The organism is Rhizobium sp. Leaf262 (assembly GCF_001422245.1).
GTDB lineage: Bacteria > Pseudomonadota > Alphaproteobacteria > Rhizobiales > Rhizobiaceae > Agrobacterium.
On the sequence record NZ_LMMM01000001.1, the window covers coordinates 400,819 to 458,489 of the forward strand.

Genomic DNA, 57,671 nt, shown 5'->3' on the forward strand with positions numbered 1-57,671 from the left:
GCAGGGGGCGTTTGCGCGTCTTCGGATTGGCGGAATATCTCCTCCATCCGCTATTCTTCCAGATGGGTCGCCAGCGATTGCATCCCTCCACGACATGGTGGGAATCCGACCAGATGGTGACGATGTGATCAAGCGCATTAGCGTTGGCCCACTCTGCGGCCTTCAGCACGGCGAAAAGCTCCAGCGTGTTGTTGGTTCCACCATCGAAATGACCTGACGCCGTTGCAATCGTTTCATTGCCCGCAACGGCGACGAAAGCCCAGCCGCCGCGCTGCGAGGCGGGAGCGAAAGAGCCATCTGTGTAGATGTCCAAGCGGACGGTCAATGAGAGGGAACCGTGCATGCTGTTATCCGTATTTCCCGCCTTGATCTGGTTTCATCGAGCTTCGCTTATCTGTGCCCAGATGACATAGACCGCCAGATCCATAAAGACTACCAACACCTCATGTCTTGTGATGCCTTCACGAAATTTGCCACTACAATCCGTTGAGACAGGCTAGTAGGGGCCTGTATAGTCCTGTCCTCGTCCGCGTCTACCTTCGTCAACGGCCATGTTCTCTATGTCGATGGTGGGATCACGGCATCATTATGAAAAGTGCGATCGCGATCTCGAAGACTTGAACACGGCTTGTCGCATCCCCATTCCTTTAGAAGATACGATTTCTCTTTTCGGTTTGGAGTCTACTGTGGCTGCTAAAACTTGGAATGCGGGCGGGGCGAAAACGCACACATCAAGCGATTTCATCGATCATGCAGAGCGTCTTCGGCGGTTGCGTCGTTTGTCCGGTATCGCGCGGTTGATGGACACGGCTGTCGGTATTCCCGGAACGCGCTTTCGCTTCGGGGCGGACTCGATCATGGGCCTTGTTCCCCTTGTCGGAGACGGGGCCGGAGCACTGGTCGGTCTCTACATCGTCAATGAAGGCCGCCGTCTCGGTGTCCCGCGTGAGAAGCTGGCGCGTATGGTCGGCAATATCGGCGTGGATGCGGTCTTCGGCAGCGTCCCGCTGGTGGGTGATCTTTTCGATGTGTATTTCAAGTCTCATCGTCGTAACGTCAACATGATCATCGATCATTTCGGCATTCAGGATGACGAGTTGCACCGGAAACGCTGATGTATGAGCTAGGTTTGCGGCCCGGCCGATGATCTGGCCGCTGCCGGTAGGGTGAGAACCGCACGCAGGCCGCTCGGTGATCTCCCCTTGAGAGATAGCCTCCCTCCGTAAAGCTCCGCCATCTCGTTGACGATGGTGAGTCCGAAACCCGAACCCGCAATGCGTTCGTCTTCCCGCACGCCGGGCAGCATAACTGCCTCCATGCGCGACGCGGGGATGCCAGGTCCATCGTCATCGATGCAGATGCGCAGGTGGGGGCCATCCCTGTCTGCCGTCACCGTGATCTTGGTCGCTGCCCATTTGAAAGCATTGTCGATCAGGTTGCCCAGCATTTCCTCCAGATCGTTGTCGTCGCAGGCAACGGTCAACTCTTCGGCAATCGATGTTTCGAAGCCTATGTTCCGGTCTGCATGGATCGAACTGGTCGCGAGGTGAAGATCGGAAACGGTTGCTGCGACATTAGCTCCCTTGATAGCGCCCTTCGTCACCATGGCCTGGCGGGTCGACCCAAGGTGGTGTTTTATCCTCTGATCGATACGCCGTCCGACATCACGCAAAGAACCGTCCGGATCGTTGCTGTCATTTAAGGCCAGCAGCAGACTTGCCACAGGTGTTTTCAGCCCATGCGCCAAATTGGCGAATTGCATGCGCGTGGTGGTTAGTCGCTCTTCGTTTGCGGTCAGAAGCGCGTTTGTTTTCCCAGAAAGCGGCGCAAGTTCCGCTGTTTTCTGGGGTGGCAACCGATCCAGTTCGCCGCGATTGATCGCATCGATATCCGCCGCCATCGCGACGAGAGGACGCAGGCCGAAACGGATTTGCCACAGGGTGCCGCCCAGCAGAACAAGACCAAGCGCAAGCATGCAGGGGATCAACCACAGCAGGGCTCTCAGCGCCGGATCGATCAATGCACTCGCAGGCGCGCTTGCCGTAATGGTTGCCATTGTGCCATCGACGTCATGCATGATCTGGCGGGTGTAGAGCGAGCGCCCGTTTTCATCATGGCTTTCGCCGGGCGACGGCATTCCGCTCATCATGCGTCTCAGCGACTGGCGCGGCAGCGAGGCCTCGAGGGTGTCTGTCATCAGAGAGCGTGATGTCAGCCGTTGCGCACCGCCATCGATCTGCCAGTACCAGCCAGAACCGGCGCGGTCAAAAGGGGCGGCATCCATGGAGGCAGAGAGGGACAACCTTCCGTCTGCCTGTTTCTGAAGAGCGCTGGCGAGCGCGTTGATCTGCGTGTCCAGCCTCTGGTCGATCTGCTCCCGTACGACTGTCTTGAGCGCCAGTGCCAAAATGACCGATGCCACCACCAGCGCTGCCGTGACGAAAATGCCCGAGAATAGCAAAAGTCTTCCCGCCAGCGAGCGTGGCGATTTCAAAACGGGCTTCCTCAAGTCGCAACCCCCGCCGTCAGCATGTATCCTCGGCCTCTGACAGTCTCGATGCGTTCGGCGCCGATCTTCTTGCGCAATCGCGCAATGATGACCTCGATCGAATTGGAATCCACTTCGGCATCGCCGTCGTAGACCTTTTCATTCAGTTCGCGCCGGTCGACGATGGTCTCCTTTCGCAGGATGAGACAGGACAGGACGCGCCATTCCAGCGCCGTAAGCTTAAGCGGAAGCCCGTCCATTTCGAAAGTTCCCAACTGTGCATCGAACAGCAGCGGGCCGCAGTTCACCCGCGCCGATGCGTAGCCGGCGGCGCGGCGTACCAGCGCACGCAGTCGCAACACCAGCTCTTCCAGCTTGAACGGTTTGGGCAGAAAATCATCAGCACCGGCTTTGAAGCTTGCTACCTTGTCAGGCCAGCCATCGCGCGCGGTCAGAACCAGGACCGGCAGGTTCCGCTCGCCGTCGCGCCACCCTTTCAAAACCGAAACACCATCGATCTTTGGTAGACCAAGGTCGAGGATGGCGACGTCGAAGAGTTCTGTAAGGCCAGCATGGAGCGCATCCTCCCCATTGCGGGCGATGTCGACCACGAAATTCTCGAGCCGAAGCGCCGCTGCGATCCTGCCTCCAAGGTCTGCGTCATCTTCCACGAGCAGCACGCGCATGAGTGAACTTTCCAGTGAGAGAAAGGCTGAAAATCTAGATATGGCAGCTTAACTCAAACTGAACGGGAAGGTTCAGCGCGGTGTTCGGGTCGCTGGTCTAGATTGGTGGTGTCATTGAAAAGGAGCACTGAAATGCAGACCGAAAACCACGATATTGAACATCCTCATCCCGCAACGGGTCCCGATCATCCGCCGCATAAGAAACGCAGTCGGTTGGCAATTCCCGCTATCGCCGCTGTCGTTGCATTGGCACTTGGTGCCGCTGGGGGGGCAGGTGCCATGAAGCTGATGCGCCCGACGCCTGAGATGGCGCCGATGACGCCGGTTGCCATCTCGACCATGCCGCCATCCAGCCTTGTGACGATCAAGGGTACTGTCGCCGAAATCTATGGCAACAAGTTCCTATTGCAGGATGGCAGCGGCAAGGCACTGATCGAAACCGGCCCAGAGGGAGAGGGCGGCATGCTGGTCCGGCCCAGCGAGCCCGTCACCGTTCAAGGACGCTTTGATGATGGCTTTGTGCATGCCAGCTATCTGGTGCGCGAAGATGGAAAGACGGAGGCACTCGGACCGCAAAAGGGCCCTCCACCGCACAAGCGTCTCGAAGACATGGCGCGCAAGCTTGCGCCATGATGCGGCCCAGACATGAAAGTTGAACCGCAAAAACACCCCGGTGATCACAGATCGCCGGGGTGTTTTGCAGTATCAGGCGGCGGAGGAATAACGGGCGACCGACTGTGCAGGCAGCAACCTCATGACTTCATCGGCAAACGCGTTTGCGTTGATCAGCGCCTTGTCAAGATTGCTGACCTGCGAAGGGTTCATCATGTGGAGATAACCGCCGAAATCGAACATGTCGCGGAATGCCGCGCGTTCGATGATGGGCGTATCAAGCACATGTACGTTCCGTTTTGCCAGCAGCACCTTGGCGGCCAATAGGGCACGCGTGGTGACCATGGAATTGACGCGCGAGAGCACGACGGAATGCGGAATCTTGATGGATGCGCGGTCGTCCAGATAGCGAAGCAGTTCAAGAACCTGTGCGCCGCCCTGTGCATCCATCGTGCTGCCCTGCACGGGGATCAGGACGTGATTGGACAGGCCGACGGCTGTTGCCAGAAGCGGCGACTGGGCGCCGGGCAAATCCACGATGACGTGGTCGAATTTACGTCTGTTATCCAGAACATGCTGCTGAAGGCTTGTGGCCGAAACATAGGTTATGACGGAAAGATCGACCCGGTGGTCGGCGGCCTCCCGCCACTTGGAAAGCCAGCGCTGGGGGTCGGTATCGATCACACAAATTCGCAAGCCACGGCGCGCTAGTTCCGAAGCCAGCAGCAAAACTGCCGTCGTCTTGCCTGCGCCACCCTTGGTGTTTGCGAATGTAATGACCGCCATGATTGATCCGATAAAGCTGAGACGGTCATCGCCTGTTCGACGCGCCGAAATCATGGCGCGTATCGATCATTGAACATTATGGTTAATGCTTTCCTAATGGAAAAAGCAATTTAACGCTCAACGTCGACGATCTTCGGCCAGAATTTCACGGGCGATCTGGTCGAGCGGGACGATCTTGTCGACGCCGCCGTGGGCGATGGCTTCTTTGGGCATGCCGAACACGACGGAGCTTGCCTCATCCTGGGCAACGGTCAATGCCCCTGCCTGATGCATTTCCAGCATGCCGCGTGCACCGTCGTCGCCCATGCCCGTCATGATCACGCCCATGGCATTGGCACCGGCGGCACGTGCCGCCGAGCGGAACAGCACATCCACGGAGGGACGATGACGCGATACGAGAGGGCCGGTGCGCACGGAAACATGATATCGCGCACCCTGTCGCTCCAGCAACATGTGCTTGTCGCCGGGAGCGATCAGCACATGTCCACGCAGCACCGGATCGCCGTCTGCCGCTTCCTTGATCTCCACGTCGCAGAGCGTGTTCAGGCGTCGCGCAAAGGCTGCGGTGAATTTTTCTGGCATATGCTGGACGATGACCATGCCCGGCGAGTTGGCGGGCAGCTTTTCCAGCATTTCGCGCAGGGCTTCCGTACCACCCGTCGATGCGCCGACGCAGACCACCATTTCCGTGGTTCTGGCCATGGCTTTTCCGGAGGGGGGCGGTAGGACGGCATCTGCGGTCAACTTCGCCTGTGGTGCCATGGCTGCCGGTTGGCGGGCAGATACGCGCATTCCTTTGACACGAGCATGAGCGGCGCTTTTCACCACTTCGCATATCCGCAGGGCAGATTCTGCCAGATGATCGGCAGCGCCGATGCGCGGTTTCAAAATGATGTCGACCGCGCCTGCTTCCAGTGCCTGAATCAACGTCTCCGATCCTGCTTCCGTCAGGGAGGAGCACATGACGACAGGTATCGGATGCTGAGACATGATCTTGCGCAGAAAAGTGATGCCGTCCATACGCGGCATTTCCACATCCAGCGTTATCACGTCGGGCAGGTCTTCCTGTATCTTCTTTGCCGCCATGAAGGGATCGGACGCTGCGCCGATAACCTCGATGGCGGGATCAGCCTGAAGAACGGCGGTGAGCGTCTGCCTGACGCTGGCGGAATCATCGACGATAAGGACGCGGATTTTTTTGACCATGCCTGCGACTATTGTTTCATGAAGACGGTGTTGGCAACCTGCTTTATCGGAAGATCGATCCCTGTTACGGTTTCGGAATGACCGATGAGCAGGTAACCACCGGGTGCCAGACACTTGCACAATTGCGTAAGAACGTGCGTCTGGGTCTTCTTGTCGAAGTAGATCAGCACATTTCGGCAGAACAGCAGGTGGACCGGATCACCGATGTCGTAGCTCGGGTTCATCAGGTTCATACGGGCAAAGCCGATCTTGGAGCGTAGGCCCGCTACGATCCGCACTTCGTTGCGATGCTTTTCCTTGGCTTGCATGACGTATCTGCGTCTTAACTCCGAAGGCACAGGATCAACCAGATCACGCGAGTAGATGCCGCTATGGGCTTTCTTGAGCACATCAGTGGACAGGTCTGTCGCAAGAATGGTGAAATCGGAAATGACGCCTTTTTCCACGGCATCCGCCATCACCATCGCCATGGTATAGGGCTCGGCGCCCGTTGAACATGCCGAACTCCAGGCGCGAATACGGCCAACACCGCGCTTGGCCAGAGCCGGAAGAGCGACCTTTTCCATATAGTCGAAATGGTTCGGCTCGCGAAAGAAGTCGGTTTTGTTGGTGGTTACGACATCGATCAGAAATATCGATTCGCTTTCCATGCCGCCTTCGCGGAACAGGAAATTGCAATAGGAGCTGAATGTCGGGTGGCCTGTTGCCCGAAGACGTTTGCGCAGCCTGCCTTCCAGCATGGATCGCTTCGTTTCCGGCATCTTGATACCGCAATAGTCGTAGATGAAACTGGAAAGTTCTCGGAAATCACGGGTGCTCAGGTTGTCGTCAAAATTTACGCTGACAGCTGTACTCAACTCTAAAATTCCTTTCACGCAGCGCGCATTGGTCCGCCATTGACCCTGGCAAGATCGCTCGCTTCGTTTGAAAACAACTGCGCAAGATCGATGATGACCACAAAATCACCTTCACGGCGAACGACGCCGGCGATGTAGCTGGAGTTCCAGCGAATGCCGATATCGGGTGCGGTTTCGATCTGATCGAGCTGAAATGGCGTGACCTCGAAGACCTTGTCGGCGACGAGGCCGAGCGCCAGCACCTTGTCGGCAAAGGGAATGTCGAGAACGAGGATTCGAGTGTGCGGCGTCTTGACCGTTCGTGTCATGCCCAGACGTAGACGCAGATCGATGACGGGAACACCCTGACCGCGAACGTCGCGCAATCCCAGCAGATAATCCGGCCCGTGAGGAATCTTGAACGCCTCCTCGTGGTCGAGAATCTCACGCACGACATCCACGGGAACAGCGAACACTTCCTCGCCAAGACTAAACGTCACGTACTGGGTATGAGATGATGGGCTCGCCATTTTACGTTTTCTCCAAAGTCATGGTCTTTTCGGTCGAGTGCGTCTGCGTCTGATCGATTTTCGGGGATGGGACGGCGGAGGGATCATCGCCCGCCGCTCATTGTGCGGTTATGCGGACTGGCGGAAATCCTGGTCGTCCGCATCCGGGCCGCCCATGGACATATCCAGTGCAAAGCCCTTAGCACGTGCCTGCTGGCCTCCGATCGAATTGTCGCTCGGTCTGCGAACCACGACCTTCGATGACGGGGCTGCGCCCTGACCGGAACGGCTGGATGCCTGGATTTGCGACGCTGCACGCTGAGCTGACTGTGCTGCGCGCTCGACCTTGAAGAAGGCAATGCTGGCCTGAAGCTCCTCGGCCTGTGCTGCCAGCTCTTCCGAGGTTGCCGACATTTCTTCCGATGCGCTGGTGTTTTGCTGCGTCACACGGTCGAGCTGCTGGATCGCCTCATTGATCTGGTTGGCGCCGATATCCTGCTCGCGACAGGCCGCAGAGATTTCGGCAACGAGTTCAGCCGTCTTGCGGATGTCGGGAACCAGACGGTTCAGCATGTCCCCGGCCTCAGCGGCAGCCGAGACCGTCTGGCTTGACATGGCGCTGATTTCGGCTGCGGCGGACTGGCTGCGTTCGGCCAATTTGCGGACTTCAGAGGCAACGACCGCAAAGCCCTTGCCATGCTCACCCGCGCGGGCTGCTTCCACCGCTGCATTCAGGGCGAGAAGATCGGTCTGGCGCGCGATTTCCTGAACGATGGAAATCTTCTCGGCAATGGTGCGCATGGCGACGACGGCGCGACCGACAGCGGCACCGCTGGCTTCGGCATCGGTGGAGGACTGGCGGGCGATCTTCTCCGTCTGTGCCGCATTTTCAGCGTTCTGGCGAATGTTGGCCGCCATCTGCTCCATGGAGGCGGATGCCTCTTCGGTGGAGGAAGCCTGTTCTGTTGCGCCTTGCGAAACCTGCTCGGAGCTGGCAGACAGTTCCTGGCTGCCGGTCGAAACGTTATCGGCGGCAGACAGCGAGTCGGCGACAACACCGCGCAGACGCTCGATCATCACGTTGACGTGTTCAAGAAGCTTGCCGATTTCATCACGCGACGTAATTTCGCTCAGCGTCGTCAGATCGCCATCGGCAACTTTCCGTACCGCTGATGTTGCTTTGTTCAGACCCTTAACGATGCCCAGTGCTATCATCAGCGCCGCAGCAAGAGCGACCACGATTGCGACTGCGGAAACGCTGGTGATCATAGTCCATGTCGTGTCGTAAAGCGCATCGGTATCCGTATCGGCCTGCCGCATCTGGCCTCTGTTTGCTTCTACGCGCTGGTCGATGATTTCGCCGATCTTGTCGGTCGCCTCACGGCTTTCAGTTTTTGTCTTGACCAAAGCGGACTGAAGGTCGCCGGCTCTGACGAGCTTCCGGATCTCTTCGTCGACTTGAAACAGTTTTTCACCCAGTTCCGCAACGGTACGCCATTGCATGCGACCTTGATCTGTCGTCGCATTCTTCTGAAGCCAATCGACCTTTTCGTGAAACTGGCTGCGATATAAATCACTGTTCTGGATGGATTGTTCAGCTGCTGCGGTGTTATCGGCAGTCGACATGTTCATCTGCGAGCGGGTGAAGCGCAGCTGAATGCGGCCAAGCTCCTGCGCCGCCTCAAGGCGTGCGGCGGGGCCGGATATCACGTTGCTGATAGCCGTGTTCAAGCTGTTAAGGCTGTTGATCGAATAAACGGATATACCAGCCATCATCAAAATAATGAGGCCAAAGGCAATTGCCAACTTAAGTTTGATGGTGAGGTGCATAATACTATTCCTTGTAAAACTTGAACCGCAAGCCAGGTCATCTCCGGGTTGCCAGAACGGTCGGATGGAATGCTTCAGTCTCGAAAAGGGTAGTTCCCCGCTTCGTCATCAAAACGAACGAAACGGGGATGTTTCGATTCACGCGCTTTCGCGGAAGTCGGCGTCGTCTGCATCCGGTCCACCCATGGACATGTCCAGGGCAAAGCCCTTTGCGCGGGCCTGTTGTGAGTGAACCGACTGATCAGGACGACGTGTTGGCGCGGCGGGTTTTGCGACGGGGCGAGGTGCTGGTGCAGCGGCGCGTGGCGCAGTGTAAGCCTTCTGTGCATGTCCAGAATTGCCACGTTCGACCTTGAAGAATGCAATGCTGGCCTGCAGTTCTTCCGCCTGTGCAGCCAGTTCTTCCGATGTTGCCGACATTTCTTCGGATGCACCGGAGTTTTGCTGCGTCACAAGATCCAGCTGCTGGATCGCTTCGTTGATCTGGCTTGCACCGATGTCCTGTTCACGGCAGGCGGCGGAAATTTCCGAAACCAGTTCCGCAGTCTTGCGGATGTCGGGAACCAGACGGTTCAGCATATCGCCAGCTTCCGTCGCAACCTGTACCGTTTCGCCGGACAAGGATGAGATTTCGGCGGCTGCAGCCTGACTGCGTTCGGCCAGCTTGCGGACTTCGGATGCTACGACCGCAAAACCCTTACCGTGTTCGCCAGCACGGGCGGCTTCAACGGCAGCGTTCAGAGCGAGAAGGTCTGTCTGACGAGCGATTTCCTGAACGATGGAAATCTTTTCTGCGATGGTGCGCATGGCGGAAACGGCACGACCAACGGCCTCACCACTGGCTTCGGCATCTTTCGACGACTGACGGGCAATCTTTTCCGTCTGTGCGGCGTTGTCGGCGTTCTGCTTGATGTTGGCGGCCATCTGCTCCATCGAAGCCGATGCTTCTTCGGCAGAGGATGCCTGTTCGGTCGCGCCCTGCGACAGTTGTTCGGAGCTGGCGGACAGTTCCTGGCTACCGGAAGAGACGTTATCGGCAGCAGCCAGCGCATCGCTGACGACGCCGCGCAGACGCTCCACCATGCGTTCCAGAGACAGGCCCAACGTGTCCTTGTCAGACAATGGCTTAGGCGTGATGGTAAGGTTGCCGTCGGCAATCTCATTGGCAACGCTCGCCGTGTTGCGCAGGTTGCCGGTCATGGTGTTGATGCGGGTAACCAGATCCTTGATTTCGTCGTTCGTCTTGATCTGGACGTCCTGGTCGAGGTCGCCGACCGATACAGCTTCAGCAACCGTCATGATCTTGCGAAGACCGCTGCTGATGCCGAGTGCGATCCACAGTGCGGTGCCGATAGCGATGATGACGGCGGCAACCGATGCTGCGATGAGCATCATGCGCGTGTTTTCATATTCGGCAGCGGCAGCCTGCTTTGCGTTTTCAAGGCGGGTGCGGTTGAACTTGACCGTTTCGTCGAGCTTTTGGGTCAGTTCGTTTGCCGCAGTGCGGCCTTCTCCTGCCGAGTAGGCAGCAGCGGCAGAGGTGTTGCCTTCAGCGATCAACTGGCGGACGCGGTCGTCGCTCTCCTCGAAATTCTTGGTGATCGTCATAATGCTCGTCCAGAGCGACTGCATCTCCGGTGGCGCGGTCTTTGCCATGTCGTTGATGAGGTTGTTCAGCTGTTCGCGGCTCTGGTTGCCGGCATTCTTGTACGTCTGTACTTCCGCTGGGGAGGTGGCAAGAATGATGTTTTTCTGCGACCGTACGGTTACCAGAGCCAAGGCGTTGATCTGGTGGACCTTATCCAGCCGTACGACTGTGCCGTCCACCACATCGTCCATGGCGTCCTTGGCAACGCCAAGGCTGTGAATGCCGTATCCGGCGGTGCCTGCCAGCATCAAGATCAAAAATCCGAATGCGACAGCTAGTTTCATCTTAATGGTAAATCGCATTCTAGAATTCCTTCGAGAGTTCGATGACGTTGTTGCGGGACGTGCCTTTTGCGGATGCGTCAGGCTGTGAGGTAAAGATGGCATTGAGGTTGGGAAGAATGACGAACTCGCTGCCTCTCTTGACGAGGCAGTTGATGTAGTCAGGGCGCCACCGCATGCCCACGCTTGGTGGTTGTTCGCTGGCTGCCTTGGAGAACGTAGTGACTTCGTAGACCTTGTCGGTTCGCAGACCGACCAGCGTCCGTTCGCCCTCAATCGGCAATTCGATGACGATGATGCGGCTGTCGATGGTTTTTTCAGCAGCACCCATGCCGAAGGCCAGACGAATATCGGCGAGCGGAATGACCTTGCCACGGAAATTGATGACGCTGGCCACGAACGGCTTGCTACCGGGAACGGCAGTTTCAGGCAGAAGATCGAGAATTTCCTGGACCTGCACGGCTTCGATGGCAAAGGTTTCACCTTCGATGCTGAAGGTCAGAACTTCGAGGTCGTCGCTGCTGCCCCACACGTCTTCGGGCTGTTTCAAAAGTGGCTGGTTCATCCGGCAATACGCATTTGCGCCTCCTGCTGCTGGCCTGCGGCCACGAGGTGTCCGACATCGAGAATGAGGGCGACGCTGCCATCACCCAGAATGGTTGCGCCAGAGAAGGTCGCGACATCGTGGTGGAGTTTCGACATCGCCTTGATGACGGTCTGGTGGTCACCGATGATCTGGTCGACGACGAGGCCGACTCGCTCCGACCCCGTCGAGATGACGACGACTTTCTGGAACTGATCGGGCTTTGTGCCGGTGTGGAAGAGTTCGCGCAGGCGAATGAAGGGAACGAGGCTTTCCCGCAGCGAAATGAACGAGCGGCCACGCGACTTGACGTCATTTTCGGGAGAAAGCTCGAGGCATTCTTCTACTGCAGACAGCGGAATGACGTAGCAGCCGGAGCCGACCCGTACGAGGAGGCCGTCGATGATCGCAAGCGTAAGCGGAATGGCGAGGGTGATTTCCGACCCCGCGCCCGGCGTGCTTGTGACATTGATCGTGCCGCGCAGGGCTTCGATCGTCTTCTTCACCACGTCCATGCCGACACCGCGACCGGAAAGATTGGTGACCTGAGCTGCGGTCGAGAAGCCCGGCTCGAAGATCATCTGCAGGAGTTCCTGGTCGGTCAGCGTGGCACCGGGTGCAACCAGACCGGAAGATTCAGCCTTTGCCCGTACTCGCTGGCGATCGATCCCGCGACCGTCGTCACGAATGGTGATGGTCACGTCGCCACCGGTCTGGCGTGCGACCAGCGTGACCTGCCCGGCAGGCTTCTTCCCTGCTGCGATACGTTCATCAGGCGTTTCAAGCCCATGATCGCAGGAGTTGCGCACGAGATGGACGAGCGGATCGGCGAGGCGTTCGATGACAGCCTTGTCGACTTCGGTGCTTTCGCCTTCCGTCACAAGCTCGATCTGCTTTCCGGTCTCGCGGGCGAGATCGTGGACGAGGCGGCGGAAGCGTCCGAACAGCTGCGTGATGGGCACCATGCGCAGCACCATCATCGTATCGCGGAGCTCGCCCGACAGGCGCTCGACATCTTCCGAGACGGAGCGAAGCTGGATATCCACGCTGGTATTTGCAAGCTGCGACAGTCGCGACTGGGCGATGACGAGCTCACCGACGCGGTCCATCAATTCGTCAAGGCGCTCGGCGGGAACGCGAACGTTTTCGGCGCTCTTGTTCTGTTTGCCATCGGCGTTGGCCTGCGCGGCTGTGGGATTGGCCTTTGCCGCTTCTTCCACGGGTGCCGGTGGCGGCGTGATTTCAGCGGATGGCGCAGGCTCGCTCGAGATTTTTTTGACCTCGATCTCCATATCGTCCATGACGAAGATGAAGACATCATCGATGGCCGAGCGCGGGTGATCCATCGTCAGTGTGACCGACCAGGACAGATAGAGGTTGGTCGGGTCAATCGCATCGAGTGCGGGAATGGCTGCCGTGTTGACGGCAATCGTGCATTCTCCCAGTTCTGCCAGTTCATCCAGAAGGCCGAGCGGGTTCGTGCCGTTAGCCATGGCGTTGGCAGGAAGGCTGAAATCGATCTGCCAGGTAGCGGCAGACGGTTCGTCCGCCTTCGTGGCTGTGACTGGCGAGGCTGAATGTTGAACGGTGCTTGCGCCACTGCCAACCGCTGCTTCCAGCTTGGCGAGAAGGCGATCCCCCGTTTCGGGAAAGGCGGTTGCGGGATTGTCGACGAGGCGGCGCATGTGGTCCTGCGCCTCAAGAACAGCTGCGATCAACTCGCTGCTGGCCGGTACCTCACCCTTGCGAACCCGGTCGAAAGCGGTTTCGCAATGGTGCGTGAAGGCTGCCAGCGCCTCGAATCCGAACATGGCTCCGGACCCCTTGAGAGTATGCAGGCCGCGAAAGACGGCGTCGATCTGTCCCTGATTGGACAGGTCATGCAACAGATCGAGCAGACCGCTTTCGATTTGCTCGAAAAGCTCTGCCGCCTCTGTTCTGAAAACCTGAATGGGGTCCAGTATATTCATCTACCGAGAACCTTTTTAACGATTTTGACGAGATTTTCCGGGTCGAACGGCTTCGTGACCCAGCCGGTCGCGCCTGCAGCCTTCGCGCGGGCTTTCATGTCTGCGTCCGACTCCGTGGTCAAAAAGATGATCGGAATGCCGGTATGCGCAGGCGACTGGCGCAGTGCTTCGATCATTTCAAGACCATTCATGTTCGGCATGTTCAGGTCGGTAACGATGAGATCGAACGAACCACCTTTGGCCTTGTTCAGGCCATCTGCACCATCAACTGCTTCCGTCACCTGATAACCTGCGTTCGTCAGGGCAATTTTCGTCGTCATTCTGATGCTGGCAGAATCGTCGACGGTGAGAATGTTGGCGCTCATTGTATTTCCTTTCCATGCAGCCAGAAGAGGCGAGAGGCCTCGTCCATAGTCGTGAGAAAGCCGCCGCGGCGCAGGGTATCGACGACACCGGGCGAGGCTGGCTTCGTAAGAGTGATGTATTTGCCCTCTGCGCGCGCATAGAGCCGCGACGCTTCGATGAGCTGTATGAAACTCAGATCGGTCTGGGCATCGGCTGGGATGTCGATGGTGACAGCCTTGTTCATCTGCAGGGCTTCGAGAAGGCTCTCCTGCACGGCAGCAATTCCGCGAATGGAAAGGGAAGGGGGCAAATTGAGTATCTCTGGTGTCATCAGTGTTCCTAAATTTCCACGTTGCCTTCGAATGCAAGTCAGCCACAGTCGTCGCGCGTCCTCATCGACATTGCGGCATCCGCCGTCATGCCGACGTGTCAGCGTCGATTGACACTTCATGGATTTGGGTCCGTCTTACGCGTATCGCGGTCGGCAACGGCGTATCGCCTGTCACGGTACAACCGGACACAGCTCATCCGCCCTTGTCGGCAGAGCCCCATGCTTCGATTGACGATGAAAAGACAGCCGCGACCGCGCCGTCCTCGCCAAGCGGGAAAGCGTTTCAAATCCGTACATTCTTGAAAATCGGGCAGGCTTCATGCAACCCGTTACGACGGCGGAACCACTTCGACTGCGTGTCGTTATCTCTTGTTCCGGCCTGTCATATTAGCTTATTGATATGCGTGGAGTGGTTAAGGCGTAGTTAATAGCGGTTGCGATTAGTCGCAGTCCTTAAGACTTATGGTCGCATTGCCTTAATTGAAGTGCGCTGAAGGAGAATATAGCGCATTTTACTACCTATAATAGATACGACAATATTCGCAGGCAGCGACGAGGAGCCTCGTGTGAATACCTTGGCTGTGCTTGCTTAAATGGATGTTCAGTCTGGTCAGTTAGTTGCCGTCGGTTCAAAATTTGCTTTCTGCAAATTGTCTTGACGCCAGAGAATGAAATTCTACGCAGTTTCTTTGCATATGTCAGTTTTTTCCCAAACTCGCATCACGCGGCAGCCAATGCGTTCCATAAGTACCTGTAAAATATGAATTTTAGTGAGCTTAATTTTTTATGACCCGCGCTGTTGCAGAACCGGAATGATTCGAATAGGTTTTTACGGCAACGTTTCAGTGAGGGAGGAGACTCATGCGCATTCGTTTTATTTCGGCCGCTCTGGCGGCTGGTGTCATGTTACCGGCGGGGTTTGCCGGGGCCACTGACCTCGAGGTGACGCACTGGTGGACATCGGGTGGCGAAGCCGCCGCGGTGGGAGAGCTGGCCAAGGCGTTCGATGCAACCGGAAATAAATGGATTGATGGCGCGATTGCCGGGTCCGGCGGTACAGCAAGGCCGATCATGATCAGCCGTATCACCGGTGGTGATCCGATGGGTGCAACCCAGTTCAATCATGGCCGTCAGGCAGAGGAACTCGTTCAGTCTGGACTGATGCGTGATCTGACGGATGTTGCGGAAAAGGGCAACTGGAAAGAGGTCATCAAGCCGTCCAGTCTGTTGGATAGCTGCACCATCGATGGCAAGATTTATTGTGCGCCTGTCAACATTCACTCCTGGCAGTGGTTGTGGCTTTCCAATGCTGCCTTCAAAAAGGCTGGCGTTGAGGTTCCGAAAAACTGGACTGAATTCATTGCCGCAGCCCCAGCGCTTCAAAAGGCTGGCATTCAGCCTCTCGCCCTGGGTGGGCAGGCCTGGCAGGCCAATGGTCTGTTCGACACGCTGATGATTTCGCTGGGTGGCAAAGACCTTTACGAAAAAGTCTACAAGAATAAGGACGCTGACGTCGCAGCAGGCGCGGATATGCAGAAAATCTTCGCTGCGGCCGACGAAGCCCGCAAGCTGACCAAGGGTTCAAACGTTCAGGACTGGAACCAGGCAACCAATATGGTCATCACCGGTAAAGCCGGTGGTCAGATCATGGGCGATTGGGCGCAGGGTGAATTCCAGCTTGCAAACCAGAAAGCTGGCACAGACTACACTTGCCTTCCGGGTCTCGGCCTCAATGAGTATTTGACAGCCAACGGCGACGCCTTCTATTTCCCGCTGCTTAAAGATGAAGCCAAGTCCAAGGCGCAGGAAGTGCTTGCCGAAGTTATCGTCGATCCCAAGACACAGGTTGCATTCAACCTGAAGAAGGGCTCCCTGCCGATCAGGGGTGACGTTGACCTCGGTGTAGCGAATGACTGCATGAAGAAGGGCTTGGCCATTCTTGCGAAAGGCAGCGTTCTTCCCAGTACCGATCAGCTAATTTCCGCCGATACGCAAAAGCAGAAAGAAGACTTGATGTCGGAATTTTTCGCTAACGCATCTCTGACGGCTGAAGCCGCCCAGAAGCGTTTCGCTGACATCATCTCGTCTGCGGACTGATCCTCAAGGTCTGAACCGGGCTTTTCGGTTCAGACACCTCCTTGCCGGACCTTGCAACGCCGTTTTGGCGTGTCTGGAAAATGTGCCGCGGAATGGCTTCCGGCTACCCGCTGCACAATCAACCATTATGATTGATAGGGAGTGGTCATGGCAGTCAAAAGCCATTCTGGTCGTCCAAACCAGCTGTTCCGCAATCTGAATTCTAAGATTGCATCGATACCCATGATCCTGACCGCGATGGTCATCTTCCTGGGCGGAACGATCTGGACGGTCGTTTATTCTTTTACAAATTCGAAATTGCTGCCTCGCGCGACTTTTATTGGTTTTGAGCAGTATGAGCGCCTGTGGGCTGCACCACGCTGGATCATTTCGATCCAGAACCTTGCCATTTATGGTATTCTTTCGCTGATTTTCAGTCTCGTCATCGGCTTCGTGCTGGCGGCGCTGATGGACCAGAAGATACGATTTGAAAATACCTTCCGCACGATCTTTCTTTATCCATTCGCACTCTCATTCATCGTCACGGGTCTGGTGTGGCAATGGCTGCTCAATCCGGAGTTCGGCGTTCAAGCCGTTGTGCGGTCTCTCGGATGGGAGAGCTTCACGTTCGACCCGCTCTATAACTCGGATTTCGTGATCTATGGCATCCTGATCGCAGCGCTCTGGCAGGGCACCGGCCTCGTCATGTGCCTGATGCTGGCGGGTCTGCGCGGCATCGATGAGGATATCTGGAAGGCTTCGCGGGTAGACGGCATTCCCATGTGGAAAACCTACATCCTCATTGTCATTCCCATGATGCGTCCGGTTTTCATCACCACGCTCGTCATCATCGCCAGCGGCATCGTCAAGGTTTACGATCTGGTGGTGGCGCAAACCAGTGGTGGACCCGGCATCGCGTCGGAAGTGCCGGCCAAATATGTCTATGACTACATGTTCCAGGCGCAGAATCTGGGGCAGGGCTTTGCCGCTTCCACCATGATGCTGCTCACCGTTGCTATCATCATCATTCCATGGGCTTACCTCGAATTTGGAGGGCGCAAACGTGGCTAACATCTCGACGCTCAATACCGTTGCCGCTGGCGTGGATGCCGTTTCGAAGGACGTGAGCGGACCTCGCGGACGCAAGCCGCGCAAGCGCCTGTCCCGACGCAACATCATCCTGTACGGAACGCTCACCGTCGCCGCTCTCTATTATCTCCTGCCGCTTTACGTGATGGTCGTCACATCGCTGAAAGGCATGCCGGAAATCCGTATGGGCAATATCTTCGCCCCACCGCTGGAAATCACCTTCGAGCCTTGGGTCAAGGCCTGGGCCAATGCCTGCACGGGCTTGAACTGCGATGGCCTGTCGCGCGGCTTCTGGAACTCCGTGCGGATCATGCTCCCGTCCACCATCGTATCGATCGTGATTGCTTCGATCAGCGGTTACGCTCTGGCGAACTGGAAGTTCAAAGGTTCGGAGCTGTTCTTCTCCATTCTCATCATCGGTGCGTTCATTCCCTATCAGGTCATGATCTATCCGATCGTGATCGTTCTGCGCGAACTGGGCATTTACGGCACGCTGACCGGCCTCATCATCGTCCATACGATTTTCGGCATGCCCATTCTGACGCTGTTGTTCCGCAACTACTTCGCGGGCCTGCCGGAAGAGTTGTTCAAGGCGGCCCGTATCGATGGTGCGAATTTCTGGCAAATCTATTTCCGCATCATGGCGCCCATGTCGCTGCCGATTTTCGTGGTGGCCATGATCCTGCAGGTTACCGGCATCTGGAACGACTTCCTGTTCGGCGTCGTCTTCACCAGACCGGAATATTACCCGATGACGGTTCAGCTCAACAACATCGTCAACTCGGTTCAAGGCGTGAAGGAATACAACGTCAACATGGCGGCAACCCTTCTCACCGGTGCCGTTCCGCTGCTCGTCTATTTCGTTTCAGGCAGACTTTTTGTCCGCGGCATCGCCGCAGGCGCAGTCAAGGGTTAAGCTTCATGAATAAAAGCGTTTCCATTCGCGACCTGTCTTTGTCATTCGGTGCGGTCAACGTGCTGACAGACCTCAATCTCGACATTTACGAAGGTGAGTTTCTCGTTCTTCTCGGCTCGTCCGGCTGCGGAAAATCCACATTGCTCAATTGCATTGCTGGACTTCTGGAGCCGACGGAAGGGCAAATCTTCATCAAGGACCGCAACGTCACATGGGAAGAGCCAAAAGATCGCGGCATCGGCATGGTGTTCCAGTCTTACGCGCTCTACCCGCAGATGACGGTTGAAAAGAACCTGTCCTTCGGCCTGCAAGTGGCCAAAGTTCCCAAGGAAGAAATCGACAAGCGCGTCAAGCGCGCCGCTGGCATTCTTCAGATCGAGCCGCTGCTGAAAAGAAAGCCCGCCGAGCTTTCGGGCGGACAGCGTCAGCGTGTCGCCATCGGCCGCGCACTGGTGCGCGACGTGGATGTGTTTCTGTTCGATGAACCTCTGTCCAACCTCGATGCAAAACTGCGCTCCGAACTGCGCGTGGAAATCAAACGGCTCCACCAGTCGCTGAAAAACACGATGATCTATGTCACGCATGACCAGATCGAAGCGCTGACGCTGGCAGACCGCATCGCCATCATGAAAAGCGGTGTCATCCAGCAGCTGGATGATCCGATTTCCATCTACAATAGGCCAAGAAACCTGTTCGTTGCCGGCTTTATCGGTTCCCCGTCCATGAACTTCCTGCGGGGCGAACTGGCTGAGAAAAACGGCAAGGTCGAATTCGTGGCCAATGGCGTCAGCTTCACCCTCGATGGATATGATGCCTCCACGCCACTCACCGCAGGAACTCCTGCCGTTCTCGGCGTGCGTCCGGAGCATGTGCGGGTCGATAACGATATCACCGGTGGCGACATCCACGACGCCGTGGTCGACATCGAAGAGCCGATGGGTGCCGATAACCTCATCTGGCTCAAGCTTGCCGGTCACACATTGTCGGTGCGTGTCGGCGGGCATCGCCGTTTTGCGCCCGGCACGAAGGTCAAGCTCGCCTTCGATATGTCCATGGCCTCGCTGTTCGATGCGACGACGGAAGAGCGCATCTAAGACAATCCTTCATTCCACCAGACACCGTCCCAATGTCAGGAGAGACAGATGACGAAACTCGGCTTTCAACTTTACAGCGCGCGTAACTTCCCGCCGCTTGCGGATATTCTCAAGAAACTCTCAGCGGCAGGCTACGCCCATGTCGAAGGCTTCGGCGGCATTTACGGCACCATGGACGACGCTGCACTCAAGGCTCTGCGTGCCGATCTCGACGCCAATAATCTGACCATGCCAACCGGCCATTTCGGTCTGGATATGCTGGAGAAAGAGCCGCAGAAAGCGCTGAACATCGCGAAAATCCTCGGCGTGGAAACGATCTATTGCCCGCACCTCATGCCTGATCAGCGCCCCACCGATGCCGCCGGTTGGCTGGCTTTCGGCAAGCGTCTTCAGGAGGCTGCCAAGCCCTACCGCGACGCAGGTCTGGCCTTTGGCTGGCACAACCACGATTTCGAATTCGTGAAGCTGGAAGACGGCTCCACACCACAGGAGCAAATCTTTGCAGGCGGGCCTGAGCTGGAGTGGGAAGCAGACATCGCGTGGATCATTCGCGGCAAAGCCGATCCGCTTGAATGGATTGAGCGTTATGCCAGCCGCATCACGGCTGTGCATGTGAAGGACATCGCGCCAGCCGGTGAAAGTACGGATGAAGACGGCTGGGCGGATGTTGGTCACGGCACGGTGGACTGGAAAGGTCTTGTCGATGTGCTGAAGAAAACCGCCGTTAAATATTATGTCGTTGAACATGATAATCCAAAGGATGTCGACCGTCTGATCACCCGATCGATCGCATCCTTCAACAGCTACTAATCCAAAATCCGGAGTAACATTCATGGCCAAGGAACTTGGCGTCGGCATCATTGGATGCGGCAATATCTCAACGACCTATTTTTCGCTCTCCCCGCTTTTCAGGGGCCTGAAGGTTCTGGCCTGCGCAGACCTTAACCGCAGTGCGGCAGAGCTGAGAGCCGAAGAATACGGTGTCAAAGCGCAGTCCATCGAAGAACTGCTTCAGAACGACGAAATCGACGTGGTGGTGAACCTCACCATCCCGTCCGCCCACTTTGGTGTCTCGAAGGCCATTCTCGAAGCGGGCAAACATGTTTACTCGGAAAAGCCGCTTGTGCTCACGCTGGAAGAAGGCGAAGAGCTGCGGCGCATCGCGACGGGAAAGAAGCTTGCCGTCGGTTGCGCACCGGATACTTTCCTCGGTGGCGCGCATCAGCTTGCCCGCAAATATATCGACGAGGGTAAGGTCGGGCGCATCACCTCCGGCACATGCCATGTGATGAGCCCAGGTATGGAGATGTGGCATCCCAACCCTGGCTTCTTCTTCCTCGAAGGCGGCGGCCCGATCCTCGATCTCGGCCCGTACTATATCGCCAACCTCATCAACCTCATCGGACCGGTCAAACGTGTCGGCGCCTTGACGTCGATGGCAAACCCAACCCGTACCGTGACCAGCCAGCCGCTGAACGGCACGGTCATTCCGGTCGAGACGCCGACCAACATTCACGCGCTTCTGGAATTTGCCAATGGCGCGACGATCACGCTTTCGGCAAGCTGGGATGTCTGGTCTCACCGCCATGCCAACATGGAACTCTACGGTACCGAGGGATCGCTCTTCGTGCCGGATCCGAATTTCTTCGGCGGTGTGGTCGAGGCGAGTGGTCGCGACAAGGATATTCAGCCGCTGGAAAACTGGGATCATCCTTTCGGCATCGCCAACCAGGAAAGCCCGCAGGGCGCGCGCGCCAATTATCGCACGGCCGGTCTTGCCGATATGGCTCAGGCGCTGATCGAAGGACGTGACGCGCGCTGCTCTCTGGATCGCTCGTTGCACGGCATCGATGTCATGACATCGATCCTGAAATCGGGTGAAGAGGGCCGCTTCATCGAGCTGACGACGACATGCAGCCAGCCGGCGGCCCTGGGTGTCGAGGAAGCCAGAGCGCTGCTGCGCTAAATCATGCGGGCGGGTGCGCTACAGCGTATCCGCCTTCGCCATCCCATCAGCCGCCAAGAACGTCAGTGCGAATTGCTGCCTTTAGCGGCAGGTGGTCGGACGCAATCCTCGACAAAGCGCTATCATGCGCCGTCACATTTTCGATCAGACCTTCGCGGTTGGATATGATCCGGTCCAGGGCAAGCACTGGCAGACCCGAGGGAAAGCTCGGAACTGCCGGCGGCAAGGTGCCAAAGGCATCGCGAAACGTATTGAGCGACGAGCCATTGCCCAGCCGCCACTCGTTGAGATCGCCCAAAAGGATGGTGGGCTGTTCGTCGCGCGTGTTCAGAAGCTCCACAAGAGCCTTGGCCTGCTGCGCGCGGGAGCGGCGCAATAGCCCGAAGTGGGCGGCAATGATCCGCAATGTCCCGCCCTGTTTCAGCTCCAGTTCAACGACCAACGCGCCGCGCGGCTCAAGACCAGGCAGCTTGAGCGGGTGCACGTCGCGCACGGACCCTTCCTTGAACAGAACCACATTGCCGTGCCAGCCATGCGCCTTGGCTCCGGCGCTGATCGGCACAGGCGTCAGTCCACATTCTCGCTCCAGGCGGATCAGATCAAGCAGTCCGGTGCGTTCTCCAAAACGGCTATCCGCTTCCTGCAGCGCGATGATGTCGGCGCCGATTTCCTGAATGACATGGCTGATGCGATCAGGGTCGAATTTTCGATCCCGCCCCACGCATTTATGGACGTTGTAGGACGCTATGATAGGAAGGCCGTCTTCACCGCAGCCCTTGCTCTGGGGTTGGCGTTTGTTGCGGTTGCGCAGAGATGTCACCAGAACGGAGGACAGGCTGTCGGGCTTCGTCCGTATCAATTTTCTATCTCGCATCAACGCCACTCATTCCCAGTTCTATTTTTCAAGCCCGTTCACCCTCACAGATAGGGTGATGCCAACCACAGAACCCGTTCGAAAAGCCTGACAATGAACGGGCGGGCGCGCAAGTCTTCCAGATTTACCGGCACTGCAGTTTCCTGCGCATTGCTGATGCTCTCACCAACAGCTTCGGCAAAACCCTCATCCATAACTTCGATGTCCACCTCAAAGTTCAATCGCAACGATCTTGGGTCGAGATTGGAAGAGCCGACATATGACCAGCGATCGTCGATAACGAGGAGTTTGGAATGATTGAAGGGGCCGGTCGCGCGCCAGATTCGGCAATAACTTTTTAACATCTGGTCGAACTGGGCGGTCATGGCATGATCGACGAGCGTCAGATTGTTGTTGGCGGGAACGATGATGTCCACCTGCACGCCGCGCCTGGCGGCAGTCGTCAGGGCTGAAATCAACTCGCGGTCTGGTAGAAAGTAAGGCGACATGATGCGGATCGAGGATCGCGCAACGGAAAATGCGCCCATCAGCATCTTGTGGCTGGTTTCGATGCTGTTGTCCGGACCGGACGCGACGACGCGCGCGAGAACCGGCTCTCCCGGCTCTCCTTCCGGCAGCGTCACATCCCAGACTGGACCGTCGAGCAACTCGCCTGTCGTAAACCGCCAGTCTTCGGCGGCAACCGTGAACAGATCCGCCACCAACGGGCCTTTGACCCGAAAATGGGTATCGTGTGAATGGTGCTCCTGCGCAAATTCCGCGGTAAATCCTTCGCGAATATTCATGCCTCCGGTAAAGGCCACGCGCCCGTCCACGACAAGAATCTTCCGGTGCGTTCTCAGATTTGCATAGGGCAGGCGCAGGCCCATGATGACATTGCCATTGAAGACGGCACCGCGGATGGCCGCTTTTCGAAGCGCCGGCAGGATGCTGGGTACCGAATAGCGCGCTCCCACGGCATCCACCAGCACTCTGACCTCCACGCCGCGCTCACAGGCATCGGACAAGGCGTCCACGAAACGCTGGCCTATATGGTCCTGATCGAAGATGTAGGTTTCGAGGATGATCGAGCGCTTGGCGCTGGCGATGGCATCCAACATGGCCGAGTAGGCCATATCGCCCGAGTGCAGGGGATCGATGACATTGCTCGTGGTCAAGGCGGTGCGTGTAACGCGGTCCCCCACGGTTTTCATCGAAACGAAACGTCGTCCGAATCGCTCGACGACCAGTTGGTCATCGGCATCGAAACGGGCAACGCGTTCCATGATCGTTCCATGCATCAGCGATCGCTGTTGTCCGAGCGTGCTTCGCCGGATTCGGTTGATGCCGGCGACGGCGTAAATGGCCGCACCCACGACGGGCGACAGCAGGATGACGCCGACCCATCCCAGTGCCGTGCGCACCTCTTGTTTCGTCATCGTTGCATGGATGGCTGCGGCTGCGCCCATGATAACGGACAGTGTCGCCAGTATGTGCGGCCAATAGGCGGTCATCAGGTCAATCATAGCCGGAATATAGAGGAGTTGGGCATGGCCGCAAGCTGCATCGCCTGGACGGGCTGTAGCGATGTGTTAATGCTTTGTCAGCTATAATTCGGCCAGGAAACGAACGATACCGATGAGATCATGAGAGCCGATCAGCCGCCATTCGCTGGAAATAGACTGGCGATGACAAGTCCGCGGACTTGTATTCAAATCCGAAATATTTTACCACCTTCCGACATCCTGAAAACTGGTGCAACGCCATGCGTTTGAGACATTTTGCGCTTTTTGCCTGCACAGCTCTCATGCTGACGGGTTGCAATGAAACGCTCGAGACTGTCGAGCGTGATGTTTCCCATGTGAAAAACAAGGTCGATTACCCGCTGGCACCATCTATTCTTGCCGAAATGGACAAGAAGAACATGGATCGCAACGCGCCGATCATGATCCGTATCCTGAAGGAAGAGGGCACGCTGGAAATATGGAAGGCCCGCCGTGACAATCGCTTCGATGTCATCGCCTCCTACGATATCTGCGCGTGGTCAGGAAAGCTGGGCCCGAAGATCAAGGAAGGTGACCGGCAGGCACCGGAGGGTTTCTATAATCTCACGCCGGGGCACCTGAACCCCAATTCCAGTTACTACCTTGCGATCAATACCGGCTTTCCCAATCGCTTTGATCAGGCGAACGGACGCAATGGCACCAACCTGATGATCCATGGCGCCTGCTCCTCTTCGGGTTGCTATTCCATGACCGATGCGCAGGTTCTGGAAATTTATGGTTTCGCCCGCGATGCTTTCAAGGGTGGCCAGAAGACGGTCCAGCTGCAGGCGCTGCCGTTCCGCATGTCGGCGGAAAACATGGCGCGTCATCGCAACAGCGAGCACTTCGAATTCTGGAAAATGCTGAAGGTCGGCTACGATAATTTCGAGGTGACCAAGCGCCCGCCAGAGGTTAACGTCTGCGAAAAGAAATATGTCTTCAACCAGCAGGCCGAAGGCGGTCAGTTCAATGCGGCGGCTTCCTGCCCCAAGATGAGCACACCACCGGCTTTGGCCAGCGCGCTGATGAGCTACGACAAGACCTACGACCTTGCTTATGCCAAGGCATCGAAGAAACTCGATGGTATGGTCTGGTATGATCCGAGCGAAGCGGAACGCAAGGCGCTGGTGGCGGAAAAGCGTAAAGGCCGCGAGCCCGCTTACGCCCCGACCGGCTCTGCGCTGAAGGCTGGCAAGCTGATGAAAGAAACAGAGTTTGCCGCGCTGATGGAGAAAAAGGCGACCAAGGGCGTGTCGGCTCCGGCAGCAACGGCAATTGCGTCCGCCGCAAATCCGCGGGCAACGACAGCACCGACTACAACCACGCCATCGCCTGCGGTCAGCGCTGCTGCGCCCACGATGGTCGCGTCCGCCGCGCCGGTCGCAGCGCGTCCGCAGGTTGGCGCGCAACAGAGCATTCCCGTTCCTGCCGTGAACCCCCTCGCATTCTCGGCTCCGCCGCAGCCCGATGATGCGCAGAAGAAGCCATTCTGGAAATTCTGGGCCAAGGAATGAGCGCAGGCTCGATTGAAATCTACGATCTGAGGGGGCTGAAATGCCCCCTTCCTGTTTTGCGCTGCCGGAAAAGGCTGTCATCGATGCAGCAAGGCGAGGAGTTGCTCGTGGAAACAAGTGACCCGCTCGCCATCATCGACATTCCGCACATGTGTCGGGAAGACGGACACAGCCTTCTTGAGATGATGCCCATCGGAGCAGGTCACAGATTTCGCATCCGCAAGGCGTGACTGCCCTTTTAAACGCCGCGTTTGTTGCCCCAGAGCAGCACGTGCAATTGCGGCAGCACGCGCACGTCGAACCATCGGTCCTCGCTGACTTTCTCCACCAGCCACAGCATACGGTCCATGATGCCGTCCATATCGACCACGGCGGCATCGTCATCCGGCGGGGGTGGCGTATGATTTCCCGGCTGAAGATAGACCGGTAAAGCGGGATATCGTGCGCTCGCCTCGCGGGCATATCGATAATCGACATCATCGAACACCACGACTTTAAGCGCCATCTGGGGCTTGTCTCCTGCGGCAGCAAGACAGTTGTCGAAGTCCGTCCAGTCTGTCTGCATGCCGCTGGATGGCGGCTTGGGGCTGAGCACCAGATAATCGAGCGCGCCGAACCAGTCCTTTGCTAGGCTACCCTGCGTTTCCAAGGCAAAGCGGTAGCCTTCCCTATGTCCTTTTTCGATCAGCGGTCCCAAAGGCTGGATCGCCGGATTACCACCGGAAAGCGATATGGTCAGTGGTCGTGACCCGGAAAGCCGGGTGACCTCCTGCCAGATCGCATCGACGGACATCGGCACCCAGTCTTCGCGGTACTGGCTGTCCACCGCATGCAGCGTGTCGCACCATGAACAGCGGTAGTCACAGCCGCCAGTGCGCACGAAAACCGTTGGCACACCGATTAAAAGACCTTCGCCCTGGATCGTCGGTCCGAAAATCTCGCTGATGCGGATCGGGCTTTCCCTGGGCGTGCTCATGGCTGAGCCTGCGGTCGATATTCCGCCCAGGTCTTGGCCGTTTCGCTCACGCGCACAGCACTCGTCTCGGGCAGCCGCGCCTTGCACCAGTCGTAGAAATGCTGCGCCAGGCGCTCGGCGGTCACCATGTCATGCCCCAACACGTCGTTGAGGTGGCGATGGTCGAAACGGTCATCGATATAGTGCTTGAGCGGCGCCAGTTCATGGTAATCGCGCACGAAGCCGTGCTCGTTAAGCGTCGGGCCGGAAAGCTCCACTTCCACGATATAATTGTGGCCATGAAGTCGCGCGCATTGGTGATCGGCGGGCAGGTTTTTCAGTTGATGCGATGCCGAAAAGTGGAACTCCTTGGTAATCCGAAACATCATCGCACCTCCTGCGCCGCATAGGCGCTGGTGGCAGCCACCCAGAAATCTGGATCCTCATAGCCGGTCGGATCGGAGATGCCTGCCAGATGGAAAGCCTCCCGCCGCTCCACGCAGGTTCCGCAGCGTCCACAATGGCGCATGCCGCCCTTGTAGCAGGACCATGTCTGCGCAAACGGTGTATGATGTTTGGCACCGTCGGTCACGATGTCGGCCTTGGAAACCGTCACGTAAGGTGCAAGCAGCGTAACGTCGGCATAGCCTTCAAGGGCATGTCGCTGCATGGCGTTGAAGCTGTCGATGAAGCCGGGGCGGCAATCGGGGTAGATGAAGTGATCGCCCCCATGCACAGCAATGGCAACCGCTTGCGCCTGTTGTGCTGCCGCCAGGCCGAAAGCGATGGTCAGCATGATGGCATTGCGGTTGGGCACCACGGTGGAGCGCATCGTTTCTTCGGCATAATGCCCGTCCGGCACGTCGACATCGTCGGTAAGGGCCGAGCCGGTCAGATGCGCGCCGATGGGCCTGATGTCTATGACGTGGTGCGGCACGGAAAGCCGTTGGGCACAGAGTGCGGCGAAGTCCAGCTCCTTTTTATGGCGCTGGCCATAGTCGAAGGAGATGAGCGCGATAAGGTCGTGTTCCGCTGCCATTCTATGAGCAAGCGAAACGGAGTCCAATCCGCCGGAGCAGATGACGATGGTTTTCATGGTTGGGATCCCTTGTTTTGACCGGGTGGGCTGCGACCGGATTACGGTGCGGCTTCTAGTCCAAGTCGGGACCCTTGTGAAGAGGCGTCGGCATTTTTACGTTGACGCCTGCCCGTCGTGTCGGAATGGAGCCTATTCTACGATCACCGAAACGCCAGTGCCCGTATAGATGGGCCGAAGCTTGACACCTCCATCGGCCTCGATCGATGCGAACGTGCCTTTGAGTGTCCCTGCCGATAGAACCGGGAGTTTTGTCCCCGGAACCGGCGCGTCCTTTCCGAAGGTGACACGAAGCGTCGCGTCTCCGATATTCACATGCCCGGCGACTTGCAGAGGGACCTTGACATCGTTGATAGAAAGCGTGCCTCCCGTCTGGGTGTAGTCGCCCGTCACTATGACGCCATCAGCGGCGTCGAGCGTCAGCGTACCGCCGCTCACCATGACGCTGCCCGTGCCAAGCGCAGTTTTAGAGGCGGCAGTCAATGTACCATCCTCCACCGTAACACCACCGGAATAGCTATTGTTGCCTGCAAGTTCGAGCGCGCCGGTTCCCGATTTGACGAGCCTGCCGGCACCGGAGATATCGTTGGTCCAGCGGTCCTTTGCGTTGAAGCCACCTGCGGCGGCATCCATCTTCACGGTCACGTCTCCATCAAAGGCGCCGTAACCGGAGGCGGCCGCAACGAGATTGATGCGACCCCATCCATTGCTGTCGTCGAGCAGCGGATAGCCGGATTCGATGCCGGTGGTGAACAGAACCGCGCGGCGTTGCGACGCATCGAGATAGGGAAGGCGGGTTTCCAGGAGAACCTCGGCTCCCTTTGGCACAATCATGGCAAGACGTGGAGCTGTGGCGTCGCGACTGAAGGAGTAGGTCATGCGCCTGCGGTAGTCTTGCCTGTTTGCCGTTTCATCCGCGAAAGCATCACTTGCCTTGTCGGCGCTGTGCGCGAACTCTTCGAGAGTCTGGCCCTGTGGCAGTCGCTTGTTGAAGTAAGCCTGTACTTCATCATGTGCAGCTTTTTTAACGTCGGCATATCTGCCATCCTGCAAGACGGCAGCGGCGATTGCCGTGGCGGTGATGCGCCCGCCCATGACGTCAAGCGGGGAGTGCATGCCTGCCACGATGCGCGTTTCACCCAGTTCCGACGCCTTGGTCAGCAATTCCGAAAATCGTTCCGGTACGGCATAGGCATAGGCGAGGGCTGCCAGATAGGCGGCATTGGTGTGCCCGCTTGGAAAGCCGCCATCCTTCGCCCGCCCTCGATGCTCCCTGGCGTATCGCAGGGCCGGCACGGTCACGTCGGGAATGGAGTCATACTGCTCAAAGGTCTTGTCGCCGATTGTTTCGGTACCGGTCTGGATGACCTCACCCTTGGCGTTCATGCGCCAGGGTCGGGGTGTCGAATAGAAGTATTTGGAAGGAGAGGTTGTGGCTTCGGGGCCGCGCATGGCCTTCATGAAGGCCACGAAATTCTTCAGCTCCGAGGTGTTGGTCCCCGCTTCCGTGCCCTTGTCGTCCTCCCGCCTGGTGATGACGTGATTGACGTTGAAGTCGCTCAGCGTGTGATTGATCGTCGTCGTCGCTCCGGAACCTTCGCGATACCACGCTGCCAGCGGCCCAAGACCATCGATGACGCTGTAACCCTGGGGTCGGCGGTCGTTCAGATAGGCGTTCAAGGCCTCCGCATCCGTGCGGTTCTTTCCGGTAACGGAAATGACGTAGCGCATGTTCTCAGCCCAGACATCTGGGTTCAAAATTTTTACCTTGCTGTAATCCGTGGGTCCATCGCCATTGGCGCCGCCGTTTGCCCACTGGTCGTCGCCCAGTGTCCAGATGCGGTTGAACCCGGACAATATCCTGATGACGGGATTGTCTTTGTCGTCATAGGCTTGAACCGCCGCGCCGTTTGCGGACTTGCCCGTCTGGTTGCGGTAATTGTCTGCGACGGGAAGAGGGTAGGCGACCGAGGGCTCGGGAACGGTGATATCATAGCCAGTGCCGACTGACCCGCCGCCTTCGAACGCCTGCACCTGGGACGCCACGCCGATGATGGCGATGGAGGCAAGCAGGCTTGATCGAACAAAAGGAAAATACGTGCGCAGATGGGCCATGCCAATCTCCTCGTCATTGATGCAATGCGCCGAAATCCATGATCACGGTCATGACACGACGGTCTGCAAAAATGCCGGGCGATCATGACAGCTTGTTTACAGTGAAGAATGAATGCGGCGGAAAACGCGCGGATGTCGGAACGCATAAGCCAACAATCGGATTTTAGCAGTCTCAGCCGTTTGCGTCGAAACCGCCGGTGTCGGCGCAATGCATGCGATGTCGGCCGATGGGCAGCATCATGGGGCGGCCCGAGGTCGGGTCTGTAATGATCCGGCTTTCAAGCCCGAAGACCTCTCGCACGTTGTCCTGCGTCAAAACTTCCTCTGGCGAGCCGAAGACGTGCAGGCGACCTTGCGCCATCGCCACCAGATGGTCGGCGTATCGTGCCGCGAGATTGAGGTCATGCAGTACCATGACGATGGTGGTGCCACGACTGTGATTGAGATCGGTCAGGAGGTCGAGAACTTCGACCTGATGGCTGATGTCGAGGAAGGTCGTGGGTTCGTCGAGCAACAGAATTTCGGTTTGCTGGGCCAGCGCCATGGCGATCCACACACGCTGGCGCTGGCCACCGGAGAGTTCGTCCACGGGTCGTTCCGCCAGTTCGAACGTCTTGGTTGCCTCAAGGGCGGCGGCAACGGCATCGTTATCCTCGTTGCTCCAGCGCGATAACATGCCCTGATGGGGATGACGGCCTCTGCTGACGAGATCGGCAACGGTGATACCTTCGGGAGCGATGGGAGATTGTGGAAGAAGCCCCAATGTCTTCGCCAGTTTTTTGGGCGCGATACTGTGAATGGATTTGCCATCCAGCAGAACCTGGCCCCGACGTGGCGAGATCAGCCGTGACATCGTGCGTAAAAGCGTTGATTTTCCGCAGGCATTGGCCCCCACGATCACTGTGATCTTCCCCTGCGGGACGACGAGATCCAGGTTTTCCAGAATGACGGCGTCGCCATATCCGGCGGAAAGTTGGTTGACGGCAAGGGAATGAATGGTCAAAGCGAGCCTCCGGTCCGGTTGGCGCGGATGATGAGGAAAATCAGGTAAGGCGCTCCCAGCGCACCGGTGATGACACCCACGGGGTAGCGGCTCGGTAGCAGGAATTGCCCGCCATAATCACCGGCCAGCACCAGAAGCGCCCCGATGAGCGCAGAGGGCAGCAGCAAAGAGCCGTTGGCTCCAACGATTCGTGCCGCGATGGGCCCCGACAGAAATGCCACGAAGGCGATCGGCCCGGTTACGGCGGTTGCGATGGCAATCATTCCTACGGCAGCGATGATGACGACGATACGGGTCAAGCCGACGCGCACACCCAAAGCCGCAGCCGTATCGTCACCCAGACGCAGCGCATCGAGATCCCGCTGTCGGCCCAGCAGCATTCCGCCGAATACGACAAGTCCGATCAGCAGCGGAGCGACCTGCGACAATTGCGCGCCGTTGACGCTCCCCGTCAGCCAGCGCATGGCCTCCTGCAGGCTCCAGGCAGGGGCGTTGGACAGAATATAGGCGATGACGCTTTCCAGCATGGCTGAAATGCCGATGCCGACAAGAATAAGGCGTGTTCCTGCCACGCCATTGCGGGACGAAAGGGCATAGACCGATAGAGCAACGCCAAGCCCGGCGACGACAGCGAAAACCGATACGATCGGTCCCTTCAGGGACAGCACGACGATGGCGAAGACGGCTGCTGCACTGGCGCCAGAGCTGATGCCGATAATATCGGGGCTGGCGAGAGGATTGCGCAGCATGATCTGGAATGCGACCCCTCCGAGACCGAAGCTGAGGCCGGCCAGAATGCACAGCAGCGCCCTTGGCAACCGCAATTGTCCCACGGTAAAGCCCGCCCCCGGAACGTCATGGCCCAGCAACACCCGCAAGACGTCCATTGGTGGCGTGAATGACTGCCCCAAAACGAGGGTCAGCGAGAAAATCGCAAGCGTCAACGCAACAAGAAGTGCGATGATACGCAGACGTCGCTGCCCCTGCCGGGCGCGTTGTCGCAACAGGTCCTGAATGATGACAGGGCGCGCCGTCATAGATCACGCACCCGCTGTCGCCTGACGATCCAGATGAAAAAAGGTGCGCCGATGAGTGCTGTGACGATACCGACATCCAGCTCAGCGGGTCGCGAGACGACGCGCCCGACGATATCCGCGACCAGCAACAGACACGCCCCGCAAAGGGATGAGAATGGCAGCAGCCAACGATGATCGACCCCCACCAGCAAGCGGCAGACATGCGGGACGACCAGCCCCAGAAAACCGATCGGTCCGCACACCGCTGTCGTTGCTCCACACAATAGAATAGCGCCAAGTGCCGCAAACCCTCGGGCAAGTGCCACGCGTTCGCCCAGTCCAGCCGCCAGTTCGTCGCCCAGGGCCAGAGAATTCAGCTTGCGGGCAGACAGAAGGCTGATCAGAAAGCCGACCGCGAGAAACGGAATGACATGGGAAATTCTGTCGAAGGTCGCCCCGCCGACGCCTCCGATCTGCCAGGAGCGGATGCCACCTGCAATATCGTTCCGGGGTAGTACGACCGCAATCACCAGTGATGAAAAGGCCACGGATGTCGCTGCACCCGCCAAAGCGAGTTTGAGCGGGTTCGCACCACCGCGCCCCAGCGAACCGATCGTATAAACAAAAATTGCAGAACAGGCCGCACCCAGGACAGCGCACCAGATGAAGGCGTTGGCAGAGGCGATATTGAACCAGGCGACACCGATGACGACGGCCAGGGACGCCCCCATATTCACGCCCAATATGCCAGGGTCGGCCAGCGGGTTGCGCGTCACGCCCTGCATCACGGCGCCCGCCAGCCCAAGAGCTGCACCGGCAACGAGTGCGAGAACGGTGCGGGGAAGACGCACGGCAATGGCCGCCTGTTCGATGGTGTCGGTACGTCCGCCAAGTCCTGAAAGAATATCGGCCCAGGCCACATCGCGCGTGCCCACGGCAACGGAGAGAATGCACAACAGCACCAGCGCGGCCAGCAGTCCCACGAGCCAGAGAGATCTGACGCTGTTGGAGCGCCCGACGATCACGGTCGGGGCGCTCTGCCTGACGTATCTGAAAGTCATTTACGGCTTTTCGGTCGACTTTTCGACCGCCTTCGCAAGCAGCGCCGCGTAGTCCTTCAATACCCAGGAAATCGAAAGCGGCGTAGGGTTGGCGGCCGTTCCCAGTGGATTGCGACCCAGCATGACGATGGAGTCGTGTGCCACGGCGGGCATTTTGGACAAGAGTGGATCTGATTTCACCGCATCGAGCAATGGCTGACCGCCATAGGTCACGACGATATCGACGTCATCGAACGCATCGACCCGCTCGGCACTTACGGCGGACGCGAATTGGCCGGGCTTCGTCGCTTCCTTCACGCTTTTGGGGGATGTCAGGCCCAGATCGGTAAAGAATTTAACGCGTGTGTCGTTGGCCGTGTAGAAATTGACCGTGCTGAGATTGGTCGTGTCGAGATGGGTAACGAACATCGCAGTCTTGTTCTTGAGTTGGGGAAAGCCTGCGACGACATCTGCGATCTCCGCATCGATCCGTTTGATCAAAGCCTCTCCCTCCTGCGCCATCCCCAGCCCAAGGCTGTTGAAGCGTATCATCTCGCGCCAGTCGGTCGCCCACGGCGACTCCGGGTAGGCGATCACGGGTGCGATCTGGTTCAACGTATCATAGTCCGATTGGCTGAGGCCCGAATACGCAGCGAGGATCACGTCGGGTCTGGTCTGAGCCACGGCTTCGAAATCGATGCCATCGCCTTCGTCGAACAAGACCGGCTTTTCGGAACCCAGCGCCTTCAGTTTCTCGGCCACCCAAGGCAACAGGCCGTCACCGTCATCATCACCGAAATTGGCAGCGGCAAAGCCTACCGGCACGATGCCCAGAGCCAGAGGCACCTCGTGATTGGCCCACGCCACGGTCGCCACCCGCTCGGGCTTTTTGGAAATCGTCGTCGTGCCCAGAGCGTGTTTGATGACAAGCGGGTAGGTGCTGCCATCCGCTGCCGCGACGCCGGTGAAAGCGACAAGACCGACGCATGCGACGATGAAGGATGATAAGGCGCGGGTGAAGCGCAACATGGAAAAACTCTCTTCATATTGAAACTTGACTTGAACTCTCAGCTTCATGGTGCGAGGTCAAGACCGTTTTCCCTCGCCTCGATAAGGACCCACGAAGTTTCCGTGGTTTTTTACAAAACCGTGGTTTCATACAATACCAGACTATATGGCTCAAGTTATCAGGCGATACGGGGGCGCGACGGGTTTCAACCCAGGCTGCCAAAACAGCACTTACATCTGGAATTTGATCATGAGCATTGAGATGACACGCGCCAACCAAAGGTACACGCGAGGCCGCTACGGCAAAGCCGCTTTGTTGGGATGCTCGGCTCTCGTCGCATTGACGCCACTGCGCGCGCTTGCACAGGACGCAACGACCCAAAGCGGCGGCACCGTGCTCGAAACGATCACTGTTCAGGGTTCGGGTGGCGATGATGACGCAAAATCGATCGTGGCCAGACAGGCAACGAGCGCCAATAAGATGGCGACCGATATTCTCAACACGCCTGCATCGATCTCCGTCATAACGGCCAAGGAAATTGAGCAGCGCGGCGCATCGAATGTCGAGAAAGTTTTGCAGTACACATCCGGCGTCAACGCAGATTTTTATGGATCGGATGATCGCTACGATTTCTTCAAGATCCGTGGATTTGACGCCTACACATCCCGCGATGGATTGGCACTCGGCCGGCCTTTCGGCGCACCGCGTGAAGAAACTTACGCGTTCGAGCGTGTCGAGGTCCTGAAGGGAGCGAATTCGACATCCGGCGTTTCGGACCCGGGAGGCTCCGTTAATTTTGCGACGAAAAGGCCGAAATCCGAACGGTTCGGTGAGGCATATGTTACCGGGGGCGTAAACAGTCGTGCCGAAACCGGGTTTGATTTCGGCGACAATATCACGTCCGACGATACGCTGTCCTATCGCCTGACCGGCAAATTAAGAAATGCCGATGCTGAATACGACTACTCTCGCGATGACCAGAAATTTTTCATGGGCGGGCTGACCTGGCGTCCAACCGATGCCACCTCGCTGACGGTGGTTTACGACCATTTGAACGGCGACGGTGTTCCCGGTAGCGGGGGGCATCCCGTTGGCTCGAATTTTGACCGCAGCCGTTTCTTCGGCGAACCCGACTTCAATTACCGTGGAACGAATCGTAACACTGTAAGCGTAATGTTCGACCATGATTTCGGCTCAGGTCTGAAGTTTGGGGCGAACGCCCGCTACAGCAACACCAACACCAATTTTGGCTATGCCTATATTGCCAGTACGCCTACCAATGGCTCCACCATCGCGGAAAGGAGCTTTTTCGGAAACGAATTTTCTTCTGAAGATTTTATCATCGATGCACACCTTCAGTACGACACGACGTTCGATAATATCGAAAGCCGTACGCTGGTTGGTGCTGAATACAACGCGTACTCGTCCACGAACGATACTTATTTCGGCCCGGCTCCGGACATCGACTGGACCAACCCGGTCTATAGTGGCCGACCTGCGTCCGTTCCACTTTATGCCAGCACCTCATCCGATCAGAAGTCGAATGCTCTTTATCTTCAGCAGGAGTTGACCTTTGCGGAGAAGTTTATCGTATCCGTCGGTCTGCGAAATGACTGGATGGATATTGACGAGACCAACGAGTTGACCCGCATAAAGGGCTCCAGCAGCAATAGTGAGTTCACCAAGAGGATTGGGGCGAGCTACAAACTCACTGAAGAAGTTGCTGCCTACGCAAGTTACGCTGAGTCCGTTGCTCCTCCATCTGTTGGCCTTGATCCAGAAACAGGGAAGCAGGTCGAAGTTGGTTTGAAATATAGGCCGGATGCTTTTCCCGCCCTTTTTACAGCCTCGGTTTTCGACCTGACCCGGCAGAATTATGCCGTGTCTGATCCGGTCACACGTGTTCAATATACTGTCGGAGAAGCCAAATCCCGTGGATTTGAGCTCGAGGCAAAAGCTGAAATCACCGATAACATCAACCTCAACGCGTCCTACACGTATCTTGACACGGAAATTACCGAAAATATCGGAGGAACCAATGTCGGCAATCGTTTAGCGCTCGTTCCCAAACACATGGCATCGCTCTGGGCAAGCTATACGCTCGAAGGGCAGGATAAGCGCGGAGATATGACGTTCGGCTCTGGGGCTCGGTATGTCGGGTCTTATTATTACGGTGACGCAAATACATCGGGCGTAGGAGGGACCGTCGTGTTCGACGCGGCCTTCTCCTATGACATCCAGGACAATACCAAGCTTGAAATCAGCGCCAGCAACATTTTCAATAAGAAATATGTCGCAAACGGCGGTTTCGGAGCAGACTTTTATAATCCCGGTCGCGAGGTCTGGGCCACTTTGCGCAGAACATGGTGATGACAGGCATTCGCCTCTTCTACGGATCGCGATGCATTCGCCGCCATGCGGCGGGTGTTTCGCCCGCAACCTGACGGAATGTCTTGGTCAGATGGGCCTGATCTGAAAAGCCCAGTTGGGCGGCGATGGCGGCGACGCTGAGGTCGCTTTCGGCGAGCATGGTCTGGGCGACGCCGATGCGTTTTCCCAATTGCCACTGCAAAGGTGTTTTGCCGGTTGTCTGCTTGAAGACATTGGCAAACCAGCTTTCCGAAAGGCCGACCGTTTCTGCCATCTCGCCGACCGTCATCTTATGGTCCGCGCGTCTGTTGACGACCGAGACGAGCTTGTTCAACTGCGCCTGCGTCAACCGGGCATTCGTCTGGTCATCGACTTGGCTGGACGTATCGAGCAGACCGGCAACGATGCTGCCGACGAGGCTTTCCGCAAAGACCGCGTTCTTCGAGGTCGTAGAAAGTTGGGCCACCAGCAGTCCGGCCAGCGTTTCGATTGCATCCGCATCCTGAATTTCCACTGGCCGACGCAGCGCGCTCATCGCGACAGAAGCGCCCACTGATGGTGTCAGATACTTCAACATTCGGTCGCGGTGCAGATGTATGTCGATATGCGAGAAACGGTGAAACGAGGTGAAACTGGTCCACAGCGGCACGCCCGCAGGCACGTAGATCGCACGCTTCATAGGCCGGTAGCCCGCTGAGGCGTTGCTGCCGTTGTTGCTCATCGTGATGTGCGACGACACATCGTTGAAAAATATAACGATGCGTGGGTCCGGAGACAGGTAGTAGCCCGTGGCGCCCGCATGCCCTTCTGCATCCCAGAACACGCTGATCATGCCGTCGAGACAACGCCATCTGGCCGGTCCCAGCACGCGGATGCCGTCGGTAAAACATGTCATCGAATGGAGAAACGTCACAATCCCAAACCAGTCTCGTTGGCGCGTGGTGCGGTGGAACACCTCTGATGCAGCGCGTGGAAACAGTCGCCGTATATATGACGATAAATATCATGTTTATGTCATATGGCAAGTTTGGAGTCTGCCGTCGGATGCAGCGCCTATTCGCGCACATAGTCTGGGAATTTTTCGCGAATGATGTCCGTTATCGAAAGCGTTCCAGACAGATGCTTTCGCATTGCCGCCATCGCCTCTTCCGGTTTTTCGGAACGAATGGAGTCGATGATTGCCTGGTGGCCGGCCAGCACCGTCTGCATCTTGCCCGGCATCGGCAGGTTCAGCCTGCGCAGCCGGTCGAGATGTACGCTTTGCCGACGCACATTGGTCCAGAGTTCGAGAATGCCGACGCGTTCGTAAAGTTTGCGGTGAAATTCCTGATCGCAGGCGTCGAAACTGTCATATGTCTCCGGTGACGCAAATGTCCTTTGCTTCTCCAGGATTCGAGAGAGGTCGCACGCGGTTTCGGCCGGGCTTTCGCAGGTCAGCCTGTTGATAGCCTCGAGCTCAAGCGAAAGGCGTAAAAACTGCGCCTGCTGGGCATGCTGGATGTCGATCCGAGCGACAACGGTGGCATATTGAGGATAGACATCCACGATGCCATCTTCCTGCAGGCGTATTAATGCATCGCGGACAGGGGTTTGGCTGACGCCGAATTCCAGTTGCAAGGCTGCACGTGACAGTACGGTTCCGGGCGCAAGGTCCACATCCAGAATGCGCTTGTGCAGGATGTCGTATATCTGGAGCGCGACCTGCCGCGACCTGTCCAGAACCGTACCTCTCACCATTTCTCACACCCTTTGCCCGTAGCGTCTTGCAGTCACTCAATCATATTTTGTCCATTGATGCACTGATGTTTTAGTGCTTCAATGCCAATAATTGGAGGTGCGGGTGTCTCGGTGATGTTTGTCGCCGAGGTCGCGTCGGGAGTCGCAGAAAACATCATGAAGAAGATCAAGACCGCAGATATGCTGCGCAGTGCGCGCTGGTTCGCGCCGGACGACCTTAGAAGTTCCGGTCATCGCTCGCGAACCATGCAGATGGGCTATGCGCTTGAGGAATGGATGGGAAAGCCCATCATCGCCATTCTCAATACGTGGTCGGACGCCAATCCCTGCCACGCTCATTTCAAGCACCGAGTCGAGGATGTGAAGCGCGGCATCTTGCAGGCAGGCGGCTTTCCGCTGGAATTGCCTGCACTGTCGCTGTCGGAAAGCTACGTCAAACCCACCACGATGCTGTATCGCAACATGCTGGCGATGGAGGCCGAAGAGCTTTTGCGCTCGCATCCTGTCGACGGCGCCGTGCTGATGGGCGGGTGCGACAAGACGACGCCGGGGCTCGTGATGGGCGCCATCAGCATGGGACTGCCGATGATCTACCTTCCCGCAGGACCGATGCTGCGCGGAAATTATCAGGGCAAGCCTCTCGGCTCGGGTTCTGATGCATGGAAGTTCTGGGATGAGCGTCGCGCCGGGCAGTTGACGGAAAAGGAATGGGTGGATGTGGAAGCGGGTATCGCCCGTTCCTACGGCCACTGCATGACCATGGGCACGGCCAGCACCATGACGGCGATCGCTGAAGCGCTGGGTCTGACCTTGCCCGGTGCCAGTTCCATTCCGGCCGCCGATGCAAACCATATTCGCATGTCGTCGGCCTGCGGTCGGCGCATCGTCGAAATGGTCTGGGAGGATTTGACCCCCAGCCAGATCGTCACCCAGGCTTCCGTCAACAACGCCGTTGCCGTTGCCATGGCAACCGGCTGTTCCACCAATGCGGTTGTGCATCTGCTAGCGATGGCACGTCGCGCCGGTGTGGCTCTGACATTGGAAGATCTGGATCGCGCCGGTCGCTCCACGCCGGTTCTGGCCAATATCCGCCCGACCGGCAAGACCTACCTCATGGAGGATTTCTACTACGCGGGCGGCCTGCGTGCGCTCATGGTCAAGCTCGGAAACATCCTTGATCAGACGGCGATGACGGTCTCAGGCCTGCCGCTGGGTGAAACCTTGAAGGGGGCGGAATGTTTTAACGACGATGTCATCCGGTCGCTGGACAACCCGGTCTATCACGAGGGATCGCTGGCCGTGCTGAAGGGCAACCTCGCACCCAACGGTGCCGTCATCAAACCGGCTGCCTGCGATCCCAAATATCATAAGCATCAGGGGCCTGCGCTCGTCTTCGATACCTATCCCGAGATGAAAGCAGCCGTCGATGACGAAAATCTGGATATCACGCCGGATCACGTCATGGTTTTGCGCGGTGCCGGGCCGCAGGGTGGCCCGGGCATGCCGGAATGGGGCATGTTGCCCATTCCCAAGGCCCTGCTCAAGCAGGGCCATCGGGACATGCTGCGTCTGTCGGATGCGCGCATGAGCGGTACGAGTTACGGTGCGTGCATTCTCCATGTTTCGCCCGAATCGCATGTCGGCGGTCCGCTGGCACTCCTGCGCAATGGCGATATCGTCAGGCTCGATCTCGAGGCGCGAACCATCGATATGCTGGTGGATGACGAGGAGCTCCAGCGCCGTCGCGCCGCGTGGGTCAAGCCCGCAGACAAGATCGGGCGCGGCTACGGTTGGATGTTTGCCCGCCATGTGGCGCAGGCCGATACGGGTGCCGATTTCGATTTTCTGGAAACAGGCTTTGGTCCGACTGCGGCTGAACCGGACATTTACTGACAAGGGGACAAACTATGAGCGACTATGTATTGAGTGATGCCACGCGCCAGAAGCTCATGGGCGTGGCCACCCCGACGATTGCCACGGCACTGTATAAGCGCGGCCTGCGCAGTCAGTTCATTCAGGACGTCAGGCCTCTTTCCGCCAAGAAGAGAAACATGGTCGGGCAGGCTTTCACGCTGCGCTATATTCCCGCGCGGGAGGATTTGAACACGCTGGCGGTGTTTCAAAATCCTCAGCACCCTCAGCGCGCTGCGGTGGAAAGCTGCCCGCCCGGTCATGTGCTTGTCATGGACAGCCGTAAGGATGCACGTGCCGCCTCAGCAGGTTCTATTCTCATATCACGCCTGATGGTGCGCGGCGCGGAGGGCGTGGTGACGGATGGTGGTTTTCGCGATAGCCCCGAGATCGCCGATCTCGATATACGCGCCTATCACAATCGTCCGTCCGCCCCCACCAATCTCACTCTCAATCAGGCCATCGACATCAATGTTCCCATCGGCTGTGGCGATGTCGCCGTGTGGCCCGGCGACGTCGTCGTCGGTGATGATGAAGGCGTAATCGTCATTCCCGCCCATATTGCCGATGGAATCGCCGACGAGACTGTCGAAATGACCGCCTATGAGGACTTCGTCACCGAAAAGGTCCTTGCGGGTGCGACGATCATCGGCCTTTACCCTGCAACAAGCGATGCACCGCGCCAGGAATTTGCGGAGTGGAGAAAAACAAGAGGGAGATGACCTCCCGTTGGCTTTTGTGCGAGATGACCCTCGGACATAGATTTTGCTCCATTAGAACGAATGGAACAAAACCGCCCGCTCCTGTGTTGATGAGCCACAAAAGCTCAGTATATTCAGGAGATTGTTCATGGAACGGGTTGCCTTTGGCGCCGCGGTAGGTGCCGTTTTTTGCTTTGTCACAGCGGCTGTCGCTCAGGATATCGAGGTTAGCAGCCTTGACATCAAGCGTAGCGCCAAGACTGCGGAAAGCATGGCTCCCGCAAAGGTCAGCCAGGGCTACATCGTCGATGTCAGCGGCCGTCAGGTTCGCCTTGTCGGCCCCCGCTTTTTCCCGGACAATTCCAAGGACGTGGAATTGTCCGGTCGCTCCGAGGCTTTAGCGCGGGAAGAAGCGCGATCCCAGCTGGCGTCGAACTGATAGAACAGTCGGTAACGCGGTTGACAGGGGACAGGGATCAGCATGGGTCAAAATAGCGAGACTTCGGGGGCAAAGGCCCATCCGAAGTGGCGACTTATCCGGCAGGACGACGCCGAAGCAGGAAAGCCGACATTTCCGGAGTTGTTTTTAGATCTGGTCTTTGTTTTCGCACTCATCCAGCTGTCTCACACATTGGCCAAGGATTTCGGGTCCACGGCGCTGGTAGAGGCGGCCATCATCATCCTGGCGTTATGGTGGCTGTGGGTGCAGATCACATGGCTGACGAACCTGCTCAACACAGAAGCCGGTCTGGTCAGAACCTTTCTGTTTTCCATGATGTTTGCAGGCGTGCTGCTAGCCATTGCTCTGCCAAAAGCATTTCATGATCAGAGTTTCACATTTGCACTCATCTACAGCGGCATGCAGTTGCTGCGTTCGCTCTTTGCACTCTACGTCTTCAAGGGCGTCGATCATGAGAATTCCCTGACCTTCTCACGCATGGCTTTGTGGCTAGCCGTTTCCAGCGTGTTCTGGCTTATTGGTGGGTTATCCGGCAGTCTGGAATGGCAGATCATTTTCTGGCTTGTGGCAATTGGCATCGAATATGCCGGTCCCGCGCTGAAATACTATTTTCCGGGGCTCAAAACGGGCAAGGACGAAAAGCTGCATTTGTCCGGTGAACATCTGGCTGAGAGATGCGCCCTGTTCGTCATCATTTGCCTTGGCGAAACGATCCTCACCACCGGGCGCACCGCAACAGACCATATGAACTCCAGCCTGAGCTTCATCGTTTTCTGCTCCGCTTTCGCCAGCACGATCCTCATGTGGTGGATTTATTTTCATCATGGCCAGGAGAAGGTCTCGGAAAAGGCAGAGGAAACTGCCGAGCCGGAGAAGATTGCTCAAACACTCTTCAATTACGGTCATTTGCCGATCGTGGCGGGCATTATCCTGACGGCGGTAGGAGAAGACTTCAGTCTTTCCCACAGTTACGAGCACGCGACATGGCGCGAAGCGCTCGCCATCGTCGGCGGCCCTATTCTTTTTCTGGCGGGCAATATCGGCGTGAAGATCGCGGCGTCCCATGTCAGGCCCGTCTCGCATTTCGCCGGCATCGGTGTGCTCGTTGTTCTGCTCATCCTGCATGGGCTCCCAAATTACGCCTTGCAGATATCGGCGGTCATCGTGCTGATGCTGGTGGCGATATGGGAATATGTGGCGCTGAAAAAGCACACGCCGGATATGGCCTGAAAACAGCGGGCGACGAAAGGCGTTGAGCCGAGCGCCGCCCGTCGTATTCAAAAAGGATAATGCTGACCGGCATCTTCGATCGTTATCCAGCGAAGCTCGGTGAATTCCGCAATCGCAGCCTTCCCGCCGAAACGGCCATAACCGGAAGCTTTCACGCCACCGAATGGCATTTGAGGCTCGTCGGAAACGGTGGGGCCATTGATGTGGCAGATCCCGGACTGGATCTGGTCTGCCACGCGCATCGCTCTGCCGATGTCGCGGCTGAAGACTGCGGCGGACAATCCGTACTCCGTGTCGTTCGCCACGCGGATTGCCTCCGCCTCGCCGTTGACCCGGATGACGGGTTTGACGGGTCCGAATGATTCCTCTGAATAAATCTTCATGCCGGGCGCGGCATGGTCGATGATCGTTGCGGCGACAATGGTTCCGTTGCGCGTGCCTCCGGCCACAAGCTTGCCACCCTTGGCGGTGGCATCAGCGATGATGGCATCCATTTTTTCGGCAGCATCCGGCGTCACCAGAGATCCCAGGACGACTTTTTCTCGAGGGTGTCCCGCAGGTAGCGAATTCGCGCGTGCGGCGAGTTTGGATACGAATTCGTCGGCTATGGATTGATCAACGATGATCCGTTCCGTCGACATGCAGATCTGTCCCTGGTTCATGAAGGCGCCGAAGATGGCGGCATTGACGGCGCCGTCGATGTCGGCATCGTCCAGAACCACCAGCGGCGCCTTGCCGCCCAGTTCCAGCAAGGCTGGCTTGAGGTTTTCCCCCGCAAGCCTCCCGATGATGCGGCCCACCTTGGAAGAGCCCGTGAAATTGACGTGGCGAATGCGTGGATCGGCAATCAGAGCCTCCACAATCGAGGCGGCGTCATCAGGCGCGTTGCTGATCACATTGAGAATGCCCGGCGCAAAGCCAGCCTGCGTGAAGCAATCGCCGATCAGCCGGTGCGTGGCCGGGCAAAGCTCCGATGCCTTGAGGACGACCGTGTTGCCGCAGGCAATGGCCATGGCAACCGCACGGGTGCCCAGAATGACGGGTGCATTCCAGGGTGCCATGCCCAGGCACACGCCTTTGGGCTTCAGCATTCCCATGGCCAGCGTGTTCGGTTTGTCGGCAGGGATGATCTCGCCGCCAAGCTGCGTAACCATGGCTGCCGCTTCGCGAATGACGCCTGCTGCCAGCTTGACGTTGAAACCGGCCCACAGCCCGGTCGCGCCGGTTTCGGTGATCATTGCCTCGATGAAGTCAGGGGCTTTGGCCTCCATTGCGTCGGCTGCTTTCATCAGCAGCGCGCGCCGTTGGTTCGGCCCGGTTTTCGACCAGGTTTCGAAAGCCTGCGCTGCTGCATCGACGGCAAGGCGGGCATCCGCAACGCTGGCGGCTGCGGCCGTGGCGGCAACCGTTCCTGCCACCGGGTCCACCCGGTCGAACGTGCGGTCACCCTCCGCTCTGCGGTCTTTGCCATCGATAAGCAACTCAACAATCATATGCATTTCCTCCCAGAAAATTTTTTCGATCAAACCGATATCAGCACACCGGTAGGGGTAGCGACAAGCGGTCCCCCGCTGACATTTCCGCGTGCGGCGGTAAAGTTTGCCATCCTGCATGGGTCGCACCGCGCTATCCCCGTCTATTATCACCTGTGAGTGCAGAGAAAATTTAAGCATTGCTGGCATTCTGTCCCTTGAGAACGCTCCGTCCGCTTCACCAGGCTTGCAACTCCATTGAAACCGTCGATGATGCAGCCCATTATCGTGCAGTGGGCGGTCGTGTGTCGTCATGCCGGGAATGGAACGTCAGGAATAAGTGAATGCCAGTTTTGAACAGAGCTGCGGAATTGCAGGTGCAGGCCAGTGAGTGGCGGCGTCATCTTCATGAAAACCCCGAGCTGCTCTACGATGTGCACGAAACCGCCGCCTTCGTGGCGGAAAAGCTGAAAGACTTCGGTGTCGATGACATCGTTACGGGCATCGGTCGCACCGGGGTTGTCGGTATTATCCACGGCAGGCACGGCCAGGGGCGCACCGTCGGCCTTCGCTCCGATATGGATGCTCTGCCGATTGTGGAAGAAACGGGCGCAGTGTGGAAATCGAAGGTTGAAGGCAAGATGCATGCCTGCGGGCATGATGGCCATATGGCCATGCTGCTGGGTGCTGCGAAGTATCTGGCGGAAACGCGCAATTTCAGCGGCTCGGTCGCCGTTATCTTTCAGCCTGCCGAAGAAGGTGGTGCGGGTGCGCGCGCCATGGTCGAAGATGGCTTGATGACGCGTTTTGGCATCGATGAAGTCTACGGCATGCACAACATGCCCGGCATTCCGCTCGGCTCCTTCGCCATCCGCAAGGGCGGCATCATGGCCGCGCCCGACAAATTTTCCATTCTCGTCAAAGGGCAGGGCGGCCATGCGGCGCAGCCGCACCGCACGGTCGATCCGATTTCCATCGGCGCGCAGATCGTCAGCAATCTCCAGATGATCGCATCACGCAACACCGATCCCATTCGTTCGGTGGTGGTTTCCGTCACGCGCTTTCAGGCGGGGTCCAGTCACAACATTATCCCCAACGAGGCCTTGATCGCCGGCACGGTGCGCACGCTGGACGAGTCGGTTCGCGACGCCGCGGAGGCCCGTATCAAGCAGATGGCGGAAGGCATTGCGCAGGCCAACGGTGCCGAAGCTGAAGCAGTCTACGAGCGTTATTGCCCCGTCACCGTCAATCATGCCGATGAGACCGAACACGCAATTGCCATCGCTCGTGATGTGGTCGGCGATAAAAATGTCGACCCTGATGTCGATCCATCCATGGCGGGCGAAGATTTTTCCTACATGCTGAATGAACGGCCCGGAGCCTTCATTTTTCTAGGTAATGGAGACAGCGCCGGATTGCACAATCCAAGCTATGACTTCAACGACGAAGCCATCGCCTACGGCATATCCTATTGGGTGAAGCTCGCCGAACATCGGCTGGCCAGCTGACAAAAGAATCGTCAGTGTCAAAATGCGACAGCGCTTCGCGCAGTCTCGTTTTGACACTGCAGCTTGAATAAGGGCGCGTTGCTGGTTTCAGATTTCTGGAAAGCTTGTCTGTTTTCAGTTCAGGAAAAATCGTCAAAGAACGGCCTGGTTTCCCAGACCACCGTGTCAATTTACTCTCTTTGAGAAAATTGGAGCGGGCGAAGGGATTTGAACCCTCGACCCCAACCTTGGCAAGGTTGTGCTCTACCCCTGAGCTACACCCGCTCAAATCCGCTGGTTCGGGGTAGATCGCTGAACCGCGGGTCGCTGCGTTGCGGCGACGAGGGCTATATCGCTCAACCGCTTTTTAAATGCAACAGGGAAATGACAAAAAGCTGCAGAAAATTTTGAAAAACAGGACAAGTAACGGAAAACATTTGATTTTTTTGATGCTGAAATCTCAAAGCCAATTGCAAAAGCGGTTTTGAGGGCCTAATGACAATGGCAACGAAAACCGAATCCGATGTCGCGAGAAATCCAAAATGACCGAGCAATCGCCCAAGACGGCGCAGGACCTTTTCGCTTTGCTGGATGGGCTTGGCATTGCGCATACGACCGTCGACCATGAGCCGGTCTTCACCGTGGCCGAATCGGAATCGCTGCGGGATCGCATTCCCGGCGGCCATACCAAGAACCTTTTCGTGAAAGACAAGAAGGACAGATATTTCGTCCTGACGGTGGAAGAAAATGCGACTGTCGACTTGAAGACGGTCCACAAGGTCATCGATGCTTCAAGCCGGGTGTCGTTCGGCAGACCCGAGAAGATGATGGAGTATCTGGGCGTCATTCCGGGCTCTGTCACCGTTTTCGGTGCCATCAACGATACGGGGCACGACGTGACATTTGTGCTCGACAGCGAGTTGATGAAGCATGATCTCATCAACGGCCACCCGCTGTCCAACGATGCCACCACCACCATCGGGCGCGACGACCTCATTCGCTTTCTGGAGGCGACGGGTCACACACCGCTCGTCTTGAAAGTGACCGAGTAAAGTACGATCTTTGCGCCAGATGGCGGCATGCTGCGACATGAACGGAGACTTTATATGAGCGATAATCCCTACGGAACGTCCAACAGCGGACAGATGACTGGCTCCGTCAATTATGGCAGCGCGCCGGGTGCGGCGGCTGCGGCCTCCCATATCAAGGATACGACGACGGCCAATTTCTCCAAGGATGTCATGGAGGAATCTCGCCGCCAGCCCGTGCTGGTGGATTTCTGGGCGCCGTGGTGTGGACCCTGCAAACAGCTGACGCCTGTTCTCGAAAAGGTCGTCAACGAGGCTGGCGGTCGCGTCAAGCTCGTCAAGCTCAACATCGATGACCATCCATCCATTCCCGGCCAGCTGGGTATCCAGTCCATTCCCGCTATCGTCGCGTTTCAGGACGGTCGCCCGGTGGATGGCTTCATGGGTGCCGTGCCGGAAAGCCAGATTCGCGAGTTCATCGACAAGATCGCCGGGCCTGCCGCAAACGACCCGCAGGCGGAGATCGATGCGGCGCTCGCCGAAGCCAAGCAACTTTTTGCCGATGGCGATCATCAGGGAGCAGCCCAGCTCTACGGTTTCGTCATGCAGGTCGATCCTGAAAACGCCGCAGCTATTGCCGGCATTGCCGAATGTATGATTGCCGTTGGTGAGTACCAGCGTGCCAGTGATCTCTTGGCATCCGTTCCCGAAGCGCTACTGGCGGATGCTGCCGTTCAGGCCGCCTCCAAAAAGCTTGCGCAATACGAGGAAGCCCGCCAGTTGGGCGACCCCACAGCTTTGGAGCGGGCTCTCGAAGCCAATCCAGACGATCACGAATCGCGCATGAAACTGGCGAAGATTCTCAATGCGCAGGGCAGGCGCGAAGAGGCTGCGGACCAGCTTCTGATCGTGATGCGCAAGGATCGCGCCTACGAGGACGATGGCGCGCGCAAGCAATTGGTCGAGTTTCTGGAAAACTGGGGTTTCAAGGACCCTGCTTCGGTATCGGCCCGTAGAAAGCTGTCTTCGATACTGTTTTCCTGACCTGCGCCTTGCGATCCATCGCCGCAGACCACACCTATAAGGGCGTGCCGCTGAAGCCGGGCGAAGCGGCGTTGCCGGTACATCTGGAAGCGAGGACACACCCATGCATGTCGGAAATGCACGATATCTCAAGAGCACCGATCTGCCGGATGTGATCCCGGTTTTCCCGCTTTCCGGCGTTCTTCTGCTGCCAGAAGGCCAGTTGCCTCTCAATATTTTCGAGCCACGTTACCTCGCCATGTTCGATGCTGCCCTTGCCGGTGACCGATTGATCGGCATGGTTCAGCCATCCCTGCAGGGGCTCGACAGTGGCACGGGCGCAGGTCCGCTCAGCCCCGTCGGATGTTTAGGCCGCGTCACGTCGTTTTCAGAAACGGGTGATGGCCGATATCTGGTGTCGCTCAGCGGCGTCTGCCGTTTTCGCCTGCTGGACGAGGTGGCGAGTGGCACGCCTTACCGGGTTTTCAAGCATGCACCATTCCTGTCCGATCTCTCCGGCGAATATGACGAGGAATCCGTGGATCGCGAAAATCTTCTGCGGGTTTTTCGAGCCTTTCTGGACGCCAACCAGTTGGAGGCGGATTGGGAAAGCGTCGAGCGTGCGGGCAATCGCGTTCTCGTCAACTCGCTGTCCATGATGTCGCCCTTCGGCCCGGCGGAAAAGCAAGCTCTGCTCGAAGCGCCGGACCTCAAGTCACGCGCTGACACGCTGATCGCGATTACGGAAATCGTTCTTGCGCAGGGCAGCAGCGAACCCGGAACTCTCTTGCAATGATGGGGTGGTCATGGACGAGAAGTTAAGCAATGTCGATCCGAAGCTGCTCGACCTTCTTGTCTGCCCTCTGACAAAGGGGCGTCTCTCCTATGACAGGGAAAAGCGGGAGTTGATCTCGGAAAGCGCGAGGCTTGCCTATCCAATCCGCGATGGCGTGCCGATCATGCTCGTGTCGGAAGCTCGCCGAATAGAAGACTAGAACCTGTCCATTTGACGAGAAAGATTGAGGGGCAGCCCAAAGATTGCCCCTTGATGTACTACAGGAATTCGGCGCGGTGCGGCGTGAACGTATCGATAAGTCGACCCTTTTCCAGCGCCTTCACGCCGTGGACTAGGTCTGGCTTGACGATGAAGGTTCCGCCCTGACCCAGTTCCTGTGTCACTCCATCGATCGTCACTTCGAACCGACCCTCGGCCACATAGCTCGCCTGGATATGCGGGTGCGAATGAAGCGAGCCGATCGCGCCCGCTTCGAAGACGACTTCGACCATCATCATTTCCGGCAGATAGGCCATGATGCGGCGGGACACACCGGGTTCGGTCGGTGTCCAGGTTCCATCCTCGGCATTGACGAATGCATTGCTCTCGCTCATCTGCGTCATCCTTACTTCAGGTCGTCCATGGTGACGGGGTCGACATCGGTATAATCGACATTGTCGCCGGCCATGGCCCAGATGAAGGAATAATTGGCCGTTCCAGCACCGGAATGGATGGACCAGCCGGGAGACAGAGCCGCTTCCTCATTCTTCATCACCAGATGGCGCGTTTCGTTCGGTTCACCCAGGAAGTGGAAGACGCGCGCCGTCTCGGGCAGGTCGAAATAGAGATAGGCTTCCATGCGCCGGTCGTGAATATGGCATGGCATGGTGTTCCAGACGGAGCCCGGTGCAAGGCTGGTCATGCCGACAACCAGCTGGCAGGTCTTGACGCCTTCCGGGTGGATGAACTGGAAAATCGAGCGTTCGTTGCTGGTTGCCTGCGAACCGAGATCGACGCGCTTGGCATCGTTGATGCTGATATGCTTTGCCGGATAGGCGGCATGCGCCGGTGCGCTGAGCAGATAGAATTTCGCAGGCGTTTCAGACGAGGCGGACGCGAAAGATACCTTTGCACCAAGGCCCGCATAGACCATGTCGCGCGTACCGGTTTCAAAATCCGTGCCATCCACCGTCACCGTGCCCTTGCCGCCAATATTGACGACGATCAGCTCGCGACGATCCAGAAAGGATTTCGTGCCCGTTGGCTTGATGGCTTCCAGTTCCAGCGAGCCCGACACCGGCACGGCACCACCCACGATCATGCGGTCGTAATTGGTGTAGTGCAGCTGAACGGTGTCGTTGACGAACAGCGGCGGCAGCAGAAAGTTCTCGCGAAGTTCCTCGGTGCCGAATTTGGCAGCCGTCTTCGGGTCGATGGCGAAGCGGTTCGTGTACTGTGTCTGGCCCATTGTTCTCCCAATCATATCTCAAGCAAAGTTGTCATACATATATGCGATAGAAATCTTATGTCAATCGATAGGGGTGAAAGGCCCGGCTGTAGCTTTCAACATGCAAATGCTGCAAATATTGAATTCCACCGGCTTTCCAACATGTAAGGCAGGTTCGGCAGGCGCGCTTTTTTACGAGCCACTGCGGGTAGGAAGCGCCGGATATGACTGCGCCCGACCGCTGCGGATCGCATTGACTTTCTGTGTAAAATCCGAGCAGAGTCGCGGCGGTCGTGCGTACCGGGGAGGGACCAATGTTCGTGCGTTCTGTTTTGAAGAGCCTGTTATTCGTCGCAGCCACTCTGGCCATCCAGCCAGCGCTTGCGCAGGACGCAACGCGAAAGGTCGTCACCACCCAAAATGGTGATTATTTCGGCTTCGATCTTCGCACAGAGCAGAATGTCTCCCTGCCGCAATGCGAAACCATCTGCATCAACGACAAGGCCTGCAAGGCCTTCACCTATAATCCCAAGGTGCAATGGTGCTTCCTGAAATCGGATTTCAACCAGCTCAACGCCTTCCCCGGCGCGGTCGCTGGCAAGGTGGTGGAAGTCGCCAGCGAGCCGGATATCGGCGCGCCGCAGAAACTCTCCTTCGTGGATGACAGCCTGTACCAGCAGGCGCGGCGTCTGAAGGCAGGCCTTGCCGCATCGGATGCGGACCAGTCGCAGGGCGTCGAGGAGCTTCTGGCGCAGGCCCGGCAATTTGCAGGCGCGGCCAATATTCCCCAGGCGGTCGAGAGCTATAAATCCGCTTTGGCGCTGAACCCGGATGATGGCGCGGTTTGGTCCGAGCTTTCCCGCACAGCCGCGAGAATAGACAATAATTACGAAATATCGGGGCAATCCGCCACCGCTGCCCTCAATGCCTATTCGCTGATCCGCACCGTCAGCGCGCGCATCGATGCGCTTAACACGCTGGCAAAGGCCTTTGAAAAAACGCAGAGCTACCGCGCAGCGCTCGATAGCTACAAGGCAAGCCTTGCGTTGTCGGACAATGCCCAGACCCGCGCCGCCTATGTGGATTTGAAGGCGCGTCAGGGCTTCCGGGTCACCAACAACACTGTTGATACCGACAGCGTCAGCCCGCGCGCCTGCATCCAGTTCTCCGAACCTCTGGTCAAAAACGGCGTCGATTATTCCTCCTTCGTCACGCTGGATGGCGCAGCCCCCAAGGCCATCGAGGCCAAGGGCAGCGAGATTTGCGTGGAGGGTCTGACCCACGGCCAGCGCTACAAGATTGCGCTTCGCGCCGGTCTGCCGTCTTCGGTCGAAGAGCCGCTGGAAAAGCAGGTCGATCTCGACATTTACGTGCGCGACCGGTCTGGATCCGTGCGCGTTACCGGAGAGAATTTCGTTCTGCCCGGCACCGCCCGCCGTGGCATTCCGCTGGTTTCCGTCAATATCGATCACGCCGATCTCAAGCTTTACCGGGTGGGCGACCGCAGCATCACCAGCCTGCTCAACAACTCGCAGTTCCTGACGCAGATGGATGGCTATGGCGCAGAGCGGATCGAAAACGAGATCGGCGAACTCGTCTGGCAGGGCGGTATCGATATCCAGAACGAGCTGAACAAGGATGTCGTCACCAGCTTCCCCGTAGATGAGGCGTTGCCGCAACGCAAGCCCGGCATCTATGTGCTGACCGCCGTTCCGCCCGGCACTGCGCCGGAAAGCTGGGATTCTCGCGCCACGCAGTGGTTCCTCGTCTCCGATACCGGCATCACCACCTATGCCGGAACGGATGGGCTGAATGTCTTCGTTCGCGCGCTCAGCAGCGCAAAACCGCTGGGTGGCGTGGAGCTCCAGCTTCTTGCCAAGAACAATGAAGTTCTGGGCACCGCAACGACGGATGCGCAGGGCCGCGCGGTGTTTTCCGCAGGCCTCATGCGTGGCACCGCCGGTCAGGCGCCTGCCATCATCACGGCGCGCAATGGCGACACGGATTACGTCTTTCTCGATATGACCCGCGCCGGGTTCGACCTCTCCGACCGTGGCGTCACCGGCCGCGCCGCCCCCGGTGCCATCGATGTCTTCAGCTGGACGGAACGCGGCATCTACCGCGCCGGTGAAACCGTGCATGCAGCGGCGCTGGCGCGCGATATCGAAGGCAATGCGGTGGAGAACCTGCCGCTCACCTTCATCTTCTCGCGGCCCGATGGCGTGGAAGACCGCCGCTTCGTCAGCGATGGCAAGGCACTGGGCGGCTATACGGTCGATCTGGCCCTGCAGGACAGTGCCATGCGCGGCACCTGGACCTTGGCCATCCATACAGACCCGAAGACAGCAGCCATCAGCCAGAAATCCTTCCTCGTCGACGATTTCGTGCCGGATCGCACCGAATTCGATCTGACCAGCAAGGCCAAGGAGATCGACCCGGCTGGCGACACCGCCATCGATGTCGATGGCCGTTATCTCTACGGCGCGCCCGCCGCCGGGTTGACGCTCGAAGGTGAAATTGCGCTGAAGCCCACCCGCACCCATCCGGGCTTCGAAGGCTATATGTTCGGCCTTGCCGACGAGGAAACAGAAGAGGAAAGCCGCACCACGCTGGATGATCTTCCAGCTCTGGATGAAAACGGCAAGGCGACCTTCAACGTCGCGCTGGCCGATCTGCCTTCCACCACGCAGTATCTCTCCGCCGATATCACCCTGCGCATGCGCGAAGCCGGTGGCCGCGCGGTGGAACGGTCTCTGACGCTACCGGTCAAATCCGATAGCGCGATGATCGGCATCAAGCCGGAATTCTCCGGCGATCTGGCTGAAAATTCCATCGGTCGTTTCCACGTCATCGGCCTTGGCCCTGATGGCAGCAAACAGGCCATGAGCGGCCTCACATGGAAGCTCATCAAGGTCGAGCGGAATTATCAATGGTATCGTCAGGGCAATTCCTGGCGTTATGAGCCCGTCGTCTACACCAAGCAGGTGCAAACAGGCACATTGGCCATCGATGCCAATGGCGGCGAAATTTCCGTGCCTGCATCATGGGGTCGCTATCGCCTCGAGATCGAATCCGCGGAAAACAACGGCCCCACCTCAAGCGTCGAGTTCGATGCCGGCTGGTTCGTTTCCGCAAGCTCCACCGAAACGCCCGATGCGCTGGAAATCGCGCTCGACAAGCAGAGCTACAAGATCGGCGAGACCGCCAAATTGCAGGTCACGTCGCGCTATGCAGGCCAGCTGATGATCACATCCGGCTCGGAAAAGCTGATCGCCGTCCAGAATGTCGAGATCGGTGACAAGGGTGGCGAGGTCGATATTCCCGTCACGCAAGACTGGGGTGCTGGCTCCTACGTCACCGCCACCCTGTTCCGCCCCGGTGATGCGCAGGAAAGCCGCATGCCCATGCGCGCCATCGGCATCAAATGGCTGGCTGTCGATCCCGGCGAACGCAAGCTCGGCATCGCGCTCACACTTCCCAAGCAGACCCTGCCACGCCAATCGCTGGAAATCCCCGTTCAGGTCTCCGGTGCCGGTGCGGGCGACAAGGCCTATGTCACGGTCGCCGCTGTCGATGTCGGCATTCTCAACCTCACCCGTTACGAGCCGCCCAAGCCGGATGACTGGTATTTCGGCCAGCGCCGTCTGGGTCTGGAAATCCGCGATCTCTATGGCCGCCTGATCGATGGATCGCTGGGCGCCACCGGGCGTCTCAGAACCGGCGGTGATGGCGGACAGGTGGCGCTGCAAGGCAGCCCACCCAAGGAAAAGCTGGTCGCCTTCTTCGCCGGTCCCGTGGAGCTAGATGCGCAAGGCAAGGCCACCATTCGTTTCGATATTCCGCAGTTCAACGGCACCGCCCGCTTCATGGCCGTGGCCTGGACCAAAACCGGTGTCGGCCATGCCGTCTCTGACGTGGTCATCCGCGATCCCGTCGTCATCACTGCCAGTACGCCTAAGTTCCTCAGCCCCGGTGATGTTTCGCAAATGCGCATCGATATCGCCAATACCGATGGTGAAGCGGGCGATTACAAGCTCGGCATCGCCAGCAACATGGCGATCACCGTCGATGAGGGTGAGGTCTCGCAGACGCTCGCCTTGCAGAAGGGCGGCAAGACATCGCTGACCGTGCCGCTGACGGGTGAAAATCCCGGCGATGGCGCAATTACCATCACGCTTGCCAATGCGAGCGGTCTGTCATTGCAGCAGGTGCTGAACATTCCGGTTCGCCCTGCCGTGCTGCCGGTCACCACCAGGCGCAACATTCAGATCGCGCCCAACAGCAGCCTCACGGTGGATGGCAATCTGTTGGCCGAGAGCATGCTTGTCGGCTCCTCGGTCGCCGTCAATGTCACCCGCTCGCCTGCCTTCGATGTGCCGGGGCTGGTGATGATGCTGGACAAATACCCCTATGGCTGCGCCGAGCAGACCACCAGCCGTGCGCTGCCTCTACTCTATCTTTCAGAACTGATGAAGCAGCGCGGTGGTGCCGACGATCCCGATATCCACAAGCGGGTGCAGGATGCGATCTATCGCGTGCTGTCCTTCCAGTCCTCCTCCGGCGGCTTCGGCCTCTGGGGTCCGGGCGAGGGTGATCTGTGGCTGGATGCCTATATCACCGACTTCCTGACACGCGCGCGCGAGCAATCCTTCGATGTGCCGGAAACGGCGATGGTGCAGGCCCTCACCAACCTGCAAAACGGTCTGGCCTACGACAACAACGTCAAGGATCGTGGCAACGAGATCGCCTACTCACTCTATGTTCTCGCCCGCAATCGCAAGGCAGCCATCAACGATCTGCGCTATTATGCAGACACGGCGCTGAAGGATTTCCCAACGCCGCTTGCCAAGGCGCAACTGGCGTCGGCCCTGTCGCTTTATGGTGATGCGGCGCGTGCCAAATCCGTCTTCGGCGCGTCGCTCAGCATGGCGTCGGCCACCACCAAGGTCAGCCTTTCCAGAGCCGATTATGGTTCGGTCCTGCGTGATGATGCCGCCTCGCTGGCGCTTGCCGCCGAAAGCCGCCCGGTGCCCGCGGTCGTTCCGCAACTGGCAAGTGCGGTGGCTAAGGCGTGGGACGCCAAGCCCTATACCAGCACGCAGGAACAGGCCTGGATGCTTCTCGCCGCCCGCGCCCTGAAGGGCGAAGACAAGGACGTCAAGCTCGATATCAACGGTACGCTGGAACAGGGTGGCTATAGCAAGAGCATCAGCGGCGACGATCTTTTGCAATCGCCCATCAAGATCACCAATGCCTCGAAAGACACGGTAACGGCGGTTGTCACCACCGTCGCCCCGCCTGCACAGCCGCTGCCAGCTGGCGGCGAAGGTTTCGATATCCAGAAGACCTATTATTCGATGGATGGCGAAGAGGTGAATATCAGCGAAGCGACCCAGAACGAGCGCTATGTCGTCGTCCTCACGGTCACGCCGAAAAACGATTGGCAATCGCGCATCATGGTCACGGATCTCCTGCCTTCCGGATTCGAGATCGATAATCCAAGCCTCGTCAGCAGCGCAGCCCTTTCCAATTTCGATTGGCTGCCGGAAACCGAAGCCGCGCACACAGAATTCCGCTACGACCGTTTCGTCGCGGCCTTCGACCGTGCATCGGGCGACAGTTCGGAGATAACGCTCGCCTATGTCGTGCGCGCCGTCACCCCCGGCACCTACGACAATCCGGCAGCGTCGGTGGAAGATATGTACCGTCCGCAATTTTCCGCCCGCACCGCAACCGGGCGCATGGAGGTCCGCGCAGCGCAGCAATGATCAGGTGGCGGGCGTTTGTTAGTGGTTTTGTCGTCTCGGCCGTGCTGACCGGCGCTGCCGTCTACGGCCTCGACCGTCTGGACCGCGCCTTTCCGCCACCGCTGCAAAATGCCCGCATCGTCTCGCAGGAAGTGCTGGATGCAGACGGAAAGTTGTTGCGCGCCTTCGCAACGCCGGACGGACACTGGCGGCTGCACACCTCGGCTGTGGATGTCGATCCGCAATTCATCCGCATGCTGGTTGCCTATGAGGATCAACGCTTCTTCGATCACGGCGGCGTCGATTTTCAGGCGCTGGGTCGCGCCGCCTGGCAATTGCTGACCCATGGCCGCATCGTTTCCGGTGCTTCCACGCTGTCGATGCAGGTGGCACGGTTGATCGAGCCGCGCACGGACCGCTCGTTTAGTGCCAAATTTCTCCAGATGGCGCGCGCATGGCAGATCGAGCGGCGGCTGAGCAAACAGCAGATCATCGATCTCTACCTCAACATCGCGCCCTATGGCGGCAATCTGGAAGGTATCAGAGCCGCCAGTCTGGCCTGGTTCGGCAAGGAGCCGAAACGGCTGGAAACGGCAGAGGCGGCGCTCCTTGTTTCCATCCCGCAACTGCCGGAAAAACGCCGCCCGGATCGCTTTCCCGAGGCCGCAAAGCTTGCGCGCGAACGCGTGCTGCAACGCCTCGCCGTCTCAAAAGTGGTGGGGGAAGGCGAAGCCTCCCGCGCGGCCATTGCCGCCATTCCGACAAAACGGCTCGATCTGCCCTCCTATGCCCCGCATCTGGCGCAAGCGGCGCGCGCCCGCTTCCCGCAGTCCGTCACCGTAGCATCCACGCTACGCCTGCCCATTCAAAGAGAGCTCGAAGCCCTGGCGCAGCGTTCCGCCGAAAAGCTGGGCGACAAGGTTTCCGTCGCCATCGTCATGGCCGATAGCACCACCGGCGACATCATCGCAGACGTCGGTTCATCGGATTTTCTCGACAATGACCGCCGTGGCTGGGTGGAAATGTCCCGCGCGGTGCGCTCTCCCGGCTCGACGCTCAAACCCTTCATCTATGGCCTTGCCTTCGAAAACGGCCTGATTGCGCAGGAAACCATCATCGAAGACCGCCCGGCGGATTTTTCCGGCTATCGCCCGCGCAATTTCGACATGCAGTATCAGGGCGATGTCAGCATTCGACAGGCCCTGCAACTCTCGCTCAACGTTCCCGCCGTGCGTCTGCTGGATGCCGTCAGCCCCGCCGCTCTCATGGTCCGCTTCCGCCGCGCGTCGGTCCAGATGGTGCTGCCGAAGGCAGAAGCGCCGGGGCTTGCCATTGCGCTCGGTGGTGCGGGCCTGTCGCTCGTCGATCTCGTTCAGCTTTACGCAGCGCTGGCCAACGACGGTCAGCCGGTGCAACTGGGCGATGGCGTGCGCGCCAGACCGCAGGTGCTGGATGTCGATCCGCTGTTTTCCAAGGCCGCGATCTGGAACATCAGCGATGTCCTCTCCGGCGTGCTGCCGCCGCTCGGCATGAAGCAGCGCGGCATCGCCTACAAGACCGGCACCAGCTATGGTTATCGCGACGCATGGTCGGTGGGTTACGATGGCCGCTACGTCATCGGCGTCTGGGCGGGGCGGGCCGATAACGGCTCGGTTCCTGGCCTTGCCGGCTACGTCTCCGCCGCCCCGATATTGTTCGAAGCTTTCACCAAATCCGGCATCGCCCTCACCCCGTTCCCGCCTGCACCACCCGGCGTCTCGCGGTTGTCCTATAAGGATCTGCCCGCAAACCAGCGCCGCTTCAGCGTCAACACATCAGGCCTCCTGTCGGCCTCGCGTCGCGAACCCTCACCGCAAATCGTCTATCCGCCCGAGGGCGCCCGCATCGAGCTCACCGGCCAAAGCGGTGAACTCTCCCCGCTCGTCCTCAAACTACAGGGCGGTCGCGCACCCTTCCACTGGCTCGCCAATGGTAAGCCACTGCCCGAACCGTCCCGTCGCCGCAGTAGCGAGTGGCTGCCTGAGGGGCAGGGGTTTTCGACACTGACAGTGATCGATGCGGATGGCAGGGCGTCCAGTGTTCGGATTTTTGTTGAGTAGGGTTGGTCGCGGTTTGTGAAGGTTGGGCTGTTGTCGTCTGCACAGCTTCTTGCAGCAACCCTCATCCATCATCCTGAGCTTGTCGAAGGGGAGGTGCCCCGTAGAGGCCTCGAAGGACGAGGGTTGCAAGACGAGAGGGAGGAGTGCGCAGCCGGATGCTTCGAGGGCGCTGCGCGCCACCTCAGCATGAGGACAGGGCTTGGCATAACCTCAAGCCGTGCCGTCCACCAGAATGAACGGCTGCCCGCGTGAACACATCTCGATGCGCGCATCCACCTTGTAGATCGTCCGCAGCATGTCCGGCGTGATTACATTTGCCGTCTGGCCGCTGACGGCCATTTTGCCGCCTTCGATGACGATGGTGTGCTCGCAGTAGCGCAGTGCGTGGTTGAGATCGTGCAGGGCGATCAGGATGATCATGCCGTTGCGGCGGGCAAGGCTGGAAATGAAATCCAGCACCTCGACCTGCCGGTGAAGATCGAGTGCCGATGTCGGTTCGTCCATCAAGAGCACTTCAGGTTTGCGCACCAGCGCCTGCGCCAGCGAAACGAGCTGGCGTTGCCCGCCCGACAATTCGCCAAGGCCGCGAAAGGCGAGATCATGGATGTTGAGCGCCTTCAAAATGGCATCGATCTCGGCCAGTTCGTCATCATGCACCTTCCAGCCGCTGCCCTGCTTGGCAGACAGAAGAATGGATTCGTAGACGGTGAGAACCGCATTCGCACCGGTATCCTGCGGCATGTAGCAGATCGTGCGCGGGCCTTGTTCGGTCTGCGAAAGCGTGACC

General features: G+C 58.1%; 51 protein-coding genes, 1 tRNA gene and 1 pseudogene (2 of these 53 only partly in view). 23 read left to right on the top strand and 30 right to left on the bottom strand.

Annotated elements, in window-relative coordinates; genetic code table 11:
* Positions 1-343, bottom strand: the 5' portion of a protein-coding gene (locus ASF29_RS01830) for a ribonuclease H (protein ID WP_062447977.1). 146 nt of this gene lie to the left of the window's left edge; the window shows 343 of its 489 coding nt (coding positions 1-343); the start codon lies at positions 341-343; the stop codon falls past the left edge of the window.
* A gap of 141 nt (positions 344-484) precedes the next feature.
* Here ASF29_RS01830 and ASF29_RS23750 point away from each other — a divergent pair.
* Positions 485-592, top strand: a pseudogene (locus ASF29_RS23750) (gluconate 5-dehydrogenase); the annotation flags it as partial.
* A gap of 94 nt (positions 593-686) precedes the next feature.
* Complete coding sequence (locus tag ASF29_RS01835) at positions 687-1,115, top strand: DUF4112 domain-containing protein (RefSeq protein WP_062448620.1); 429 nt, start codon at positions 687-689, stop codon at positions 1,113-1,115.
* Between the two features lie 8 nt (positions 1,116-1,123).
* On the opposite strand, the gene ASF29_RS01840 is transcribed toward ASF29_RS01835, so the two are convergent.
* Both ASF29_RS01840 and ASF29_RS01845 read right to left on the bottom strand, forming a co-directional pair.
* A complete protein-coding gene (locus tag ASF29_RS01840; RefSeq protein WP_062447979.1) occupies positions 1,124-2,509 on the bottom strand; it encodes a HAMP domain-containing sensor histidine kinase in 1,386 nt (461 codons plus the stop codon).
* Positions 2,506-3,174 (bottom strand): response regulator transcription factor, encoded by a 669-nt coding sequence (locus ASF29_RS01845; protein ID WP_062447981.1) that lies wholly within the window; start codon positions 3,172-3,174, stop codon positions 2,506-2,508. The genes ASF29_RS01840 and ASF29_RS01845 overlap by 4 nt, the downstream gene beginning before the upstream one ends.
* Before the next feature lie 132 nt (positions 3,175-3,306).
* Here ASF29_RS01845 and ASF29_RS01850 point away from each other — a divergent pair, with 132 nt between their 5' ends.
* Entirely contained in the window at positions 3,307-3,807 is a 501-nt protein-coding gene (locus ASF29_RS01850) for a hypothetical protein (RefSeq protein WP_062447984.1), read from the top strand.
* Between the two features lie 72 nt (positions 3,808-3,879).
* On the opposite strand, the gene ASF29_RS01855 is transcribed toward ASF29_RS01850, so the two are convergent.
* The 10 genes from ASF29_RS01855 to ASF29_RS01900 form a co-directional block, all read right to left on the bottom strand.
* Positions 3,880-4,572, bottom strand: a complete 693-nt coding sequence (locus tag ASF29_RS01855; protein ID WP_062448622.1) for a ParA family protein — start codon at positions 4,570-4,572, stop codon at positions 3,880-3,882.
* A 117-nt stretch (positions 4,573-4,689) separates the two neighbouring features.
* Positions 4,690-5,778 carry a chemotaxis response regulator protein-glutamate methylesterase gene (locus ASF29_RS01860; protein WP_062447986.1) on the bottom strand — a complete coding sequence of 363 codons (1,089 nt, stop codon included), beginning with the start codon at positions 5,776-5,778 and terminating at the stop codon, positions 4,690-4,692.
* A gap of 8 nt (positions 5,779-5,786) precedes the next feature.
* A complete protein-coding gene (locus ASF29_RS01865; RefSeq protein WP_156462496.1) occupies positions 5,787-6,635 on the bottom strand; it encodes a CheR family methyltransferase in 849 nt (282 codons plus the stop codon).
* A 14-nt stretch (positions 6,636-6,649) separates the two neighbouring features.
* Positions 6,650-7,144 (bottom strand): chemotaxis protein CheW, encoded by a 495-nt coding sequence (locus ASF29_RS01870; RefSeq protein WP_062447988.1) that lies wholly within the window; start codon positions 7,142-7,144, stop codon positions 6,650-6,652.
* Between the two features lie 108 nt (positions 7,145-7,252).
* On the bottom strand, positions 7,253-8,953 hold the full coding sequence (locus ASF29_RS01875; RefSeq protein WP_062447990.1) for a methyl-accepting chemotaxis protein: 1,701 nt from the start codon (positions 8,951-8,953) through the stop codon (positions 7,253-7,255).
* A 138-nt stretch (positions 8,954-9,091) separates the two neighbouring features.
* Positions 9,092-10,903, bottom strand: coding sequence for a methyl-accepting chemotaxis protein (locus tag ASF29_RS01880; RefSeq protein WP_062447992.1), 1,812 nt, complete (start codon positions 10,901-10,903; stop codon positions 9,092-9,094).
* Between the two features lies 1 nt (position 10,904).
* Positions 10,905-11,447 (bottom strand): chemotaxis protein CheW, encoded by a 543-nt coding sequence (locus tag ASF29_RS01885; RefSeq protein ID WP_062447993.1) that lies wholly within the window; start codon positions 11,445-11,447, stop codon positions 10,905-10,907.
* A complete protein-coding gene (locus ASF29_RS01890) occupies positions 11,444-13,435 on the bottom strand; it encodes a chemotaxis protein CheA (RefSeq protein ID WP_062447996.1) in 1,992 nt (663 codons plus the stop codon). The genes ASF29_RS01885 and ASF29_RS01890 overlap by 4 nt, the downstream gene beginning before the upstream one ends.
* Positions 13,432-13,800, bottom strand: a complete 369-nt coding sequence (locus tag ASF29_RS01895; protein WP_062447997.1) for a response regulator — start codon at positions 13,798-13,800, stop codon at positions 13,432-13,434. The genes ASF29_RS01890 and ASF29_RS01895 overlap by 4 nt, the downstream gene beginning before the upstream one ends.
* On the bottom strand, positions 13,797-14,111 hold the full coding sequence (locus ASF29_RS01900) for an STAS domain-containing protein (RefSeq protein WP_062447999.1): 315 nt from the start codon (positions 14,109-14,111) through the stop codon (positions 13,797-13,799). Before ASF29_RS01900 ends, ASF29_RS01895 begins: the two co-directional genes overlap by 4 nt.
* 861 nt (positions 14,112-14,972) lie before the next feature.
* On the opposite strand from ASF29_RS01900, the gene ASF29_RS01905 reads away from it, so the two are divergent.
* The 6 genes from ASF29_RS01905 to ASF29_RS01930 all read left to right on the top strand — a co-directional run bounded on the left by ASF29_RS01905 (position 14,973) and on the right by ASF29_RS01930 (position 21,252).
* On the top strand, positions 14,973-16,208 hold the full coding sequence (locus ASF29_RS01905; protein WP_062448001.1) for an ABC transporter substrate-binding protein: 1,236 nt from the start codon (positions 14,973-14,975) through the stop codon (positions 16,206-16,208).
* 147 nt (positions 16,209-16,355) lie between these two features.
* On the top strand, positions 16,356-17,258 hold the full coding sequence (locus tag ASF29_RS01910) for a sugar ABC transporter permease (protein WP_062448005.1): 903 nt from the start codon (positions 16,356-16,358) through the stop codon (positions 17,256-17,258).
* Complete coding sequence (locus tag ASF29_RS01915) at positions 17,251-18,192, top strand: carbohydrate ABC transporter permease (protein ID WP_062448007.1); 942 nt, start codon at positions 17,251-17,253, stop codon at positions 18,190-18,192. The genes ASF29_RS01910 and ASF29_RS01915 overlap by 8 nt, the downstream gene beginning before the upstream one ends.
* 5 nt (positions 18,193-18,197) lie before the next feature.
* Positions 18,198-19,286, top strand: coding sequence for an ABC transporter ATP-binding protein (locus ASF29_RS01920; protein WP_062448008.1), 1,089 nt, complete (start codon positions 18,198-18,200; stop codon positions 19,284-19,286).
* A 48-nt stretch (positions 19,287-19,334) separates the two neighbouring features.
* On the top strand, positions 19,335-20,096 hold the full coding sequence (locus ASF29_RS01925; RefSeq protein ID WP_062448010.1) for a sugar phosphate isomerase/epimerase: 762 nt from the start codon (positions 19,335-19,337) through the stop codon (positions 20,094-20,096).
* A gap of 22 nt (positions 20,097-20,118) precedes the next feature.
* The gene (locus ASF29_RS01930; RefSeq protein ID WP_062448013.1) at positions 20,119-21,252 is read left to right on the top strand and encodes a Gfo/Idh/MocA family oxidoreductase; all 1,134 of its coding nucleotides are present in this window, start codon (positions 20,119-20,121) and stop codon (positions 21,250-21,252) included.
* Positions 21,253-21,298: 46 nt separating this feature from the next.
* Here ASF29_RS01930 and ASF29_RS01935 read toward each other — a convergent pair whose 3' ends face one another.
* Together ASF29_RS01935 and ASF29_RS01940 are read right to left on the bottom strand one after the other, a co-directional pair.
* Complete coding sequence (locus tag ASF29_RS01935) at positions 21,299-22,108, bottom strand: endonuclease/exonuclease/phosphatase family protein (RefSeq protein ID WP_244473473.1); 810 nt, start codon at positions 22,106-22,108, stop codon at positions 21,299-21,301.
* Positions 22,109-22,170: 62 nt separating this feature from the next.
* Positions 22,171-23,631: a phospholipase D-like domain-containing protein gene (locus ASF29_RS01940; RefSeq protein WP_062448017.1), complete on the bottom strand. Its 1,461-nt coding sequence runs from the start codon at positions 23,629-23,631 to the stop codon at positions 22,171-22,173.
* A 239-nt stretch (positions 23,632-23,870) separates the two neighbouring features.
* Here ASF29_RS01940 and ASF29_RS01945 point away from each other — a divergent pair, with 239 nt between their 5' ends.
* A complete protein-coding gene (locus ASF29_RS01945; protein WP_062448019.1) occupies positions 23,871-25,163 on the top strand; it encodes a murein L,D-transpeptidase family protein in 1,293 nt (430 codons plus the stop codon).
* Entirely contained in the window at positions 25,160-25,393 is a 234-nt protein-coding gene (locus ASF29_RS01950) for a sulfurtransferase TusA family protein (protein ID WP_062448021.1), read from the top strand. The genes ASF29_RS01945 and ASF29_RS01950 overlap by 4 nt, the downstream gene beginning before the upstream one ends.
* A gap of 8 nt (positions 25,394-25,401) precedes the next feature.
* Here the strand turns inward: ASF29_RS01950 and queE are convergent, their stop codons facing one another.
* From queE to ASF29_RS01990, 8 genes are all read right to left on the bottom strand, one after another.
* Positions 25,402-26,139 (bottom strand): 7-carboxy-7-deazaguanine synthase QueE, encoded by a 738-nt coding sequence (queE, locus tag ASF29_RS01955; protein ID WP_062448023.1) that lies wholly within the window; start codon positions 26,137-26,139, stop codon positions 25,402-25,404.
* Entirely contained in the window at positions 26,136-26,504 is a 369-nt protein-coding gene (gene queD / locus ASF29_RS01960) for a 6-carboxytetrahydropterin synthase QueD (RefSeq protein ID WP_062448026.1), read from the bottom strand. The genes queE and queD overlap by 4 nt, the downstream gene beginning before the upstream one ends.
* Entirely contained in the window at positions 26,504-27,214 is a 711-nt protein-coding gene (gene queC / locus ASF29_RS01965) for a 7-cyano-7-deazaguanine synthase QueC (protein WP_062448028.1), read from the bottom strand. Before queC ends, queD begins: the two co-directional genes overlap by 1 nt.
* Positions 27,215-27,346: 132 nt before the next feature.
* The gene (locus ASF29_RS01970; RefSeq protein WP_062448031.1) at positions 27,347-29,329 is read right to left on the bottom strand and encodes a phosphatase PAP2 family protein; all 1,983 of its coding nucleotides are present in this window, start codon (positions 29,327-29,329) and stop codon (positions 27,347-27,349) included.
* A 172-nt stretch (positions 29,330-29,501) separates the two neighbouring features.
* Positions 29,502-30,332: an ABC transporter ATP-binding protein gene (locus ASF29_RS01975; protein ID WP_062448033.1), complete on the bottom strand. Its 831-nt coding sequence runs from the start codon at positions 30,330-30,332 to the stop codon at positions 29,502-29,504.
* Positions 30,329-31,369, bottom strand: coding sequence for an iron ABC transporter permease (locus ASF29_RS01980; protein ID WP_062448035.1), 1,041 nt, complete (start codon positions 31,367-31,369; stop codon positions 30,329-30,331). Before ASF29_RS01980 ends, ASF29_RS01975 begins: the two co-directional genes overlap by 4 nt.
* On the bottom strand, positions 31,366-32,409 hold the full coding sequence (locus ASF29_RS01985; protein WP_062448037.1) for an iron ABC transporter permease: 1,044 nt from the start codon (positions 32,407-32,409) through the stop codon (positions 31,366-31,368). Before ASF29_RS01985 ends, ASF29_RS01980 begins: the two co-directional genes overlap by 4 nt.
* Positions 32,410-33,417: an iron-siderophore ABC transporter substrate-binding protein gene (locus tag ASF29_RS01990; RefSeq protein WP_062448625.1), complete on the bottom strand. Its 1,008-nt coding sequence runs from the start codon at positions 33,415-33,417 to the stop codon at positions 32,410-32,412.
* A 229-nt stretch (positions 33,418-33,646) separates the two neighbouring features.
* On the opposite strand from ASF29_RS01990, the gene ASF29_RS01995 reads away from it, so the two are divergent.
* Entirely contained in the window at positions 33,647-35,767 is a 2,121-nt protein-coding gene (locus ASF29_RS01995; RefSeq protein WP_062448039.1) for a TonB-dependent siderophore receptor, read from the top strand.
* A 19-nt stretch (positions 35,768-35,786) separates the two neighbouring features.
* Here the strand turns inward: ASF29_RS01995 and ASF29_RS02000 are convergent, their stop codons facing one another.
* Together ASF29_RS02000 and ASF29_RS02005 are read right to left on the bottom strand one after the other, a co-directional pair.
* Positions 35,787-36,680, bottom strand: a complete 894-nt coding sequence (locus ASF29_RS02000) for an AraC family transcriptional regulator (protein ID WP_200925500.1) — start codon at positions 36,678-36,680, stop codon at positions 35,787-35,789.
* Between the two features lie 140 nt (positions 36,681-36,820).
* Positions 36,821-37,504, bottom strand: a complete 684-nt coding sequence (locus tag ASF29_RS02005) for a GntR family transcriptional regulator (RefSeq protein ID WP_062448043.1) — start codon at positions 37,502-37,504, stop codon at positions 36,821-36,823.
* Between the two features lie 156 nt (positions 37,505-37,660).
* Here ASF29_RS02005 and araD point away from each other — a divergent pair, with 156 nt between their 5' ends.
* The 4 genes from araD (at position 37,661) to ASF29_RS02025 (ending at position 41,806) form a co-directional block, all read left to right on the top strand.
* Entirely contained in the window at positions 37,661-39,397 is a 1,737-nt protein-coding gene (gene araD, locus ASF29_RS02010; RefSeq protein WP_062448627.1) for an L-arabinonate dehydratase, read from the top strand.
* Positions 39,398-39,411: 14 nt separating this feature from the next.
* The gene (locus tag ASF29_RS02015; RefSeq protein ID WP_062448046.1) at positions 39,412-40,137 is read left to right on the top strand and encodes a ribonuclease activity regulator RraA; all 726 of its coding nucleotides are present in this window, start codon (positions 39,412-39,414) and stop codon (positions 40,135-40,137) included.
* 127 nt (positions 40,138-40,264) lie between these two features.
* Positions 40,265-40,555: a hypothetical protein gene (locus tag ASF29_RS02020; RefSeq protein ID WP_062448050.1), complete on the top strand. Its 291-nt coding sequence runs from the start codon at positions 40,265-40,267 to the stop codon at positions 40,553-40,555.
* Positions 40,556-40,597: 42 nt separating this feature from the next.
* Positions 40,598-41,806, top strand: a complete 1,209-nt coding sequence (locus ASF29_RS02025; protein ID WP_062448052.1) for a low temperature requirement protein A — start codon at positions 40,598-40,600, stop codon at positions 41,804-41,806.
* A 47-nt stretch (positions 41,807-41,853) separates the two neighbouring features.
* Here the strand turns inward: ASF29_RS02025 and ASF29_RS02030 are convergent, their stop codons facing one another.
* On the bottom strand, positions 41,854-43,299 hold the full coding sequence (locus tag ASF29_RS02030; RefSeq protein ID WP_062448628.1) for an aldehyde dehydrogenase: 1,446 nt from the start codon (positions 43,297-43,299) through the stop codon (positions 41,854-41,856).
* 323 nt (positions 43,300-43,622) lie between these two features.
* Here ASF29_RS02030 and ASF29_RS02035 point away from each other — a divergent pair, with 323 nt between their 5' ends.
* Positions 43,623-44,786, top strand: coding sequence for a M20 aminoacylase family protein (locus tag ASF29_RS02035; protein ID WP_062448054.1), 1,164 nt, complete (start codon positions 43,623-43,625; stop codon positions 44,784-44,786).
* 189 nt (positions 44,787-44,975) lie between these two features.
* Here ASF29_RS02035 and ASF29_RS02040 read toward each other — a convergent pair.
* A tRNA-Gly gene (locus ASF29_RS02040) sits at positions 44,976-45,050 on the bottom strand.
* A 257-nt stretch (positions 45,051-45,307) separates the two neighbouring features.
* On the opposite strand from ASF29_RS02040, the gene ASF29_RS02045 reads away from it, so the two are divergent.
* The 4 genes from ASF29_RS02045 to ASF29_RS02060 all read left to right on the top strand — a co-directional run bounded on the left by ASF29_RS02045 (position 45,308) and on the right by ASF29_RS02060 (position 47,811).
* Positions 45,308-45,817: a prolyl-tRNA synthetase associated domain-containing protein gene (locus tag ASF29_RS02045; protein WP_062448055.1), complete on the top strand. Its 510-nt coding sequence runs from the start codon at positions 45,308-45,310 to the stop codon at positions 45,815-45,817.
* Between the two features lie 54 nt (positions 45,818-45,871).
* On the top strand, positions 45,872-46,837 hold the full coding sequence (gene trxA, locus ASF29_RS02050) for a thioredoxin (protein WP_062448057.1): 966 nt from the start codon (positions 45,872-45,874) through the stop codon (positions 46,835-46,837).
* A 103-nt stretch (positions 46,838-46,940) separates the two neighbouring features.
* Positions 46,941-47,612, top strand: coding sequence for an LON peptidase substrate-binding domain-containing protein (locus ASF29_RS02055; protein WP_062448059.1), 672 nt, complete (start codon positions 46,941-46,943; stop codon positions 47,610-47,612).
* Positions 47,613-47,622: 10 nt separating this feature from the next.
* Complete coding sequence (locus ASF29_RS02060) at positions 47,623-47,811, top strand: Trm112 family protein (RefSeq protein ID WP_062448061.1); 189 nt, start codon at positions 47,623-47,625, stop codon at positions 47,809-47,811.
* A 58-nt stretch (positions 47,812-47,869) separates the two neighbouring features.
* Here the strand turns inward: ASF29_RS02060 and ASF29_RS02065 are convergent, their stop codons facing one another.
* Both ASF29_RS02065 and kduI read right to left on the bottom strand, forming a co-directional pair.
* Positions 47,870-48,205 carry a cupin domain-containing protein gene (locus ASF29_RS02065; protein ID WP_062448630.1) on the bottom strand — a complete coding sequence of 112 codons (336 nt, stop codon included), beginning with the start codon at positions 48,203-48,205 and terminating at the stop codon, positions 47,870-47,872.
* A gap of 11 nt (positions 48,206-48,216) precedes the next feature.
* The gene (gene kduI, locus ASF29_RS02070; protein WP_062448063.1) at positions 48,217-49,059 is read right to left on the bottom strand and encodes a 5-dehydro-4-deoxy-D-glucuronate isomerase; all 843 of its coding nucleotides are present in this window, start codon (positions 49,057-49,059) and stop codon (positions 48,217-48,219) included.
* A 293-nt stretch (positions 49,060-49,352) separates the two neighbouring features.
* On the opposite strand from kduI, the gene ASF29_RS02075 reads away from it, so the two are divergent.
* Positions 49,353-54,806, top strand: coding sequence for an alpha-2-macroglobulin family protein (locus tag ASF29_RS02075; RefSeq protein WP_062448065.1), 5,454 nt, complete (start codon positions 49,353-49,355; stop codon positions 54,804-54,806).
* Positions 54,803-56,884, top strand: a complete 2,082-nt coding sequence (gene pbpC, locus ASF29_RS02080) for a penicillin-binding protein 1C (protein ID WP_062448067.1) — start codon at positions 54,803-54,805, stop codon at positions 56,882-56,884. The genes ASF29_RS02075 and pbpC overlap by 4 nt, the downstream gene beginning before the upstream one ends.
* Before the next feature lie 210 nt (positions 56,885-57,094).
* On the opposite strand, the gene ASF29_RS02085 is transcribed toward pbpC, so the two are convergent.
* A protein-coding gene (locus ASF29_RS02085) for an ABC transporter ATP-binding protein (RefSeq protein ID WP_062448069.1) crosses the window boundary here: on the bottom strand, positions 57,095-57,671 show its 3' portion. Its footprint extends 176 nt past the window's final position; 577 of the gene's 753 nt are visible here — the last part of the coding sequence; its start codon lies beyond the right edge, outside the window — the gene reads right to left on this strand; its stop codon occupies positions 57,095-57,097.

Excerpts from the sequence above, each read along its gene's own strand:
- ASF29_RS01880 (WP_062447992.1), bottom strand. The coding sequence starts at position 10,903 with ATGCGATTTACCATTAAGATGAAACTAGCTGTCGCATTCGGATTTTTG.
- ASF29_RS01860 (WP_062447986.1), bottom strand. The coding sequence starts at position 5,778 with ATGGTCAAAAAAATCCGCGTCCTTATCGTCGATGATTCCGCCAGCGTC.
- araD (WP_062448627.1), top strand. The coding sequence starts at position 37,661 with ATGAAGAAGATCAAGACCGCAGATATGCTGCGCAGTGCGCGCTGGTTC.
- pbpC (WP_062448067.1), top strand. The coding sequence starts at position 54,803 with ATGATCAGGTGGCGGGCGTTTGTTAGTGGTTTTGTCGTCTCGGCCGTG.
- ASF29_RS02055 (WP_062448059.1), top strand. The coding sequence starts at position 46,941 with ATGCATGTCGGAAATGCACGATATCTCAAGAGCACCGATCTGCCGGAT.
- ASF29_RS02020 (WP_062448050.1), top strand. The coding sequence starts at position 40,265 with ATGGAACGGGTTGCCTTTGGCGCCGCGGTAGGTGCCGTTTTTTGCTTT.
- ASF29_RS01885 (WP_062447993.1), bottom strand. The coding sequence starts at position 11,447 with ATGAACCAGCCACTTTTGAAACAGCCCGAAGACGTGTGGGGCAGCAGC.
- ASF29_RS02035 (WP_062448054.1), top strand. The coding sequence starts at position 43,623 with ATGCCAGTTTTGAACAGAGCTGCGGAATTGCAGGTGCAGGCCAGTGAG.
- ASF29_RS01845 (WP_062447981.1), bottom strand. The coding sequence starts at position 3,174 with ATGCGCGTGCTGCTCGTGGAAGATGACGCAGACCTTGGAGGCAGGATC.
- ASF29_RS01910 (WP_062448005.1), top strand. The coding sequence starts at position 16,356 with ATGGCAGTCAAAAGCCATTCTGGTCGTCCAAACCAGCTGTTCCGCAAT.
- ASF29_RS01950 (WP_062448021.1), top strand. The coding sequence starts at position 25,160 with ATGAGCGCAGGCTCGATTGAAATCTACGATCTGAGGGGGCTGAAATGC.
- ASF29_RS01945 (WP_062448019.1), top strand. The coding sequence starts at position 23,871 with ATGCGTTTGAGACATTTTGCGCTTTTTGCCTGCACAGCTCTCATGCTG.
- ASF29_RS01855 (WP_062448622.1), bottom strand. The coding sequence starts at position 4,572 with ATGGCGGTCATTACATTCGCAAACACCAAGGGTGGCGCAGGCAAGACG.
- ASF29_RS02030 (WP_062448628.1), bottom strand. The coding sequence starts at position 43,299 with ATGATTGTTGAGTTGCTTATCGATGGCAAAGACCGCAGAGCGGAGGGT.
- trxA (WP_062448057.1), top strand. The coding sequence starts at position 45,872 with ATGAGCGATAATCCCTACGGAACGTCCAACAGCGGACAGATGACTGGC.
- queC (WP_062448028.1), bottom strand. The coding sequence starts at position 27,214 with ATGAAAACCATCGTCATCTGCTCCGGCGGATTGGACTCCGTTTCGCTT.
- ASF29_RS01970 (WP_062448031.1), bottom strand. The coding sequence starts at position 29,329 with ATGGCCCATCTGCGCACGTATTTTCCTTTTGTTCGATCAAGCCTGCTT.
- ASF29_RS01900 (WP_062447999.1), bottom strand. The coding sequence starts at position 14,111 with ATGACACCAGAGATACTCAATTTGCCCCCTTCCCTTTCCATTCGCGGA.
- kduI (WP_062448063.1), bottom strand. The coding sequence starts at position 49,059 with ATGGGCCAGACACAGTACACGAACCGCTTCGCCATCGACCCGAAGACG.
- ASF29_RS01995 (WP_062448039.1), top strand. The coding sequence starts at position 33,647 with ATGAGCATTGAGATGACACGCGCCAACCAAAGGTACACGCGAGGCCGC.
- ASF29_RS02025 (WP_062448052.1), top strand. The coding sequence starts at position 40,598 with ATGGGTCAAAATAGCGAGACTTCGGGGGCAAAGGCCCATCCGAAGTGG.
- ASF29_RS01920 (WP_062448008.1), top strand. The coding sequence starts at position 18,198 with ATGAATAAAAGCGTTTCCATTCGCGACCTGTCTTTGTCATTCGGTGCG.
- ASF29_RS01940 (WP_062448017.1), bottom strand. The coding sequence starts at position 23,631 with ATGATTGACCTGATGACCGCCTATTGGCCGCACATACTGGCGACACTG.
- ASF29_RS01980 (WP_062448035.1), bottom strand. The coding sequence starts at position 31,369 with ATGACGGCGCGCCCTGTCATCATTCAGGACCTGTTGCGACAACGCGCC.
- ASF29_RS02065 (WP_062448630.1), bottom strand. The coding sequence starts at position 48,205 with ATGAGCGAGAGCAATGCATTCGTCAATGCCGAGGATGGAACCTGGACA.
- ASF29_RS01925 (WP_062448010.1), top strand. The coding sequence starts at position 19,335 with ATGACGAAACTCGGCTTTCAACTTTACAGCGCGCGTAACTTCCCGCCG.
- ASF29_RS01870 (WP_062447988.1), bottom strand. The coding sequence starts at position 7,144 with ATGGCGAGCCCATCATCTCATACCCAGTACGTGACGTTTAGTCTTGGC.
- ASF29_RS01895 (WP_062447997.1), bottom strand. The coding sequence starts at position 13,800 with ATGAGCGCCAACATTCTCACCGTCGACGATTCTGCCAGCATCAGAATG.
- ASF29_RS02045 (WP_062448055.1), top strand. The coding sequence starts at position 45,308 with ATGACCGAGCAATCGCCCAAGACGGCGCAGGACCTTTTCGCTTTGCTG.
- ASF29_RS01990 (WP_062448625.1), bottom strand. The coding sequence starts at position 33,417 with ATGTTGCGCTTCACCCGCGCCTTATCATCCTTCATCGTCGCATGCGTC.
- ASF29_RS02060 (WP_062448061.1), top strand. The coding sequence starts at position 47,623 with ATGGACGAGAAGTTAAGCAATGTCGATCCGAAGCTGCTCGACCTTCTT.
- ASF29_RS02075 (WP_062448065.1), top strand. The coding sequence starts at position 49,353 with ATGTTCGTGCGTTCTGTTTTGAAGAGCCTGTTATTCGTCGCAGCCACT.
- ASF29_RS01905 (WP_062448001.1), top strand. The coding sequence starts at position 14,973 with ATGCGCATTCGTTTTATTTCGGCCGCTCTGGCGGCTGGTGTCATGTTA.
- ASF29_RS01930 (WP_062448013.1), top strand. The coding sequence starts at position 20,119 with ATGGCCAAGGAACTTGGCGTCGGCATCATTGGATGCGGCAATATCTCA.
- ASF29_RS01890 (WP_062447996.1), bottom strand. The coding sequence starts at position 13,435 with ATGAATATACTGGACCCCATTCAGGTTTTCAGAACAGAGGCGGCAGAG.
- queD (WP_062448026.1), bottom strand. The coding sequence starts at position 26,504 with ATGTTTCGGATTACCAAGGAGTTCCACTTTTCGGCATCGCATCAACTG.
- ASF29_RS01875 (WP_062447990.1), bottom strand. The coding sequence starts at position 8,953 with ATGCACCTCACCATCAAACTTAAGTTGGCAATTGCCTTTGGCCTCATT.
- ASF29_RS02005 (WP_062448043.1), bottom strand. The coding sequence starts at position 37,504 with ATGGTGAGAGGTACGGTTCTGGACAGGTCGCGGCAGGTCGCGCTCCAG.
- ASF29_RS01985 (WP_062448037.1), bottom strand. The coding sequence starts at position 32,409 with ATGACTTTCAGATACGTCAGGCAGAGCGCCCCGACCGTGATCGTCGGG.
- queE (WP_062448023.1), bottom strand. The coding sequence starts at position 26,139 with ATGAGCACGCCCAGGGAAAGCCCGATCCGCATCAGCGAGATTTTCGGA.
- ASF29_RS02015 (WP_062448046.1), top strand. The coding sequence starts at position 39,412 with ATGAGCGACTATGTATTGAGTGATGCCACGCGCCAGAAGCTCATGGGC.
- ASF29_RS01850 (WP_062447984.1), top strand. The coding sequence starts at position 3,307 with ATGCAGACCGAAAACCACGATATTGAACATCCTCATCCCGCAACGGGT.